Annotated in this window: 57 protein-coding genes (1 of these 57 running past the window's edge); 23 read left to right on the plus strand and 34 right to left on the minus strand. The window is 65.0% G+C overall.

Annotated features, from left to right (window positions below; genetic code table 11):
• The 11 genes from XI09_RS23930 to XI09_RS23980 all read right to left on the minus strand — a co-directional run.
• A partial coding sequence (locus tag XI09_RS23930; RefSeq protein ID WP_271569047.1) for a biotin/lipoyl-containing protein occupies positions 1-387 on the minus strand: 387 nt, incomplete at its 3' end.
• A 62-nt stretch (positions 388-449) separates the two neighbouring features.
• Entirely contained in the window at positions 450-902 is a 453-nt protein-coding gene (locus tag XI09_RS23935; RefSeq protein ID WP_271569048.1) for a nucleoside deaminase, read from the minus strand.
• A gap of 2 nt (positions 903-904) precedes the next feature.
• Complete coding sequence (locus tag XI09_RS23940; protein ID WP_092181243.1) at positions 905-1207, minus strand: DUF5076 domain-containing protein; 303 nt, start codon at positions 1205-1207, stop codon at positions 905-907.
• Positions 1208-1210: 3 nt separating this feature from the next.
• Positions 1211-2599: a pyruvate dehydrogenase complex E1 component subunit beta gene (locus XI09_RS23945; protein WP_271569049.1), complete on the minus strand. Its 1389-nt coding sequence runs from the start codon at positions 2597-2599 to the stop codon at positions 1211-1213.
• A 29-nt stretch (positions 2600-2628) separates the two neighbouring features.
• Positions 2629-3651, minus strand: coding sequence for a pyruvate dehydrogenase (acetyl-transferring) E1 component subunit alpha (gene pdhA / locus XI09_RS23950; RefSeq protein WP_027548265.1), 1023 nt, complete (start codon positions 3649-3651; stop codon positions 2629-2631).
• A 225-nt stretch (positions 3652-3876) separates the two neighbouring features.
• Positions 3877-5394 carry an aldehyde dehydrogenase gene (adh, locus tag XI09_RS23955; RefSeq protein WP_271569050.1) on the minus strand — a complete coding sequence of 506 codons (1518 nt, stop codon included), beginning with the start codon at positions 5392-5394 and terminating at the stop codon, positions 3877-3879.
• A 315-nt stretch (positions 5395-5709) separates the two neighbouring features.
• Positions 5710-6669: a helix-turn-helix domain-containing protein gene (locus XI09_RS23960; RefSeq protein ID WP_271569051.1), complete on the minus strand. Its 960-nt coding sequence runs from the start codon at positions 6667-6669 to the stop codon at positions 5710-5712.
• A gap of 218 nt (positions 6670-6887) precedes the next feature.
• Positions 6888-7205 (minus strand): FtsB family cell division protein, encoded by a 318-nt coding sequence (locus tag XI09_RS23965; RefSeq protein WP_271569052.1) that lies wholly within the window; start codon positions 7203-7205, stop codon positions 6888-6890.
• Between the two features lie 123 nt (positions 7206-7328).
• Positions 7329-7880, minus strand: coding sequence for an NADPH-dependent FMN reductase (locus XI09_RS23970; RefSeq protein WP_271569053.1), 552 nt, complete (start codon positions 7878-7880; stop codon positions 7329-7331).
• A gap of 174 nt (positions 7881-8054) precedes the next feature.
• Positions 8055-9053, minus strand: coding sequence for an MBL fold metallo-hydrolase (locus tag XI09_RS23975; protein WP_271569054.1), 999 nt, complete (start codon positions 9051-9053; stop codon positions 8055-8057).
• A 110-nt stretch (positions 9054-9163) separates the two neighbouring features.
• On the minus strand, positions 9164-10144 hold the full coding sequence (locus tag XI09_RS23980) for an AraC family transcriptional regulator (RefSeq protein WP_271569055.1): 981 nt from the start codon (positions 10142-10144) through the stop codon (positions 9164-9166).
• Between the two features lie 98 nt (positions 10145-10242).
• On the opposite strand from XI09_RS23980, the gene XI09_RS23985 reads away from it, so the two are divergent.
• Positions 10243-10980, plus strand: a complete 738-nt coding sequence (locus XI09_RS23985) for an SDR family oxidoreductase (RefSeq protein WP_271569056.1) — start codon at positions 10243-10245, stop codon at positions 10978-10980.
• A gap of 29 nt (positions 10981-11009) precedes the next feature.
• Here XI09_RS23985 and XI09_RS23990 read toward each other — a convergent pair whose 3' ends face one another.
• Both XI09_RS23990 and eno read right to left on the minus strand, forming a co-directional pair.
• Positions 11010-12146, minus strand: a complete 1137-nt coding sequence (locus XI09_RS23990; RefSeq protein ID WP_271569057.1) for a zinc-binding dehydrogenase — start codon at positions 12144-12146, stop codon at positions 11010-11012.
• 33 nt (positions 12147-12179) lie between these two features.
• The gene (eno, locus tag XI09_RS23995; RefSeq protein WP_271569058.1) at positions 12180-13463 is read right to left on the minus strand and encodes a phosphopyruvate hydratase; all 1284 of its coding nucleotides are present in this window, start codon (positions 13461-13463) and stop codon (positions 12180-12182) included.
• 177 nt (positions 13464-13640) lie between these two features.
• Between eno and XI09_RS24000 the strand changes: the two genes are divergently transcribed.
• Positions 13641-14618 (plus strand): Vgb family protein, encoded by a 978-nt coding sequence (locus tag XI09_RS24000; RefSeq protein ID WP_271569059.1) that lies wholly within the window; start codon positions 13641-13643, stop codon positions 14616-14618.
• A gap of 51 nt (positions 14619-14669) precedes the next feature.
• Positions 14670-15122 (plus strand): preQ(1) synthase, encoded by a 453-nt coding sequence (queF, locus tag XI09_RS24005; RefSeq protein ID WP_038967228.1) that lies wholly within the window; start codon positions 14670-14672, stop codon positions 15120-15122.
• 154 nt (positions 15123-15276) lie between these two features.
• Here queF and XI09_RS24010 read toward each other — a convergent pair whose 3' ends face one another.
• From XI09_RS24010 to XI09_RS24035, 6 genes are all read right to left on the minus strand, one after another.
• Positions 15277-16509 carry an HlyD family secretion protein gene (locus XI09_RS24010; RefSeq protein WP_271569060.1) on the minus strand — a complete coding sequence of 411 codons (1233 nt, stop codon included), beginning with the start codon at positions 16507-16509 and terminating at the stop codon, positions 15277-15279.
• Positions 16502-16957: a hypothetical protein gene (locus XI09_RS24015; protein WP_271569061.1), complete on the minus strand. Its 456-nt coding sequence runs from the start codon at positions 16955-16957 to the stop codon at positions 16502-16504. Before XI09_RS24015 ends, XI09_RS24010 begins: the two co-directional genes overlap by 8 nt.
• 114 nt (positions 16958-17071) lie before the next feature.
• Positions 17072-18946 carry a glutaminase A gene (gene glsA / locus XI09_RS24020; protein ID WP_271569062.1) on the minus strand — a complete coding sequence of 625 codons (1875 nt, stop codon included), beginning with the start codon at positions 18944-18946 and terminating at the stop codon, positions 17072-17074.
• Between the two features lie 106 nt (positions 18947-19052).
• Entirely contained in the window at positions 19053-20258 is a 1206-nt protein-coding gene (locus XI09_RS24025) for an MFS transporter (RefSeq protein ID WP_271569063.1), read from the minus strand.
• A complete protein-coding gene (kdsA, locus tag XI09_RS24030; protein WP_271569064.1) occupies positions 20258-21106 on the minus strand; it encodes a 3-deoxy-8-phosphooctulonate synthase in 849 nt (282 codons plus the stop codon). The genes XI09_RS24025 and kdsA overlap by 1 nt, the downstream gene beginning before the upstream one ends.
• Before the next feature lie 115 nt (positions 21107-21221).
• The gene (locus XI09_RS24035; RefSeq protein ID WP_027545839.1) at positions 21222-21548 is read right to left on the minus strand and encodes an NIPSNAP family protein; all 327 of its coding nucleotides are present in this window, start codon (positions 21546-21548) and stop codon (positions 21222-21224) included.
• A gap of 196 nt (positions 21549-21744) precedes the next feature.
• Between XI09_RS24035 and XI09_RS24040 the strand changes: the two genes are divergently transcribed.
• The 3 genes from XI09_RS24040 to XI09_RS24050 all read left to right on the plus strand — a co-directional run bounded on the left by XI09_RS24040 (position 21745) and on the right by XI09_RS24050 (position 24566).
• Positions 21745-22419 (plus strand): response regulator, encoded by a 675-nt coding sequence (locus XI09_RS24040; protein ID WP_271569065.1) that lies wholly within the window; start codon positions 21745-21747, stop codon positions 22417-22419.
• Positions 22416-23792 (plus strand): sensor histidine kinase, encoded by a 1377-nt coding sequence (locus XI09_RS24045; protein WP_271569066.1) that lies wholly within the window; start codon positions 22416-22418, stop codon positions 23790-23792. Before XI09_RS24040 ends, XI09_RS24045 begins: the two co-directional genes overlap by 4 nt.
• Positions 23793-23903: 111 nt before the next feature.
• Complete coding sequence (locus tag XI09_RS24050; protein ID WP_271569067.1) at positions 23904-24566, plus strand: class I SAM-dependent methyltransferase; 663 nt, start codon at positions 23904-23906, stop codon at positions 24564-24566.
• A gap of 4 nt (positions 24567-24570) precedes the next feature.
• On the opposite strand, the gene XI09_RS24055 is transcribed toward XI09_RS24050, so the two are convergent.
• From XI09_RS24055 to tpiA, 3 genes are all read right to left on the minus strand, one after another.
• Complete coding sequence (locus tag XI09_RS24055; RefSeq protein ID WP_011087573.1) at positions 24571-26202, minus strand: CTP synthase; 1632 nt, start codon at positions 26200-26202, stop codon at positions 24571-24573.
• Positions 26203-26368: 166 nt separating this feature from the next.
• The gene (gene secG, locus XI09_RS24060) at positions 26369-26755 is read right to left on the minus strand and encodes a preprotein translocase subunit SecG (RefSeq protein WP_027545834.1); all 387 of its coding nucleotides are present in this window, start codon (positions 26753-26755) and stop codon (positions 26369-26371) included.
• Between the two features lie 140 nt (positions 26756-26895).
• A complete protein-coding gene (gene tpiA, locus XI09_RS24065; protein ID WP_271569068.1) occupies positions 26896-27651 on the minus strand; it encodes a triose-phosphate isomerase in 756 nt (251 codons plus the stop codon).
• 223 nt (positions 27652-27874) lie between these two features.
• Here tpiA and XI09_RS24070 point away from each other — a divergent pair, with 223 nt between their 5' ends.
• The 4 genes from XI09_RS24070 to moaC are packed head-to-tail and all read left to right on the plus strand — an operon-like array spanning position 27875 to position 32180.
• Entirely contained in the window at positions 27875-29773 is a 1899-nt protein-coding gene (locus XI09_RS24070; RefSeq protein ID WP_271569069.1) for a SurA N-terminal domain-containing protein, read from the plus strand.
• 14 nt (positions 29774-29787) lie between these two features.
• Positions 29788-30801, plus strand: coding sequence for an anthranilate phosphoribosyltransferase (gene trpD, locus XI09_RS24075; protein WP_271569070.1), 1014 nt, complete (start codon positions 29788-29790; stop codon positions 30799-30801).
• Positions 30802-30808: 7 nt separating this feature from the next.
• Complete coding sequence (gene trpC, locus XI09_RS24080) at positions 30809-31630, plus strand: indole-3-glycerol phosphate synthase TrpC (protein ID WP_271569071.1); 822 nt, start codon at positions 30809-30811, stop codon at positions 31628-31630.
• Between the two features lies 1 nt (position 31631).
• Entirely contained in the window at positions 31632-32180 is a 549-nt protein-coding gene (moaC, locus tag XI09_RS24085; RefSeq protein WP_271569072.1) for a cyclic pyranopterin monophosphate synthase MoaC, read from the plus strand.
• Positions 32181-32188: 8 nt separating this feature from the next.
• Here the strand turns inward: moaC and XI09_RS24090 are convergent, their stop codons facing one another.
• Positions 32189-32353 carry a Flp family type IVb pilin gene (locus XI09_RS24090; protein WP_271569073.1) on the minus strand — a complete coding sequence of 55 codons (165 nt, stop codon included), beginning with the start codon at positions 32351-32353 and terminating at the stop codon, positions 32189-32191.
• 312 nt (positions 32354-32665) lie between these two features.
• Between XI09_RS24090 and XI09_RS24095 the strand changes: the two genes are divergently transcribed.
• Positions 32666-35386 (plus strand): bifunctional diguanylate cyclase/phosphodiesterase, encoded by a 2721-nt coding sequence (locus tag XI09_RS24095; protein WP_271569115.1) that lies wholly within the window; start codon positions 32666-32668, stop codon positions 35384-35386.
• Here XI09_RS24095 and XI09_RS24100 read toward each other — a convergent pair.
• From XI09_RS24100 to XI09_RS24135, 8 genes are all read right to left on the minus strand, one after another.
• Entirely contained in the window at positions 35383-35994 is a 612-nt protein-coding gene (locus tag XI09_RS24100) for an RNA polymerase sigma factor (RefSeq protein ID WP_271569074.1), read from the minus strand. The genes XI09_RS24095 and XI09_RS24100 overlap by 4 nt on opposite strands.
• 355 nt (positions 35995-36349) lie before the next feature.
• Entirely contained in the window at positions 36350-36970 is a 621-nt protein-coding gene (locus XI09_RS24105; RefSeq protein WP_271569075.1) for a hypothetical protein, read from the minus strand.
• Positions 36971-36996: 26 nt separating this feature from the next.
• On the minus strand, positions 36997-37776 hold the full coding sequence (locus XI09_RS24110) for a class III cytochrome C family protein (RefSeq protein ID WP_271569076.1): 780 nt from the start codon (positions 37774-37776) through the stop codon (positions 36997-36999).
• Entirely contained in the window at positions 37773-38480 is a 708-nt protein-coding gene (locus tag XI09_RS24115) for an iron reductase (protein WP_271569077.1), read from the minus strand. Before XI09_RS24115 ends, XI09_RS24110 begins: the two co-directional genes overlap by 4 nt.
• Position 38481: 1 nt before the next feature.
• Complete coding sequence (locus tag XI09_RS24120; protein WP_271569078.1) at positions 38482-40431, minus strand: 2Fe-2S iron-sulfur cluster-binding protein; 1950 nt, start codon at positions 40429-40431, stop codon at positions 38482-38484.
• A gap of 23 nt (positions 40432-40454) precedes the next feature.
• Positions 40455-41306, minus strand: a complete 852-nt coding sequence (locus XI09_RS24125) for a Spy/CpxP family protein refolding chaperone (RefSeq protein WP_271569079.1) — start codon at positions 41304-41306, stop codon at positions 40455-40457.
• Positions 41284-41697, minus strand: a complete 414-nt coding sequence (locus XI09_RS24130) for a DUF1622 domain-containing protein (RefSeq protein WP_092181147.1) — start codon at positions 41695-41697, stop codon at positions 41284-41286. The genes XI09_RS24125 and XI09_RS24130 overlap by 23 nt, the downstream gene beginning before the upstream one ends.
• Positions 41694-42914 carry an OpgC domain-containing protein gene (locus XI09_RS24135; RefSeq protein ID WP_271569080.1) on the minus strand — a complete coding sequence of 407 codons (1221 nt, stop codon included), beginning with the start codon at positions 42912-42914 and terminating at the stop codon, positions 41694-41696. The genes XI09_RS24130 and XI09_RS24135 overlap by 4 nt, the downstream gene beginning before the upstream one ends.
• Here XI09_RS24135 and XI09_RS24140 point away from each other — a divergent pair.
• The 3 genes from XI09_RS24140 (at position 42811) to XI09_RS24150 (ending at position 43858) form a co-directional block, all read left to right on the plus strand.
• Positions 42811-43059: a hypothetical protein gene (locus XI09_RS24140; RefSeq protein ID WP_271569118.1), complete on the plus strand. Its 249-nt coding sequence runs from the start codon at positions 42811-42813 to the stop codon at positions 43057-43059. The genes XI09_RS24135 and XI09_RS24140 overlap by 104 nt on opposite strands.
• A gap of 72 nt (positions 43060-43131) precedes the next feature.
• Positions 43132-43632, plus strand: coding sequence for a hypothetical protein (locus tag XI09_RS45805; RefSeq protein ID WP_333939131.1), 501 nt, complete (start codon positions 43132-43134; stop codon positions 43630-43632).
• Positions 43633-43642: 10 nt separating this feature from the next.
• Complete coding sequence (locus XI09_RS24150; RefSeq protein WP_271569081.1) at positions 43643-43858, plus strand: hypothetical protein; 216 nt, start codon at positions 43643-43645, stop codon at positions 43856-43858.
• Positions 43859-43928: 70 nt separating this feature from the next.
• On the opposite strand, the gene XI09_RS24155 is transcribed toward XI09_RS24150, so the two are convergent.
• Positions 43929-45266: a S41 family peptidase gene (locus XI09_RS24155; RefSeq protein ID WP_271569082.1), complete on the minus strand. Its 1338-nt coding sequence runs from the start codon at positions 45264-45266 to the stop codon at positions 43929-43931.
• A 306-nt stretch (positions 45267-45572) separates the two neighbouring features.
• On the opposite strand from XI09_RS24155, the gene XI09_RS24160 reads away from it, so the two are divergent.
• From XI09_RS24160 to XI09_RS24195, 8 genes are all read left to right on the plus strand, one after another.
• The gene (locus XI09_RS24160) at positions 45573-46706 is read left to right on the plus strand and encodes an alpha-hydroxy acid oxidase (protein WP_271569083.1); all 1134 of its coding nucleotides are present in this window, start codon (positions 45573-45575) and stop codon (positions 46704-46706) included.
• A gap of 14 nt (positions 46707-46720) precedes the next feature.
• Positions 46721-47347 (plus strand): HAD family hydrolase, encoded by a 627-nt coding sequence (locus XI09_RS24165; RefSeq protein ID WP_271569084.1) that lies wholly within the window; start codon positions 46721-46723, stop codon positions 47345-47347.
• 167 nt (positions 47348-47514) lie between these two features.
• Positions 47515-47721, plus strand: a complete 207-nt coding sequence (locus tag XI09_RS24170) for a hypothetical protein (RefSeq protein WP_271569085.1) — start codon at positions 47515-47517, stop codon at positions 47719-47721.
• Between the two features lie 228 nt (positions 47722-47949).
• Positions 47950-49161, plus strand: a complete 1212-nt coding sequence (locus tag XI09_RS24175; RefSeq protein ID WP_271569086.1) for a molybdopterin molybdotransferase MoeA — start codon at positions 47950-47952, stop codon at positions 49159-49161.
• Positions 49162-49336: 175 nt separating this feature from the next.
• Positions 49337-50038 carry a transcriptional repressor LexA gene (lexA, locus tag XI09_RS24180; RefSeq protein ID WP_271569087.1) on the plus strand — a complete coding sequence of 234 codons (702 nt, stop codon included), beginning with the start codon at positions 49337-49339 and terminating at the stop codon, positions 50036-50038.
• Positions 50039-50215: 177 nt separating this feature from the next.
• Positions 50216-50419: a hypothetical protein gene (locus XI09_RS24185; RefSeq protein ID WP_271569088.1), complete on the plus strand. Its 204-nt coding sequence runs from the start codon at positions 50216-50218 to the stop codon at positions 50417-50419.
• 193 nt (positions 50420-50612) lie between these two features.
• Complete coding sequence (locus XI09_RS24190) at positions 50613-51047, plus strand: hypothetical protein (RefSeq protein WP_167770886.1); 435 nt, start codon at positions 50613-50615, stop codon at positions 51045-51047.
• 221 nt (positions 51048-51268) lie between these two features.
• The gene (locus XI09_RS24195) at positions 51269-52210 is read left to right on the plus strand and encodes a GAF domain-containing protein (RefSeq protein ID WP_271569089.1); all 942 of its coding nucleotides are present in this window, start codon (positions 51269-51271) and stop codon (positions 52208-52210) included.
• Positions 52211-52219: 9 nt separating this feature from the next.
• Here XI09_RS24195 and XI09_RS24200 read toward each other — a convergent pair whose 3' ends face one another.
• A complete protein-coding gene (locus XI09_RS24200; RefSeq protein ID WP_271569090.1) occupies positions 52220-54511 on the minus strand; it encodes a ComEC/Rec2 family competence protein in 2292 nt (763 codons plus the stop codon).
• A gap of 95 nt (positions 54512-54606) precedes the next feature.
• Complete coding sequence (locus tag XI09_RS24205) at positions 54607-54840, minus strand: DUF2171 domain-containing protein (protein ID WP_092184168.1); 234 nt, start codon at positions 54838-54840, stop codon at positions 54607-54609.
• 394 nt (positions 54841-55234) lie between these two features.
• Between XI09_RS24205 and XI09_RS24210 the strand changes: the two genes are divergently transcribed.
• A protein-coding gene (locus XI09_RS24210) for an MFS transporter (RefSeq protein WP_271569091.1) crosses the window boundary here: on the plus strand, positions 55235-56141 show its 5' portion. It continues 422 nt past the right edge of the window; only the first 907 of its 1329 coding nucleotides appear in the window; it begins with the start codon at positions 55235-55237; its stop codon lies off the right edge, out of view.

Consider the following 56141-nt stretch of genomic DNA (forward strand, 5'->3'; position numbering starts at 1 on the left):
CGGCGCAGGTGCGGCGGCGGGCGGCGGCGCCGCCTTGGGCGCGGCAGGCGCCGGCGCAGCAGCGGGAGCCTCAGCCGCCTTCTCGGCCTTGGGCGGCGCAGCCGACGCACTGGGCTTGGCGGCACCTGCGGCCTTCACGTCCTCGCCCTCCCCGGCCAGCACGGCGATCACGTCATTAACCGGGACGTCCTGCGTGCCTTCGGGCACCAGGATCTTGGCGATCGTGCCCTCGTCGATGGCCTCGACCTCCATGGTCGCCTTGTCGGTCTCGATCTCGGCGATGACATCGCCGGATTTGACCTTGTCGCCTTCCTTCTTCAGCCACTTGGCGAGGTTGCCCTTCTCCATCGTCGGCGAGAGAGCGGGCATCAGGATGTTGATGGGCATGCTGACCTCAAGAAGAACTTTTCAAAACGTCGTCTCCGACAGCGAAGACGAACAGACCAGGTTTAGTTGCCGATGTCGCCTTGCCACAGGCGCTCATTGGCCGGGATAGATCGCCAATTCTTCATCATGGTGATGGAGCGGTCGTCGGCAAGGTCGATCCAGGGGATGCCGAACTTGTCGAGAATGTCCTTCGAGCCCGGGAAGGTGACGGATTCGCCGATCACCACCAGTTGGACCTTGAACAGAGCGAGCGCGCCGGCACACATCGAGCATGGCGACAGCGTGGTGTACATGACGGTGTCGTGGAACGACATCACGCCGGCCTCGCGCAGACAGCTCATCTCGCCATGCAGGATGACGTTGTTCTCCTGCACACGGTTGTTGTGGCCGCGGGCGATGATCTTGCCCTCGCGCGTCAGCACAGCGCCGATCGGCAGGCCTCCCTGCGCGATCGAGGCCTCCGCCTCGCGGATCGCCTCCAGCATGAAATCGAAGTGATAGGATTCGATCGCCACTGTCAGTGCCCCTTCCCGCGCGGCGTCGTGGTGCCGGTGTCTGTAGGACGCTCGATCTCGGCCTGGAACATCTCGAGGATCCGGTTCAGGGCGTCCTCCTCGGTATATTCGCTCTCGCGCGCATAGGCGCGCGCGGCGTGACGGGCAAGATCGACGAGCAAGAGGCCCCACATGTCGGGTTCCTCGAAGGCACGCTGGAACGCCATCGACAGCCCGCCGTCCAGCACGAACACGCGCAGGATCTCGACCGCGTCCTCGCGGGTCATGACGTCGGGTGGCAGTGGCTGCTCCTTCGGGCCCGCCATGGTCTACCTGTAGCAGACGGCTTTGGCGGCCTCGACGACTTCCGCCGCCGAAGGCAGCGCGAGCTTCTCCAGATTCGCGGCATAAGGCATCGGCACGTCCTTGCCGGAGACGCGCGCAACAGGCGCATCCAGATAGTCGAACGCGTTCTCCATGATCCGCGCGGCGATCTCGGCGCCGACGCCGCTCTGGGCCCAGCCCTCTTCCACCGTGACCGCGCGCCCCGTCTTCTTGACCGAGTTGACGATGGTCTCGGTGTCCATCGGCCGCAGCGTGCGCAGGTCGATCACCTCGGCCTCGATGCCGTCCTTGGCGAGCTCGTCGGCCGCCTTCAGCGCATAGGTCATGCCGTTCGACCAGGAGATGATGGTGACATGGCTGCCGGACCGCACGATGCGCGCCTTGCCGATCGGAATCACGAAGTCGTCGAGCTTGGGCACTTCGCCGGTGTGGCCGTACAGCACCTCGTTCTCGAGGAAGATCACGGGATTGGGATCGCGGATCGCGGCCTTGAGCAGGCCCTTGTAATCCGCGGCCGAGAACGGCGCGACGACCTTGAGACCCGGGACGTTCGAATACCAGGACGAGTAGTCCTGGCTGTGCTGGGCGGCGACGCGCGCGGCGGCGCCATTGGGCCCGCGGAACACGATCGAGCAGCCCATCTGGCCGCCGGACATGTACAGCGTCTTGGCCGCGGAGTTGATGATCTGGTCGATCGCCTGCATGGCGAAGTTGAAGGTCATGAACTCGACGACCGGCTTCAACCCGGTCATCGCGGCACCGACGCCGATGCCGGCAAAGCCGTGCTCGGTGATCGGCGTGTCGATCACGCGCTTGGCGCCGAATTCCTGGAGCAGGCCCTGGGTGACCTTGTAGGCGCCCTGATACTCGGCAACCTCTTCGCCCATCACGAAGACGTCGGCGTCACGGCGCATCTCCTCGGCCATGGCATCGCGCAGCGCTTCGCGGATGGTCTGCGTCACCATCTCGGTGCCGGCGGGCACTTCCGGATCGGGCTCGGCGACAGCTTGCGGTGCGGGCGCAGCCTTGGGTGCCGGTGCCTCGGCCTTTGTGGCCGCAGGCGGAGCGGATTCGGCGGCCTTCTCCTGCTTGGCGGGCGCAGGCGCCTTGGCGAGATCAGCGACGCTCTCACCGTCGGCAAGAATCGTCGCGATCGGCGTGTTGACGGCGACGTCGGCGGTGCCCTCGGGGATCAGGATCTTGCCGAGCGTGCCCTCGTCGGTCGCCTCGACCTCCATGGTCGCCTTGTCGGTCTCGATCTCGGCGATGACATCGCCGGACTTGATCGTCTCACCCTCTTTTTTCAGCCATTTGGCGAGGTTGCCCTTCTCCATCGTGGGCGACAACGCGGGCATCAGCACTTGAATTGGCATATCGACTCCAAAAGAAAGCTTGCGCGCGTTCAGCGGTAAATGTCGGTCCAGAGCTCGGCGGCATCCGGCTCGGGATCATGCTGGGCGAAATCGGCGGACGCGTTGACGATGTCGCGCACCTCGGCGTCGATCGCCTTGAGGTCGGCCTCGCTCACCTTGGCGGCCAGCAGGCGGTTGCGGACCTGCTCGATCGGGTCCTGGTCGTGGCGGACCTTTTCGACCTCCTCGCGCGTGCGGTATTTTGCAGGATCGGACATCGAGTGGCCGCGATAGCGGTAGGTCTGCATTTCAAGGATGAAGGGGCCCTTGCCGGCGCGGCACCACGCGGCCGCCTCGTCGCCGGCGGCCTTCACGGCGCGGACGTCCATGCCGTCGACCTGTTGGCCGGGGATGTTGAACGACGCGCCGCGCTTGGAGAAGTCCTGCTGCGCCGAAGCGCGCGAGACCGCGGTGCCCATGGCATAGCGGTTGTTCTCGATGACGTAGATCACCGGCAGCTTCCAGAGCTCCGCCATGTTGAAGCTCTCATAGACCTGGCCCTGGTTGGCGGCACCGTCGCCGAAATAGGTGACGCTGACATTGCCGTTGCCGCGATAGTTGTTGGCGAAGGCCAGACCGGTGCCGAGCGAGACCTGGGCGCCGACGATGCCGTGGCCGCCGTAAAAGTGCTTCTCCTTGCTGAACATGTGCATGGAGCCGCCCTTGCCCTTGGAATAGCCACCGCGCCGGCCGGTGAGCTCGGCCATGACGCCATTGGCCTCCATGCCGGTGGCAAGCATGTGACCGTGATCGCGATAGCCGGTAATGACCTGATCGCCCTCTTTCAGGGCCATCTGCATGCCGACCACCACGGCCTCCTGGCCGATATAGAGGTGGCAGAAGCCGCCGATCGCGCCCATGCCGTAGAGCTGGCCGGCCTTTTCCTCGAATCGCCGGATCAGGAGCATGTCGCGGAGCGCCTTCAGCTCCTGCTCCCTGGTGAATTCCGGGGGCGAACCGCCGTTGGTCTTGTCCTGTGGAGCGCTTGCGGCGGCTTTCTTGGGTGCGGCCATGGGAATTCCGGGTCAGAGAAAACTTTCGTCCTCTCTAACCCAAGTCAAACACCCTTGGAAAGCACCGCGGCGGCATGGCACGACTTTCATTATGCCGCACTGCAACGTGGTCGAAATATTGGAAAATCTTTGGCGCTGATCAGGCAACAAATCTAACGCTGCGCCGGCCGGGTCCCGTTTGCCGGAACGAGCGGCGCCAAAACCGCGCCGCCCGCTCCTGTCCGATCAGAAGAAGCCGAGCTTCTTCGGGCTGTAGCTGACCAGGAGATTCTTGGTCTGCTGGTAGTGATCGAGCATCATCTTGTGGGTCTCGCGACCGACGCCCGACTGCTTGTAGCCGCCGAACGCCGCATGCGCGGGATAGGCATGGTAGCAATTGGTCCAGACCCGGCCGGCCTGGATCGCCCGGCCGAAGCGGTAGCAGCGGTTGGCATCGCGGCTCCAGACACCGGCGCCGAGACCATAGAGCGTGTCGTTGGCGATCGCGAGCGCTTCGTCATCGGTCTTGAAGGTCGTGACCGAGACGACGGGGCCAAAGATCTCCTCCTGGAAGATTCGCATCTTGTTGTGGCCCTCGAACACCGTCGGCTGGACGTAGAAGCCGCCGGAAAGATCGCCGCCGAGATCCGCACGTCCGCCGCCGGCCAGCACCTTGGCACCCTCCTGCTTGCCGATGTCGATATAGGAGAGGATCTTGGCGAGCTGCTCGCCCGAGGCCTGCGCGCCGATCATGGTGTCGGCCGCACGCGGGTCGCCCTGCTTGATCGCGGCGACGCGCTTCAGCGCCCGCTCCATGAAGCGATCGTAGATGTCGGCGTGAACCAACGCGCGGCTCGGACAGGTGCAGACCTCGCCCTGGTTCAGCGCGAACATGACGAAGCCTTCGATCGCCTTGTCGAAGAAGTCGTCGTCCTCGGCGGTGACGTCCTTGAAGAAGATGTTCGGCGACTTGCCGCCGAGCTCCAGCGTGACCGGGATCAGGTTCTGGCTGGCATATTGCATGATCAGCCGGCCCGTCGTGGTCTCGCCGGTGAAGGCGATCTTGGCGATGCGCGGGCTCGAGGCCAGCGGCTTGCCGGCTTCGAGGCCAAAGCCGTTGACGATATTGAGGACGCCGGGCGGCAGCAGGTCGCCGATGATCTCGGCCCAGACCATGATCGAGGCCGGGGTCTGCTCCGCGGGCTTGAGCACGACGCAATTGCCGGCGGCGAGCGCAGGGGCGAGCTTCCAGCAGGCCATCAGCAGCGGGAAGTTCCAGGGAATGATCTGGCCGACGACGCCGAGCGGCTCGTGGAAATGATAGGCGATGGTGTCGTGGTCGATCTCGCCGATCGAGCCCTCCTGGGCGCGGACGACGCCGGCGAAATAGCGGAAGTGATCGATGGCGAGCGGGATGTCGGCCGCGCGGGTCTCGCGGATCGGCTTGCCGTTGTCCCAGGTCTCGGCGATCGCGAGGCGCTCGAGATTCTCTTCCATGCGATCGGCGATCTTGTTCAGGATCGCGGCACGCTCGGCGACGCTGGTGCGGCCCCAGGCGGCCTTGGCGGCATGCGCCGCGTCGAGGGCGGCTTCGACATCCTGCGCGTCGGAGCGCGCGATCTTGCAGACGATCTGTCCGTTCACCGGCGAGGCATTGTCGAAATACTTGCCGGAGATCGGCGCAACGAACTTGCCGCCGATGAAGTTGTCATAGCGTTCGGCGAAGGGAACTTTGGTGACGCTGAGGAATTCCACCTTGTTCATTGATCACTCCCGATGTTTGCTGTTTGTGCAATTCGTCGCGTGGTCGCGACTTGCGCCGACGATGTATCGGAGGGTGTTTGCTGTCAGCCCGGGCGGGAGCGATGGAGGAGCGGACCTGTCGCAGTTCTGCGACAGTCGCAGGCGAGGCAAGGGCTAGAATGGACGCTCGCGGCTTCCACACCGTCATAGCGAGCGGAGCGAAGCAGTCCAGAGTCCCTCTGTGGAAAGATTCTGGATTGCTGCGCGGAGCCTGTCATCGGGCCGCGCTTTGCGCGGACCCGTTGGCTCGCAATGACGACTGGGAAACAGCAGCCCTCAGTGGTTCAGCTCGAACCGCTTCAGCTTCCTGTGCAGCGTGGCGCGGCTGACGCCGAGGGCCTTGGCGGCCGCCGAAACATTGCCGTCCGCGCGCAGCAGCGCCCGCTGCAACACCGCACGCTGACCGCCAGCGAGGTGGTCGCGCGCCGTATCGCCGCCGAGAAGATCGGCCGCGGGCACGGGCCGCAACGCCCGGCCGGGCGCGAGCCCCAGCCCCACCCGGGCGGAGCGGGTCGCGCCGATCACGAGGTCGTCCGCATCGACCGCGACGAGGCCGCCGCACTGGCCGTCCGCAGCTTGCGTCAGCACGATGCGGGCACGGGCGAAAGCCCGGCGGAACAAGTCGGCCTCGATGCGCCTTGCCGCCTCGCCCGCCGCAAGCGCGATCAGATTGGAAAACGCGTCGGTCCGGTCGGCGCGGCAGGAGGAGACGTCGAGCACGCCGGCAAACGCCGCCTCGTGGTCGTAGATCGGAACGGCGGTGCAGCTCAACAGCGTGTTGCGCGTGAAGAAGTGCTGGTCGCGATCGATCGTCAGCGGCCGCTGTTCGACGACGCAGGTGCCGATGCCATTGGTGCCCTCGTGCTCCTCGCTCCAGAGCGCGCCGGTCCACAGGCCCCAGGATTGAAAGGTGGTGTCGTCCGCCGGCGTGCCGCGACGATCGACCGGCACCCCCTCGCCGTCGGCCAGCAGCACGCAGCAGCCGGCGGCGCCAACCGCCTGGTAGAGCCGGTCCATCGCGCCTTGCGCAGCGGCGAGCAGCGGCGCGATACGCTCGCGCGCCTCGCGGAGTTCCGCGTCGGTCAGCCGCTGGGGCAGGCCCCGGCCGGAGGGGTCGAGATGATGCAGTCGGGACGAACGGCGCCAGGAGGCCACGAGCGCGGACCGAGCCGCCTGGCCTGATGCAATAGCGGCTTCGACACGAGCCGCGTGATGCTGGGGCATTGACCCATTCATCACCGTTTCCTCCGGGTGGCAATTTACGACGTGCCGGCGTGGCCTGATTGATCTCTGTCAATCTTGGGGAGCAGTGCGCCGCACAAGCCATGCCCTCGTCGGCGCCGCTGCGTCAAGGCGGCAAAGCGATTGCGGTCTTGCGACTTTTGGCGTGATGGAGAAGGAGGCAGCCGGGTTCGGGCCGGCTTTCGATATCAGTTTCGAAACCCGCGCAAGCGCTAGTTCGGCGGGATCATCCGAACGAGATCGCGCGGATTGACGTAATCGAGCTGGAAGCGCGCCCGCTCGTCCAGCATGTCGGGATCGATCCTCGCGGAACGCAGCAGCGAGACGCGCTGCTCGCTCCTGGCGCGCTCACGCTTGAGCTGGGCCAGCTCGCTCGTGAGCGAGATGATCTCCTGGTCGAGTTCCTGGCGGGCGTTGAGGCCGTATTTGCCGGTATAGGCGTTGACGCCGAAATAGCCGACGATGGCGACCGCCATCGCGTAGAGGGCGAGACCGGTCAGGATCGATTTGAGGCGCGCGCGGGAGACCATCTTCGGAAGATGGGGGAGTTTGGTTAAGGGAGCGCTAATATGCCCTGCCCGCGCCACCAATCGTCATCGTCATGCCCGGTCTTGTTGTCTAAGCCCGGACATGACGAAGAACTGGCGTTGGCCTCAGCCGTGATGCTTGGCCACGTGTGCGGCGAAGGCGTCGATATAGGCCTGGAGCACGGTCTTGAGCGAGTCCTTGGCCAGGTTACCCTCCGAATCGAAGGCGTCGCCAACCGCGTTCAGGTAGATCTCGGGCTGCTGCATGATCGGGCCGGCAATGCCCGGCAGGATGTTCTGGAGCGTCTTGGCCGCGCTGACGCCGCCGAGCGGACCTGGCGAGTTCGAGATGATGCCGACCGGCTTGCCGTTGAACGAGCTCTTGCCATAGGGGCGCGAGGCGACGTCGATGGCGTTCTTCAGGGCACCCGGAATCGCGCGATTGTATTCGGGGGTGACGAACAGGACGCCGTCCGACTTCTGGAGCTTTTCGCGGAAGGCCAGCCAGTCCGCGGGCGGCGCGCCCTCGAGGTCCTGGTTGAAGAAGGAGATGCCCGCCGGCGTGACGACCTCGAGCTTGAGCGAGGCCGGCGCGAGCTTGGCGAGCGCATTGGCGATCTTCAGCGAAAAACTGTCCTTGCGCAGGCTGCCGGCGATCACGACGATATTATAGGCCATGGAGTGTCCTCAGAACTTGAGCGGGAGTGCCGGACGGCACTTAAGCGATCCGGACCAATGGATGCAAGTGCATGAACCGGTTCGATTTGGAAACATTGAGTTTCCGAAACCGTTGTCCAAAACGATCAGGCCGCCAAGCGGCGGCCCGATCTTTCGCACAAACGTCCGGCCCGATCAGATCGTCGGATTCCAGGCCGACGGGATCAGGCGATATTTGGCGCCGTCCTTCTCGACATGGCCGACCGAGGGGAAGGTGAAGTGGAAGCCGATCACGGTCGCCTTCTCGGCCGCCGCCATGTCGTAGAATTTGTGGCGCGTCTCCTGCGCCATCGCGGCGTCGTTGTCGAACATCACGTGCCAGTCCGGATTGCGCAGGAAGAACTCCGGAATGTTGGTGACATCGGACTGGATCAGCACCTTGGCATCGCCGGACGCGACCGCAAACGAGGTGTGGCCGGGCGTATGGCCGGGCGTCGCGATCGAGGTGATACCGGGCGCGACCTCCTTGCCCCACTCGTACTTGGTGACTTTGGATTCGAGGCCGGCGAAGGTCTTCTTCACGTTGGCGAAGTAGTTCTTCATCATCGCATTGGACTCGGCCTTGGCGGCGTTGTCCTCGCTGGTCCAGAACTCCCAGTCCTTGCCCGGCACCATGATCTCCGCATTCGGGAAGGCGAGCGCGCCGTCGGCGAGGCGAATGCCGTTGGTGTGGTCGGGATGCAGATGCGAGAGCAGCACGACGTCGATGCTCTTGGGATCGACGCCGGCGGCCGCGAGGTTTTGCAGGGTGCGGCCGACCGCGCCCTTGCTCGGCTCGAGATTGGCGACGCCGTTGCCGGTATCGATCAGGACGAGCTTTGAGCCGGTGTTGATGAGCTGCGGATTGAACGGCACCGTAACCATGCCCTTCGGCATGTAGGCGGCCTCGCCCGCGGCCAGCGCCTCGTCCTTGGGCGCGTTGACGACGAACTTGTCCGGCATCGGGAAGGTGCGCGCGCCGTCATTGATCGAGGTGCACTCGAAGCTGCCGACCTTGTAGCGATAGAAGCCGGGCGCCTGCGTCCCGCTTTGTGGCACTGAGGCATTGGCAACGGTCGGTCGAAGTCCGGTGGCGGCAGCCGCACCGATGGCGGCTGCGCCTGCGAGCAGATGACGGCGATTGAGATCGGTCATGGAGAAGTCCCCTTCTGAGCCCTTGCGGTTTTCCGCTTTCAATGGCGGCGGAATAATCTCCCGCTTCGTTCAGAAGGCAAGACCTTCCTTCGGTGAAGTGCCGTCGCAGATCACGACAATTTATTTGGGGCGTTGGGGAATTTTTCGCCCGTGGCCTGTCCGCGCCAGTACCGCTTCGGTGCATGGCCGTAGACTCGCTTGAAGGCATGTCCGAAGGCACTCTCCGACGAGTATCCAAGCTGCGCGGCCGTTGCCGAAACGGTCGCTCCACGTCGCAGCTGATCGCGTGCAAGTCGCATTCGCCATCGAAGCAGGTAGTCGAGCGGCGCCAACCCCACAAGCGACTTAAACCGCTTCGAAAACGCGGATCGCGACATGGCGATCGCTTCGGACAATGCTTCCAGGGTCCAAGGGTGAGCGGCGTCTTCGTGCATCAGCCTGATGGCCTTGCCGATCCTGGCATCGACCAGCGCGTTGATCCATCCAAGACCCTCGCCGGCACTCTGATCCAGCGCCGCGCGGAGCACCTGGACGAGCAGGACGTCGGCAAGCCTGTCGGTGAGTACGGCGGCTCCGATTCCCGTCCCCCTGATTTCAAGGTCGAGAATCCCAAGCGTGGAATGAATGATGGGGGCCGACGGACTGCGCGACGGTATGAGCAGAAAGCGAGGAAGCGCATCGAGCAGCAATCCGGCGTCCGACGCTTCGAAACCGAAACTGCCGGCAAGCAGAACGGTATCGCTGCCCGCGTGACGCGCGACATCCGACTGCGTCCAATCGAACGCCGCTATACCGTCATCGGGAGCAAGGCGTCGGTCGTTGGCCAGAACATAGGCTGGCGCATTGGCCAGAAGAAAGCAGTCGCCGGTGACAAGCCGATGATGGGCTTCGTCACCGAAATCGATCCAGCAATCACCTCGGATGACCGCGCCGAACTTCAGGGCGGGTTTGGCCGGGAACCGATACGACCAATTGCCGCCCGCCTCGAACCTCGTGCAACGCGCAGCGCGAACGTTCAGGAGCGAGAAGACCTGAGACAGCGGGTCCGAGGTGTTGCCCGAGGTCTCGTGCCTATCCGAGGGTCTGTCCAAGGCTTGATCCGATCTCGACGATTTTCGAGCACTTCGAGCATAGATCATCCTCGCTTCCGATGCGAAGTTCATCTCGCAACGAACTGCATGGAACATCTATGACGGGCATCGCAGGCAAAGTCATCGCCATCACGGGCGCCAGCAGCGGAATAGGCGCAGCCGCCGCCCGGCATCTCGCGGAACGTGGCGCCATCGTGGTCCTCGGCGCACGGCGCGCCGACAGGCTGGAGATGCTGGCCGCGAGCATCGCGTCAAAGGGCGGACAGGCGTCGTACCTCGTCACCGACGTCAGGCAACGCGAGGATGTCGCCGGGCTCGTCCGACTCGCAACAGACCGATACGGGAAGTTGGACGTTATGATCAACAATGCGGGGATTGCTCCGATTTCGCGCTTGGACGATCTGAGGGTCGACGACTGGGACGACATGATCGACGTGAACGTGAAGGGCGTGCTCTACGGGATCGCCGCGGCCCTGCCCGTCTTTCGTCGTCAGGGCTTCGGCCATTTCGTCAACACCCTGTCGACCGCCGGCATCAAGATCGTTCCGACAATGGCCGTCTATGCGGGGTCGAAGAATGCCGTCAGGGCGATTTCCGAAGGGCTTCGTCAGGAGGCCGGCCCGTCGCTTCGGGTGACGACCATCTCACCCGGTTATGTCGACACCGAACTGCCGTCCTCCATGACGGATTCCGCATTACGGGAGCAAGGGCAGGCAAGCATGAAGGCGATGGCCATTCCGGCGAGCGCCATCGCGGAGGCGATGGCCTTCGCGATAGCGCAGCCGGATAGCGTGGACGTCGGCGAGATCGTCATTCGCCCCACGGCCCAGGCATAGATTCGATCAGGCCTGGACGCCGTCGCTCGTCACGACTTATTCGGGTTGATGAGGAATTTTTCGCCGGTGGCCCGTTTGGCGTAGACCGCGATGTTGGCGGGATCGAGCGCCTCGGGAAGCGACACCACCTTGGTGTAGTGGCTGGCGAAGGTGGTCTTCAACTCATTCACGACGCGCTGTCGCAGCCGTCCGATATCGGCCGGACCGATCTTCTGGAGGAACGGGGTCAGCAGCCAACCGCCGACGCCCCAGGCCATGCCGAAGCCGCGCGGCAGTTCGATCGGACGGATATCGAGCGCGCCGTAGACGTAGACCTGCTTGTGCACGCTAGAGCCGTAGCGGCTGTATTCCTTGGCGGTCTTGTTGATCGCGATTTCCATGCAGTTGAGGATGTCGCCGGCGAGCTTGCCGCCGCCGATGGCATCGAACGCGATGGTGGCGCCGGTCTCGACCAGCGCGGCCGTGAGATCGTCGAGGAAGCCCGGCACACTGGAGTCGACGACGTGTTTGGCGCCGATCTTCTTCAGTATCTCCGCCTGCTCCTTGCTGCGCACGATGTTGACGAGCGGAATGCCGTCCTTGATGCAGATCTTGTTCAGCATCTGCCCGAGATTGGAGGCGGCCGCGGTATGCACCAGCGCCTTGTGGCCTTCACGCCGCATGGTCTCGGTCATGCCGAGCGCGGTGAGCGGATTGACGAACCAGGACGCGCCGTCCGCCGCCGTCGTGCCCTCGGGCAGCGGCTGGCAGTCCCTCGCCTTCAGGGTCCGGTATTGCGCGTACATGGCGCCGCCGATCATCGCGACCGTCTTGCCCATCAGCGCCTTCGCAGCGTCCGACGAGCCGGTCTTGATTACGACGCCGGCACCTTCATTGCCGACCGGCAGGGATTGGTCGAGCCGCGCGCCCATTGCGCGCATCGCACCGTCGGGCACCTTTGCGGTGATGACGGGCGCCTCCTTCGTGCCAGACGCCTTGGCCGTGCTCATGTCGGCCGCGCCGACGAGCAGGCCGAGGTCGGACGGGTTGATCGGCGCCGCCTCGACGCGGACGACGACCTCGTCCTCGGCGGGCTCGGGGGTCGGCACGTCGAGAAGCGAGATCTCGAGCTCTCCGCTCTTTTTGATCAGCGAACGCAGTTGCAGTCCGGTCTTGCCGTCGCTCATGTCGAACCTCCCTTGTTTTGTCGAAGCGCCGGCTTATGCCAGCGCCTTCAGAGCCGCCTTGCCGCCATAGAGCGCCTGCTTGCCGAGCTGCTGCTCGATGCGCAGGAGCTGATTGTATTTGGCGGTGCGGTCGGAACGCGCCAGGGAGCCGGTCTTGATCTGACCGCAGTTCGTGGCGACGGCGAGGTCGGCGATGGTGGAATCCTCGGTCTCACCGGAGCGGTGCGACATGACGGAGGTGTAGCCGGCCTTGTGCGCCATCTCGACAGCGGCGAGCGTCTCGGTCAGCGTGCCGATCTGGTTGACCTTGATCAGGATCGAGTTGGCCCGGCCCGCCTTGATGCCTTCGGCGAGGCGCTTGACGTTGGTGACGAAGAGATCGTCGCCGACGAGCTGACACTTCCCGCCGATGAGATCGGTGAGCTCCTTCCAGCCGTCCATGTCGTCTTCCGACATGCCGTCCTCGATGGTCACGATCGGATAACGCGTAACCAGGTCTGCAAGGTACTTGGCCTGCTCGGAGATCGAACGGGTCTTGCCCTCGCCTTCATAGACGTATTTGCCGCCCTTGAAGAACTCGGTCGAGGCGCAGTCGAGGCCGATCACGATGTCGCTGCCCGCCTTGAAGCCGGCATTGCCGATCGCGTTCATGACGAATTCGAGGGCGGCGTCCGCCGACGGCAGGTTCGGGGCAAAGCCGCCCTCGTCGCCGACATTGGTGTTGTGGCCGGCCTTCTTCAGCTCCGACTTCAGCGTGTGGAAAACCTCCGCGCCGTAACGCAGGCCCTCGGCAAAGCTCGACGCGCCGACCGGCAGGATCATGAACTCCTGGAAGTCGATCGGGTTGTCGGCATGCACGCCGCCATTGATGATGTTCATCATCGGCACCGGCAACAGCCGCGCCGAGGTGCCGCCGACGTAACGGTAGAGCGGCATGTCGAGCGAGTTCGCGGCCGCCTTGGCGCAGGCGAGCGAGACGCCGAGGATGGCGTTGGCGCCCAGCCGGCTCTTGTTCGGTGTGCCGTCGAGATCGATCATGATCTGGTCGATCTGGGCCTGCTGCTCGACATCGAGGCCGCTCAAGGCCTCGAAGATCTCGCCGTTGACGGCGCCGACCGCCTTGGTGACGCCCTTGCCGAGATAGCGGGCCTTGTCGCCGTCGCGCAGTTCCACCGCCTCATGGGCGCCGGTGGAGGCGCCTGATGGCACCGCGGCGCGGCCGAGCGCGCCATCTTCCAGCACGACGTCGACCTCGACGGTGGGATTGCCACGGCTGTCGAGGATTTCGCGGCCGATGATGTCGATGATGGCGGTCATGATGTAGCACTTCCGTTCGTTAGGTTTGATCGGTTCGCCGCGGGTCTTACACGGAGCGCAAGCAAATGTGAACGCTTGGACGGCGTGCTTCGACTGACGCGCGAGGCGCCCGAGACTAAGTTTGGCGGCATCTGATCCGCGCGTCCAACCTCAATCTGAAACAGTCGGGGTAACGCCATGAATCGCCGCCAGTTTCTCGGCTCCAGCGCAGCCCTCCTCGCCGTTCGCCCATCTTTTGCGCAGGAGGGCCCGTTCCGGACAAAATATTTCCCCATCAGTGCCGGGATCGGCCTGCACGACCTCGCCCCGGCTCCCGACGGCACGGTCTGGTTCACCGCGCAGGGCAAGGGCATGCTCGGCAGGCTCGATCCGAAGGATGGCACCTTCAAGACCGTCAGCCTCGGCCAGGGCGCCGCGCCGCATGGCGTGACGATCGGCCCCGATGGCGCGCCCTGGATCACCGAGGGTGGCCAGAACGCGATCGCACGGGTGGACCCCAGGGACCTCAAGGTCACGCTGTTCCGCCTGCCCGAAAAATTCGCCTCCGCCAATCTCAATACCGGCGTGTTCGACAAGGAAGGCACCTACTGGTTCACCGGCCAGTCCGGCTATTACGGCCGGCTTGCGCCCAAGTCGGGCGAGATGAGCGTGTTCCGGGCGCCCAAGGGTGTCGGCCCCTACGGCATCGCGGTGACACCCAAGGGCGACGTCTGGTACGCCTCGCTCGCCGGCAGCTATATCGCGAAGATCGATCTTGCGACCGGCAACGCCAATGTGGTCGAGCCGCCAACGCCGAGCCAGGGATCGCGGCGCGTCTGGTCGGATTCGAAGAGCCGGATCTGGGTCAGCGAGTGGAACAGCGGCCATGTGTCGGTGCACGATCCCGCTGACGGTTCCTGGAAGACCTGGAAGCTGCCGGGCGAGCGTCCCCGCGCCTACGCGGTCTATGTCGACGACAAGGACAAGGTCTGGCTGACCGATTTTTCCGCCAATGCCATCGTGCGGTTCGATCCCGCGACCGAGCGGTTCAACGTCTTCGCCAGCGACAAGCCGAACGCCAATGTCCGCCAGCTCGACGGCAGGCCGGGCGAGCTCTGGGGCTGCGAGTCCGGCAACGACCGGATCGTCATGATCCGGACAATCGCGGCCGGTTGACGGCAGCTCCAATTGCGTCCATCCCGGCATCCGCAAAAGGATGTGACGACGATGGCGAAAAAATCCCTCCAGCTCGGCCGCGCAGTCGAATGGCCGCATACACCGGAAGAAGCCCAGCTCGACCGCGTGCCCAATCCGCAAAAGGGCACCGACTATCTGGTGCGCTTCACCGTGCCGGAATTCACCTCGCTCTGCCCGGTCACGGGACAACCGGATTTCGCGCATCTGATGATCGACTACGCACCCGGCCCATGGCTGCTGGAGTCGAAATCGCTGAAACTCTACATCGCGAGCTTCCGCAATCACGGCGCCTTCCACGAGGACTGCACGGTGATGATCGGCAAGCGCATCGCGAGCGAGATCAAGCCGAAATGGCTTCGCATCGGCGGCTACTGGTATCCGCGCGGCGGCATCCCGATCGACGTGTTCTGGCAGACCGGCCGCGTGCCGAAGGGCCTGTGGGTCCCGGAGCAAGGCGTCGCGCCCTATCGCGGCCGGGGCTAGCTGGAGACCAATGGCGATGAAGTCGATACCAGAAAAATTCCGCGGCCTTGCCTTGAACCTTGCCTTGGGCCTTCTGGGCCTCCTGTGGCTGACTGGCGCGTCCGACGCTGCCGAGGTCCGGGTGATGATTTCCGGCGGTCCGACGGCTGGCGGCTCAATGCCCGCTCAGCACCAGCGTCTTGATCGGCAACAGCAGCGCCTGAATCCGCAACAGCATCGCATGCACGAGCCCGGTCGCATCAACGACGTGCAAGCCGAAGCTCTTGAGCGAGCCGAGTTTCCCTGACGCGATCAACTCGTGATTGCTGGTGTAGGCGTTGGCGACACAACTGCTGCCGGGCGTCACGCCCTCCAGTCCGCCATTGTAGATCGGCTCCATGAAAACCAGGATGGTGCCGGGACGCGCGACCTGCTGCGCCTCGATCAGTTGTTCGCCGCCCCTGAACTGCCCCGCCGCGATGTAGTCCTGCACGTTGGTCACCACCATCGGAATGATCGACCACGGCTTGGAGATGCAGGTGGCCTCGGCCACCATTCCGACCTTCATGACCTGAGCCTCGATCTGCCCAAATCCGGCCAACAGCACCCGCCGGCCCGCGCCTTCCGGAATCAGGACGCCGGCCGATCGTATCATTGGATTGACGATATCGCCCGGTCTCAGCGCGAACTGCTCGACCCGTCCGTCGACACCGGCCCGAATGAACGTCTTGTCCAGATCGACCTGCGCTTCCGCCAGCGCCGCCTCTGCGCTGGCCTTCTCCGCCGGGAGCAGAGCGCTCAGCCGGGTCATCGCGGATTGCCTGGAAGCGGTCGCAGCATCGAGAGCGCCCTGGCGCCCCACAGCAACCACTTCGAGTTTTTCGATGTCGCGTTGCGGAACGATGCCGGGGTTGCGCTTCTGCAATTCGCGTTTGGTATCGAGCTCGTCGGTCGCCTGCTGCAAGGAGCCCTTTGCCTCTTGAAGCTGGCCGTCCGCCTTCATGACGTCGGCTTGCGCCGCCAGCATGGCGGCATCGACTTCGGCGATCTTGCGCCTGGCTGTCAGGAGCGAGGCTTCCTGCTTCGCACTGTCGAGTCTGAAAAGGACGTCGCCTCGTTTGACGGACGCACTGACATCGACATGAACCTCCGCGACCCGGCCGGTGACTTCGGGCACGATCGGAACGGTCCGATAGAACAACGTCGCTGACGAGGTCGACGGATGGTAATAGAAGATCATCGTGATCAGCGACACCGTCAGCATCAGGCATGCGATGATGCCAAATCGAAGCTCGAACCAGACCGAATAGAGCGTGATTTCGCGTCCGATGCGCTTTCCCTGCCGATAGCGGCGATAGAGATAGTCCGGAAATATCGTCAGGAGGGAGCAGAGGAGCAGCTCAAGCATGGCCGTGCACCTCGCTCTTGGCGCTCTCGACCTGGGCATCCACGGCTGCCGAGGTTTGCACCGCACCGGCTCCATGCGGCGGCTCGGTCGGGATTTCCTCCGGCACAACTCCAGCCATCTTCTCAACAGATCCGGCAATCTTGCGCAACGGCGTGCTGAAGTCCGGCAGATCGACCATGGCGAGGAACAGGCCGATCACCCAGAACAGATGGTTGTGCGTGAACAGCGACAGCAGGCCAAGCACGGCCACGATTTCAAACTGCAACTTCTGCGACTTGTGGGCCATCCGCTCCGGCAGAGAGTGCAGGTGCAAATAAAGATTCCCGACCGCGAGAACAGCCGCGACGAGAACGATTCCGACGACGACCATCAGGACGTCGGTCTCTCCGGGCGCTGTGATGAAGGAAGGCAGGTGATGGGGGGCAGCGGGATGCAGCGGTTCAGTCACGCGACACTCCCTGAAATTGCATTGGGAGCCGGCAGCTCCGAATTCATTGTTTCACATTGCGGGCGCTTGGCAAGCACAAAGCCGGCGTCGTTCGCTCAAGACACGCTCCCTGCCCTAATAAGCACTCAGCAAATCTACCTTCGCATTCGCGAGCACCAGCCGCCGCGCCAGGATCGCGGCGAGGTTGCGCATGATCTTCAGCGACGTCTCCGGGTGCAGGCGGCGGTAATCGGCAAAGCTGTCGAGCGGCAGTTCGAGACAGGAAACTGGCGTATCGGCAAACACGTCGGCGCTGCGGGTTCTCTCCAGGATCGCCATCTCGCCGAACTCCATGCCGGGACCGAGCGAGGCCAGTCGCACGCCGCTCCGCAGCTTCACGCTGACCATGCCACTCTGGAGGAAGAACAGCGAATTGGCGGGCTCGCCGGCGGCGATGATGCGCTGGCCGGCGGCGTAGTGGCGGGTAGTCGATAGTTTCACGATCGCGGCGATCTCGTCCGCGCCGAGCTCGGCCAGCAGCGCCTGCTCGCCGAGATGCGCGCTCTCCTTCACGTCGGTGAAGCCGCCGAAGCGGTAGATCACCTGGTCCTCGGCCCATTCGATGGCATCGTCGAGCAGCGCGAAGCGGCGCAGCCGGCGCGGATCCCCCATGCGCGCGGAGATCGCGGCCCAGACCGCGGAGGTCTCCTCGAGGCCGGACAGAATCGCGGTGACGCCGGCATTGCCGAGCGCCGTCAGCGTCTCGCCCAGAAGCTCCGCACCGGCCGCGGTGATGTCGGGCACGCGGCGGAAATCGATGATCAACAGCGGCGCGTTCGGCGGCTCGCTGCTCAGTCTTCGGGTGACGTAATCGATGGTGCCGAAATTCAGCGCGCCGACGAGCTCGAGGATGCGGATGTCGCTGTGACGCTCGTCGAGAATCTGCTGCTCGTGCGGCTGGCGGCTGCGGCGCGAGGAGATGCCGTAGACGTCGTAGTCCGCCATGATGCTGGTGCGGACGTCGGCATTGCGGTTGAGCATGTGCAGATCGAACCGCGCCGACAGCGCCTCGCAGACCTTCAGGCCGCGTACGCTGTTGAAATGATTGTCGAGCAGCGGCGAGAAGGTGCCCAGTCCCAGTTGCGAGGGCAGTGCCGCGACGATGCCGCCGCCGACGCCGCTCTTGGCGGGGATGCCGACGCGATACGTCCACTCGCCCGCATAGTCGTACATGCCCGAGCTCGTCATCACCGACAGCGTGCGGGCGACGATGTGCGGCGTGATCACCTGCGCGCCCGTCACCGGATTGATGCCGCGATTGGCGAGGGTTGCCGCCATCACCGCCAGATCGCGCGCCGTCACCAGGATCGCGCATTGGCGGAAATAGACGTCGAGCACTGCGTCGACGTCGTCCGGCAGTACCGCGTAATTGCGGAGCAGCCACGCGATCGCGCGGTTGCGGTTGCCGGTCGCTGTCTCCGAGGCATGCACGGCCTCGTCAACGCCGAGCTCGCGCCCGGCGAACTCGCTGAGTTTTGAGCGGACGCGTTCGAAAGCGCCCTTGCCGTCCACCTCGTAGATCAGGCCCGAGCAGGCAATCGCACCGGCATTGACCATGGGGTTGAAGGGACGGTTGTCGTTGGTGAGCCGGATCGAATTGAAGGCTTCGCCGCTCGGCTCGACGCCGATGGTGGCCGAGACGCGCTCCTCGCCCACCGTCTCCAGCGCCAGCGCGAACACGAAGGCCTTCGAGACCGACTGGATCGTGAACGGCACCGCGCTGTCGCCGACCTCGTAGACATGGCCGTCGATGGTGACGAGCGCGATGCCGAAATGATCGGGGTTGGCGCGCTTCAGCTCGGGAATGTAATCGGCAAGCTCGCCCGAACCGTCGCTCCTGAATTCCTCGTAGCAATCGGTCAGGAAACGCCGCAGTGGCGGCCTGGTGGGATATCCGGCCGGCCGGGTCGCGCCGGCTACGCTGGGCAAACGGTTGGGCTGGGCGTCCACGGTCTCGCACCTCGATTTGCCCAGAATAAAAGCAATTCGTGTGCCATGTATACGGGGTCGACGGTGTCGTGGTGGGGGCGATCCCCCTAAGGAACCGAATAGAGTCTCACCGCGCGTCGGAAGGTGCACGCGGCTTGAGCAACCGGGCGCAGACGATGCCGAGGACCACCATGATCGCGGCGCTCACAAACAGCGTCGGCACCTTGCCGCCGTGCTGGAGGCCGAAGCCGTAGGCGAGCGGCCCGACCGTCTGTCCCATGAAGAAGAAGAACGAGTGCAGGGACAGCGCGGTGGCTCGCGCCTCGACTGAGAGCTCGCTGGCGAACACCTGGAGACAGCCATGGGCGATGTAGAAGCCCCAGCCCATGACGATGAGGTTCAGCGCCTGCACCTCCCAGCGCGGACCGAAGGCCACGGCGACGAGCTGCGAGGCCACCAGCGTCATGCCCGCGATCATCATTCCCTTCATGCCGAGCCACGGCAGCAGGCGCGACACCGTCAGCGTGTAGAACAGGCCGCCCACCGCGAAGCCCGCGATGACGATTCCGGCGATCGAGAGCGAGGTCTGGCCGAGCTCGAACAGGAACGAGGCGATATAGGGAAACAGGCCGAGCACGCAGCAGCCTTCGACGAACACCGCCGAATAGCACACATACGCATTGGGGTTGGTGAAGATGGTGCGATAGCCGGCCTTCAGCGCCGACAGGCTCGTCTTCGGCGGATGCTTGACCTTGGCGCCGCGAAAGCCGGCGGCGACCGCGATCGAGGCAACGATCACGAGCACGCCGAGCACCGCCAGCACGCCGCGCCAGCCGAGGAAGTCGCCGATCAGGCCTGAGGCCGAGGCACCGAGCAGATTGCCGGTCATGGCGCCGGCGAGCGTGCGGCTGATCGCGACCTGCCGCTTCTCCGGACCGACCAGATCGCTGGTCAGGCTGAGCGCCACCGGAAACACGCCGCCCGAGCCGATGCCGGCAAGGATACGGGTCGCAAACAGAACCGAGAACGAGGTCGAGAGCGCGCCGAGAATATTGGCAAGGCCGAGCAGCGCGAGGCAGCCGATCATCAGCCGCGTCTTGCCGAACAGATCGGCGGCCGCGCCGACGATCGGCTGGATGATCGAGAAGGTGAAAGCGAACACCGCGGCAAAGCCGGCGGCGGTCGCGATGCTGACGCCAAAATCCTCGGCGACATGCGGCAGCACCGGATCGAGCGCACGCGCCGACAGCGCCGCGGCGAAGCTCGCGCCGGAGATGACGTAGAGCGCGGCCGGCAGACCGTGATCGTGCGGCCGCGCCTCGCCTTGCTGCATCAGCGCGGGTTCTTTGCGAGCGCGTCGAACGCCATTAGCCTGCGGATCAGGCCTTCGAACTCGCGCAGCGGCACCATGTTGGGGCCGTCGGAAGGCGCGCTATCGGGATCGGGATGGGTCTCGATGAAGACGCCGGCGACACCGACCGCGACCGCCGCCCGCGCCAGTACCGGCACGAATTCGCGCTCGCCGCCGGAGGACGTCCCCTTCCCGCCCGGCTGCTGCACCGAATGGGTGGCGTCGAAGATCACGGGCGCACCGGTGGTGCGCGCCAGGATCGGCAGCGCGCGCATGTCGGAGACCAGCGTGTTGTAGCCAAAGGAGGCGCCGCGCTCGGTGACGAGCACGTTCGGATTGTTCGCGCTCGTGATCTTGGTGACGACGTTCGCCATGTCCCAGGGCGCCAGGAACTGGCCCTTCTTGACGTTGACGACCTTGCCGGTCGCGGCCGCCGCCAGCAGCAGATCGGTCTGCCGGCACAGGAAGGCGGGGATCTGCAGGATGTCCACGGCCTGCGCCACCTCGGCGCATTGCGTGGCCTCGTGCACGTCGGTCAGCACCGGCAGGCCGAGCGAGGAGCGGATCTCGGCGAAGATCGGCAGCGACTGCGCGAGCCCGAGCCCGCGCGCCGCCGACGCACTGGTGCGGTTGGCCTTGTCGAACGAGGTCTTGTAGACGAGACCGATGTTCAGCCGCGCGGCGATCTCCTTCAGCGCGGAGGCCACCTCCAGCGCGTGCTGGCGGCTTTCGAGCTGGCAGGGTCCCGCAATGATCGAGATCGGCAGATCATTGCCGAACTTGACCGTACCAATGGTGACAACCGGCGCCGCTGACGTCGAAGAGCTCAAGGCAAATCCCTCGTTTCCGCGCGACCATAACCGCCATCGGGGTCGGATCAACCCCATTCGGCCCGGGCTGTCAGAATATCAGGGTTGCGCCGAAGTTCCGCGGGCGCCGCCGGCGCTATTTCACCGCCGAGAAAGCGGTCGGCGTCAGGAGCTGGCTGACGATATTGCCGACGATCTGGCCGTCCGCCTCCGACTTCGCCCGCGCCTCGTGCCAGTCCGGATCGGTCACGAACGCGCCCCACTTCTTCTCGCGCTCGGCGAGCGACTCCCAGGCGAGGAAATAGGTCAGCTCCTGGCTGGATTCACCGATCAGCGTGGTGAAGAATCCGGCCTGGCGGATGCCGTGCTTTTCCCAGATCTTCAGCGTCGCCGTCTCGAACCGCTTCAAGAGCGCCGGCAAGCGGCCGGGCACGCAGCGATAGACGCGCATTTCATAGATCATTCTTGCTTCCTCCCCGAACAGATCGGGCGGTTATAACGGCTGGCCATGACCATGTCTTGAGCCCTGCCCGGCTGCCCCTGTCGCGTTTCGCGCATGGCTAGACAGCCTTCGACGACGCACCACGTCGGGCTCCCGCAATGCTGCCGCAATGATCGGGCCGCTAGAATGGCTTTGGTTGGAGCCCAGGTGCCGGATCATGCGGATTTTGCTCGTCGAAGATGAGGCGGAGATGGCCGGCGCGCTGTCGTCGGCGCTGAAGCGCTACGACATGGTGGTAGACCATGCCCCTACACTTGCCGAGGCGGAAGAGGCCATTTCCGCCGACGTCCATGTCGCAGTCCTGCTCGACCGCCAGCTCCCCGACGGCGACGGCCTTGCACTGATTCCGAAGCTCCGGGCGCGCGCCGACGGCGTGCCGATCATCGTCCTGACCGCGCGCGGCGAGCTCGCCGACCGGATCGCCGGGCTCGACAGCGGTGCCGACGATTATCTGGCCAAGCCGTTCGCGGTCGAGGAGCTGCTGGCGCGCCTGCGCGCCGTGATGCGGCGCCCCGCGGGACTTACGCCGGATGTCATCCGCGCAGGCCGCCTCGCCTTCGATGTCGGCCATCGCGAGGCGAGCATCGACGGCCAGCCGTTCGAGCTGCCGCGCCGCGAACTCCTGGTGCTCGAGGCACTGATCCGCCGCCTCGGCCGCACCGTGCTGCGCTCGGCGCTGGAAGAGGCCGTCTACAATTTCGACGACGAGATCCAGTCGAACGCGCTGGACACGCATATTTCGCGGCTGCGCCGCAAGCTCGCCGAGGCGGATGCCGGCATCGAGATCCACGGCATTCGCGGCGTCGGCTATCTCCTGAAGAAGCTGCCATGAGCAGGCACGACGATCCCTATTGCCTGCGCTCGCGCCTGAGCTGGCGCCTGCTCTCGCTCCAGGCCGCGCTGCTCCTGGCACTGGTTGCCGTCGTCGTCGGAGCGCTGTTCGCGTCAGGCTTCGTGCTCGCCGAGCGCGACGAGGATCGCGTGATCGATGTCGTGCAGCGCGCACTCGCGCGCGACGCACAGGGCGGCCTGACCCTGCGGTCGACGCCCGAGCTCAAACAATTGCGTAGCGAGACACCAGACCTCTGGTTTCTGGTCCGTGACCGGCAGGGACATTCGCTCGCCGAAGGTGTCGTGCCGGCCGAATTCGCCGCGATCGGCGGCGGCCTCGACCAGATCAGCCAGGCGCGGCTCGGCTGGCAGATGTTCGAGGACGATCCGCGCAAGCCGGCGGCGCGGCTGAAGCGGGTCGACACCGAGGCCGGCAATGTGCAGGTCATCACGGCGACGCAGGGCCGGATGACCGGCGCCAAGACGCTGGTCATGACATCGCTTGCATTCCTCGGCATCGCCCTGCCCGGCCTGCTTCTGATGGGAACCGCGACCTTCATCGCGACACCGATGATCGTGCGGCGTGCCTTCAGAGGACTCGATACGACCGCGGACCAAGCGCGTCGCATCGACATCCATCAGCGCGGCGCGCGTCTGTCGGTGGAGCGTATTCCTCTGGAGGTCGTGCCGCTCGTGACTGCGGTCAATGACGCGCTGGCGCGGCTCGACCAGGGCTATGCCCGCCACAAGCGTTTCGTCGCCGACGCCGCACACGAGCTGCGCACGCCGATCGCGATCCTCAACACGCGCCTGGAGTCGCTCGCCCCGGGGCCGGACAAGACCCGGCTGCTGGAAGATGCCGCGCGGCTGGCGACGCTTGCCGAGCAGTTGCTGGACATTCAGCGGCTCGACCGCTGCGGCCATCCGTTCGCGCGCGTCGACCTTGTCCGGGTCGCTCAAGGCGCGGCTGCCGACCTCGCGCCGCTCGCGATTGCGGCCGGCTACGAGCTGGCGCTCGATGCACCCACGACGCCAATCGAGACGCTCGGTGACGCAGCCGCGTTGGAACGTGCGCTGACCAACCTCGTGCAGAACGCGATTCAGCACGGTCCTCGCCGCGGCACCATCGGCATTCGTGTCAGCAGACCCGCGAGCATCGAAGTCACGGACGAAGGCGCCGGCATTCCGGCCGAACAACGCGAGCAGATCTTCGAGCCGTTCTATCGGCTGACGCCGCTCGATCGCGGTGCCGGCCTCGGCCTCAACATGGTGCGCGAGATCGTGCACCTGCATGGCGGCCACGTCTCGGTCACGGACGGGCCGGACGGCGGCGCCTGTTTCAGAATAACGCTGCGCCCAATCCCGCAAGGTTGAATCAATCCGACTGCTCCCCTCACAGCGCAATGCTGTCGCAATGCACGGCCGTGACACTGCATCCGCCTCACCTCTGATCTTTCGAGGTGCAACCAAGATGCCGGAGCGCGCATGCCCAACGATTTCCTCTCCTTCTTCCTGTCCTGGATGTCGGCCCCGCGTCGGGTCGGCGCGATCGCGCCATCAGGCGCGGCGCTCGCCGATCTGATCACGCGCGAGATCACCGCATCGACCGGTCCAATCCTCGAGCTCGGCCCCGGCACCGGCGCATTCACCTACAAGCTCCTGAAACGCGGCGTGCGCCAGCAGGACCTCACGCTGATCGAATACGGCTCCGACTTCATGAAGCTTCTGCAAGTGCGCTTTCCCAACGCGCGCGTCTTGTGGATGGATGCGGGGCGGCTGACGACGGAGCGCCTCTATGACGGCGCGCCCGTCGGCGCGGTCATAAGCGGCCTGCCGCTGCTCAACATGTCGACGCGCAAGGTCGTCTCGATCGTCAGTGGCGCGTTCAACTATGTCCGCCCCGGCGGCGCATTCTACCAGTTCACCTATGGCATGAGCTGCCCGGTGCCGCGGCCGATTCTCGATCGGCTGGGCTTACGCGCCACGCTGGTCGATCGCGCCCTGCTGAACGTGCCGCCCGCCGCCGTCTACAAGCTGACACGGCGGCCGCAGATGAAGCTCGTCACGGGATCGCTTGCGCCGGAATCCTCGACGCGAGTCGCCTTGGAGCCGATCCATCACGCGCGCGACTACTCCCCCGCGCGCTGAGCCATCAGACCAGCCGGCTCTGCACCATCGCCGCCTGAATGAAGGAGGCGAACAGAGGATGCGGCTCAAAAGGCCGCGACTTCAGTTCGGGGTGGAACTGGACGCCGATGAACCAGGGGTGATCCTCGTATTCGACGATCTCCGGCAGGACGCCGTCGGGCGACAGCCCTGAGAATTTCAGGCCGTGCTGCTCGAGGCGATCCTTGTAGGCGGTGTTCACCTCGTAGCGGTGGCGGTGGCGCTCGGAAATCTCGGTCGCGCCGCCATAGACCTGCGAGACGCGGCTGCCGCGATTGAGTGCCGCGGGATACGCGCCGAGCCGCATGGTGCCGCCGAGATCGCCGGCCTGCGAGCGCTTCTCGAGCTCGTTGCCGCGCAGCCATTCCGTCATCAGGCCGACCAAGGGCTCCTTGGTCGGGCCGAATTCGGTGGAGTTGGCGTCCTCGATGCCGACGAGATTGCGCGCGGCCTCGATCACCGCCATCTGCATGCCGAAGCAGATGCCGAAATACGGCACGTCGCGTTCGCGCGCGAACTGCGCCGCGCGGATCTTGCCTTCCGCGCCACGCTGGCCGAATCCGCCGGGCACCAGGATGCCGTTGACGTGCTCGAGGAACGGCGCGGGATCTTCCTTCTCGAAGATCTCGCTCTCGATCCAGTCAAGATTGACCTTCACCTTGTTGGCGATGCCGCCATGCGAGAGCGCCTCGATCAGCGACTTATATGCATCCTTCATGCCGGTGTATTTGCCGACGATGGCGATGGTGACGTTGCCTTCGGGATTGCGCACGCGCTCGTTGATCTGCTGCCAGCTCCGCAGCTCCGGCGGAATCCGCGAGGCGATGCCGAAGGCGGCGAGCACTTCGTCGTCGAGGCCCGCGTTGTGGTAGGCCTCAGGGACAGCATAGATGTTGTCGACGTCGCGCGCCTCGATCACCGCGCTTTCACGCACGTTGCAGAACAGCCCGAGCTTGCGCCGCTCTTCCTTCGGGATCTCGCGGTCGGTGCGGCAGAGCAGGATGTCCGGCTGAATGCCGATCGAGCGCAGCTCCTTCACCGAGTGCTGCGTCGGCTTCGTCTTCAATTCGCCGGCGCTCGGAATGTAGGGCAGCAGCGTGAGATGGATGTAAACGGCATGATCGCGCGGCAGATCGTTCTTGAGCTGCCGGATCGCCTCGAAGAACGGCAGGCCCTCGATGTCGCCGACGGTGCCGCCGATCTCGACCAGCACGAAGTCGTAGTCGTCATTGCCGTCGAGGACGAATTCCTTGATGGCGTTGGTGACGTGCGGAACCACCTGGATGGTCGCGCCGAGATAATCGCCTCGGCGCTCCTTGGTGATGATGTCCTGGTAGATCCGCCCCGTCGTGATGTTGTCGGCCTTGGTCGCCGGCCGCCCGGTGAAGCGCTCGTAGTGACCGAGATCGAGATCGGTCTCCGCGCCGTCATCGGTCACGAACACTTCGCCGTGCTGATACGGCGACATCGTTCCGGGATCGAGGTTGAGATAGGGGTCGAGCTTACGGAGGCGGACCTTGTAGCCCCGGGCCTGCAACAGCGCACCGAGTGCCGCTGAAGCCAGACCCTTGCCGAGCGAAGAAACCACGCCGCCGGTGATGAATATGTACCGCGCCATGGGACTTAACCTCTAATCCCTCGAATTCGATTCGCCAAAGCGATTCGTCTTCCGCCCCAAAGATTTTGCGGGCCTGTGGGTGAACCGGAACGAAGAGTGGTGACAGTGCCTTGATGGGGATTGTTGATGCAGGACGGTAGAAGCCGTCCTGCATGGCCCCCCTGCTTTATTGCGAACGAGGCACCTGCGGACCGCTTGGCGCTGCCGGGGCCTGCTGCTCGTCGGCCTTCTTCAGCGAATCCAGAATGCCCCCCGAGGTCGGCGGCGCAATCGGCGATCCGCCGGCCGGCTGGCCCTGCGATGCCGGCTGGCCAATGATCGACGAAGGTGCGCGGTTGTATCCGGCGTACCAGGACAGGAACAGGCTGGTCAGGAAGAAGCCGGCAGCGAGGATCGCGGTCGTCCGCGACAAAAGATTCGCGGTGCCGCGGCTCGACATGAAGCCCGCGCCTCCGCCCATGCCGAGGCCGCCGCCTTCCGACTTCTGGAGCAGGACGGCGCCGATCATGACGGCAACGATCATGAGATGGATGACGATGACAACAGTCTGCATAGTGCCCTTCCGTCACAAGCCGACAGCGCCGAGACGGCGGCCGATCGCGCTTCGCGGGTTTTCCTGAAGTTGCGCGGTGTTACACGATCGGAAACGGCATTGCCACCCCCGATCGGGTACGGCCCAACGGTTTGGGTTAGCTAGGGGCAGCCCTTGGCGATCGCAAGGAAATCGGCCGCCTTGAGGCTGGCGCCGCCGACCAGCGCTCCATTGACGTTCTTCACGGCCATCAACTCGGCCGCGTTCGAGGGCTTGACCGAACCGCCATAGAGGATCCGCATCTTCGCCCCGTCCGCCCTAAACCGGGAGGTCAGGAATTCCCGTATAAATCCATGAATCTGCTCGACATCCTGGACCGTGGGGGTCAGGCCGGTGCCGATTGCCCAGACTGGCTCATAGGCCACGACCAGGTTGGCTGCGGTAGAGCCGTCCGGCAGCGAGCCGTCGAGCTGGCCGCGCAGGATGTCCAGGGTCTGGCCGGCATCGCGCTGGGCTTGCGTCTCGCCGATGCAGACGATCGCCGTCACCCCGGCCCGCCAGGCGGCTTCCGCCTTCTGCCGCACCAAGGCATCGCCCTCGCCATGGTCGGCGCGGCGCTCGGAATGGCCGACGATGATGGCGGTCGCGCCCGCATCCGCCAGCATTTCGGTGGCAATATCGCCGGTATGGGCGCCGGAGGCCTTGGGATGGCAATCCTGGGCCCCCACCGCGACCTTCTTGCCGCGCGCCTTGTCGGCAAAGGCCGCGATCAGGGTCGCCGGCGGGCAGACCAGCAGATCGGCCTTGGCGGCCACGTCTGCCGCGCCATTGAGCATGGCGTCGAATTCGGCAGCGGAGGCCTTCAGGCCGTTCATTTTCCAATTGCCGGCGATCAGCGGTCGGATGGCGTCGGTCATGTCAATTTCCAGCAAAATGAGGTTTGGGCATGCGCTAGCAGAGCTGCTGCGGCAGTTCCAGAGACCAGGGGCTTTTAACCGCAGCTTCGTGAGGCCGCGTGACCTGAGGTTGCGGGGGGAAAGCCGCCACTTTATGATGATCTATCAATTTGGTGACGCGCTTTTGCGGAATCTGCATTAAGACGCGCTCCCGTTCCCCTCCTGACCAAACAAGTTGGACCAAATGCTTCGAGGAATGCGCAAGGCCTCATCAAACTGGCTCGGCAAGACCATTATGGCCGTGGTGATGGGCGTGTTGATCGTCAGTTTCGGCATTTGGGGCATCGCCGACATCTTCAAGGGCTTCGGGCAGTCCACTGTGGCCAAGATCGGCCACACCGAGATTTCGCTGAACGAGTTCCGCCAGATCTATACCGACCGCCTGCAACAGATCAGCCGCCAGTTCGGCCGTCCGCTGACGCCTGATCAGGCCCGCGCCTTCGGCCTCGACCGTCAGGTGCTGCAGCAGACGATCGCGGAAGCAGCCCTCGACGAAGAGGCGCGCCGGCTCGGGCTCGGCCAGTCCGACGACCAGATCCGCCAGGTCATCATGAACGACCCCAACTTCAAGGGCGTCGGCGGCAGCTTCGATCCGAACCGCTTCCAGGCCGTGATCCGCAACTTCGGCTATACCGAACAGCGCTACGTCTCCGAGCAGCGCAAGGTGTCGCTGCGCCGGCAGATCACCGGCACGATCGGCGCCGGCCTTGAGCCGCCGAAGGCGATGATCGACGTGCTGACGCGCTTCCAGAACGAGCAGCGCGCCATCGAGTTCGTCAGGCTCGACGCAGCCCAGGCAGGCACCATCGATGCGCCCTCGCCCGAGGCGATCGCCGCCTATTTCGAGGATCACAAGGTCCAGTTCCGCGCGCCCGAATATCGCAAGATCGCCTTCGTCGTGATCTCGCCGGAAGAGATCGGCAAATGGACCGAAGTCTCCGACGAGGACGCGAAGAAGGTGTTCGAACAGCGCAAGGACCGGCTCGGCACGGCGGAGAAGCGCCAGATCCACCAGATCGTGTTCCCCAACACGACTGAGGCGCAGACCGCACGCGAGCGCCTCGCCGGCGGAATGTCGTTCGAGGATCTCGGCAAGGAGCGCGGACTGAGCGCCTCCGACGTCGATCTCGGGCTCGTGACCAAATCGTCGCTCGACCCGGCGGTTGGCGACGCCGCCTTCGCGCTTGCCGCGGGCGAGATCAGCCAGCCGATCCAGGGCCGTCTCGGCACCGCGATCGTCAAGGTCGACAAGATCGAGCCGGGCGTCGAGGCGAACTACGCCAGCCTCGTCGGCGACATCAAGCGCGAGATCGCGACCGAGCGCGCGCGCGTCAAGGTCGCCGATCTCCGCGACAAGATGGAAGACGAACGCGGTGGCGGCGCCAGCGTGATCGACGCGGCGCAGAAGCTCGGCCTCACCGCCGTCACCATCGACGCCGTCGACCGCTCCGGCCGCGCCCCGAACGGCCAGCCGGTCGCCAACATCCCGCAGGGCCTCGACGTGGTGTCGCAGGCCTTCAACACCGACGTCGGCGTCGACAACGACGCGATCTCGTTCAAGGGCGGCTATGTCTGGTACGACGTGCTCGCCATCACGCCCTCGCGCGATCGCAATCTCGACGAGGTCCGCGACCAGGTCGAGGCCCGCTGGCGCCAGGACCAGATCGCGACCAAGCTGAAGGCCAAGGCGACCGAGATGCTGCAGAAGCTCGAAGCGGGCGGCAAGCTTGCCGATGAAGCCGCAGCGATCGGCGTCAAGGTCGAGACCGCGACCGGTTTCAAGCGCGACGACTCGCCCGCCGGCGTGCCCGGCACCGTCGTGGCGGCCGCCTTCCGCACCGCCAAGGACGGCGTCGGACAGACGCCCGTGAACGGCGGCAGCGAAGTGATCGTCTTCCGCGTCACCGACATCATCGATCCCGCGGCCGACGCGGCCTCCGACGCGGTCAAGAAGCTGAAAGACAGCCTCGACCGGGCGCAGACCGAGGAGCAGGTCGCTGCCTACGTCAACAAGCTTGAAACCGACATCGGGACCACCATTAATCAGGCCGCCTTCGCGCAGGTGACCGGCGCGAACCAGTGAGTTGAAAGCACGCGATGGACGACCTGAAATCGATCATTGGAAAAGTGGCGACCGGCGCCAGCCTGTCGCGTGACGAAGCGGCTTCCGCCTTCGACGCCATGATGTCGGGCGAAGCCACGCCCTCGCAGATGGGCGGCCTGCTGATGGCGCTGCGGGTGCGCGGCGAGACCGTGGACGAGATCACCGGCGCGGTCGCTGCGATGCGGTCCAAGATGCTGACCGTGACGGCACCGCCCGACGCCATCGACATCGTCGGCACGGGCGGCGACGGCTCCGGCTCGGTCAACGTCTCGACCTGCGCCTCCTTCATCGTCTCGGGCGCCGGCGTGCCGGTGGCCAAGCACGGCAACCGCGCACTGTCGTCGCGCTCGGGCGCCGCCGATGTGCTGGCTGCGCTCGGGGTGAAGATCGACCTCAGGCCGGAGCACGTCGGACGTTGCGTGCGCGAATGCGGCATCGGCTTCATGTTCGCCCCCGCCCACCATCCCGCCATGAAGAACGTCGGCCCGACCCGGGTCGAGCTCGCCACCCGCACGATCTTCAATTTGCTCGGCCCGTTGTCCAATCCGGCCGGCGTGAAGCGGCAGATGGTCGGCGTGTTCTCGCGGCAATGGGTGCAGCCGCTGGCGCAGGTGCTCAAGAACCTCGGCTCAGAATCCGCCTGGGTGGTGCACGGCTCCGACGGCCTCGACGAAATCACCCTCACCGGCCCGACTTTCGTATCCTCGCTCCACAATGGCGAGATCAGGAACTTCGAGGTGACGCCGGAGGAAGCGGGGCTGCCGCGCTGCGAGCCCGGTGCGCTCAAGGGAGGAGACGCCGACGCCAATGCGATTGCGCTGCAAAGCGTGCTCAACGGCAAGCCGAGCCCCTACCGCGACGTGGCACTGATGAACGCGGCGGCCGCGCTGGTCGTGGCCGGGCGTGCCAAGGACCTCAAGGAGGGCGTCGCGATCGGCGCAAAATCGCTCGACAGCGGCGCGGCGAACGCACGGCTGAAGCATCTGATCGCGGTCTCCAACGGCTGAGCCTGACATGTCGGACATCCTGACCAAGATCGAGACGTACAAGCGCGAAGAGATCGCGGCTGCCAAGCGCGCGCAGCCGTTCTCCGTTGTCGAAGCAAAGGCCAAGGCGCAAGGAGCCCCGCGCGGCTTCCTGCGCGCCATCAAGGCCAAGCATGCCGACGGCGACTTCGCGCTGATCGCCGAGGTCAAGAAGGCCTCGCCATCGAAGGGGCTGATCCGCGCCGATTTCGATCCGCCAGAGCTTGCCAAGGCCTATGAGGCCGGCGGCGCCGCCTGCCTCTCGGTGCTGACGGACACGCCATCGTTCCAGGGCCATCTCGACTTCATGGTGGCCGCGCGTGCGGCGACGGCGCTGCCGGTGCTGCGCAAGGATTTCATGTTCGACGCCTATCAGGTGGTCGAAGCCCGCGCGCATGGCGCCGACTGCATCCTGATCATCATGGCCGCGCTCGACGACGCCACCGCCAGGGACCTGGAAGACACGGCTATCGCCTATGGCATGGATGTGCTGATCGAGATCCATGACCGCGCCGAGCTCGACCGCGCGCTCAAGCTGCGCTCGCCGATGATCGGCGTCAACAACCGGAACCTGCGCACCTTCGAGACCACGCTCGCGACCAGCGAAGCATTGGCGCCGCTGATTCCCGGGGACCGGCTGATGGTCGGCGAGAGCGGCATCTTCACGCCCGTCGACCTCGCCCGGCTCGAGCGCGTCGGCATGTCGACCTTCCTGGTCGGCGAGAGCCTGATGCGGCAGGCTGACGTGACCGCCGCCACGCGCGCGCTGCTCGCGCGCGAGACGACAGCCCGCGCGACCGGTACGCGCTGACATGGCGCGCAAGCCGGCCAAGACAGGGCCCCTTACGACAAAGCCCACCAGGACAAGGCCCGCCAAGACCAAGGCCGGCCCTGCCCTCACCCATATCGGTGCGTCCGGCGAGGCGCGGATGGTGGACGTCTCGGACAAGCCCGCGACCGAACGGCTTGCGGTCGCGGAAGGCCGCGTCCTCATGACCACGGCGACGCTTGATCTCATTGTCTCGGGCAACGCCAAGAAAGGCGACGTGCTCGGCACCGCGCGCATCGCCGGCATCATGGCCGCCAAGCGCACCTCGGAGCTGATCCCGCTCTGCCATCCGCTCGCGCTGTCGAAGGTCACGGTCGATATCGAGCCGGACGCGAAGCTGCCGGGCTGCCTCGTCCGTGCCAGCGTGAAGGTGACGGGCCCGACCGGCGTCGAGATGGAGGCGCTCACGGCCGTGTCCGTCGCCTGCCTCACCATCTACGACATGATCAAGGCGGTCGAGCGCGGCGTGCGCATCGAGGGCATCCATCTCGTCGAGAAGCTCGGCGGCAAGTCCGGCCATTACCGCGCCTGAGCGCGGCGTTATTTCAGCGACGTGCTGATCGACCCGAATTTGGTGTTGAGCTTGCTGCCCATGCCGTTCACGACGGTGACGATCGCAAGCGCGATGCGGGCCGCGATCAGGCCGTACTTGATCGCGGTCGCGCCGCGCTCGTCGGCGAGGAAGTTCTTCAAGGTGATTTTCATCGTCGTGTCCTCTCCGTGTCGTTGGCATGCGTGTTCGCAAATCACGTGCCAATGCCGACTTGAGGATCGTCAGCACGTTAGATGGTTAAGCCTTGGTTGACCGACGCCTGACCGGCAGGAATTGATCGGCATCGCAGGAACCTTGCGGCAATTCCTGCACGTCCAGCAGCCCACGTATCGATTGCTTTTGTGTGTGGGCATTCATGTCGCATTAACCGCGCTTCCTAACTTCGCCTCCACCCCGTTCCCGTAAACCGACGGATGTTATGAGGATCAGGAATTGATCCTGGCGTGTGTGCGGCAACGATCCACATGATGACGAAATACGGCAGTCGCCTCTTTGACCAGGCCTTCGTGCGCAGCGGACCGATCCGCTGGCTGGTCGTGGGCGGCACGCTGCTGATCGCCGCGATCGCCGTCGGCGCGGTCCTGATGGCGCAGAACTTCCGCGAGCGCGCGCTGCGCAACTCCGGCCGCGAGCTCGAAAACACCGTGCTGATGCTCGCCCATCATTTCGATCAGCAATTGCAGGATTTCGCGGTCATCCAGAAGGACTTTGTCGACCACGTCCGCGCGATCGGCATCGCCAGCGCGGAAGACTATCGCAAGCGCCTTTCCGGCCAGGACATCCACCGTCTGCTGCGCTCGAAGATCGAGGCGCTTCCCTACATGGGCGGCGTTAACGTCATCGATGCCGAAGGCAACCTGATCAACTCGTCGACGGCGTGGCCGGCTCCGAAGGTCAACGTCGCCGATCGCGCCTATTTCCGCACCTTCCGATACGCCCCCAATGCACCCGACGTCCTGATCGAGCCGCTGCATAGTCGCATTTCGGGCGCATGGACCATCCTGATCGTCCGCAAGATCGTCGGCCCGAACGGCGAGTTCATGGGCGTGGTCGGACGCGGCATCGAGCCGGCCAATTTCGAGAAGTTCTTCGAGTCCGTCGTGCTCGGCGAAGGCGCGACAATCTCGATGCTGCATCGTGACGGCACGCTGCTCGCCCGCTACCCGCATTCCGGCGAGTCGATGGGGCGGAACTTCAGGAACGGCCCGTTCGCGCAGCAGAGAGTCTTCAGCCTCGACCATTTTGCCGGACGCTTCATCAGCCCCGTCGACGGCGAGGACCGCCTGATCTCCTCGCACGCCCTGCCCCACTTCCCGATCCTGATGATGGCCACCGCGACGCGCGCGGCGGCCCTGACGGACTGGCGCGAGCAGATCGGCATCCTGATCTCGGTCGCCGCCTCTTCCGCGCTCGCCATCGCCGGCGTGCTGATCGCGATCGTGCGCAAGCTTCTGGAGCAACACCGCCTCTCGCGGGAACGGCTGACGCTGGAAAAGCTGCGTCTCGACCGCGCCGTCAACAACATGACCCAGGGCCTGCTGCTGTTCGACGCCGAGCAGCGGCTCGTGGTGTGCAACGAACGCTATATCGAGATGTACGGCCTGTCCCCCGAGGTGGTGAAGCCCGGCTCCAGCTTCCACGACATCATCGCCCACCGCAGGGCGACCGGCTCGTTCACCGGCGACGTCGACGACTATGTCGCGCGCGTGCTGGGCGACATCCACACGCGCAACCCCATGGTGGTCAACACCGCCGACGGGCGCTCGATCCACATCCTCAACGAACCGCTCGCGGACGGCGGCTGGGTGGCGACGCACGAGGACATCACCGAGCGCCGGCGCATCGAGGAGCGCATCACCCACCTCGCCCATTACGACGCGCTGACCGACCTGCCCAACCGCGCCATGTTCCACGAGCATCTGCGGCAGGAGCTGGCCGCCATCGCCGACGGCGAAGAGATCGCGGTGCATTACATCGACATCGACGAGTTCAAGGGCGTCAACGACGCGCTCGGCCACCTCGTCGGCGATGAGCTCCTGAAATCGGTCGCAACGAGCCTCAGCCGCTGCGCGGGCCCGGCGGATTTCGTGGCGCGACTCGGCGGCGACGAATTTGCCATCGTGCAGAGCGCCGTGACGTCGCCGGACCAGGTCAACGATCTCGTCGCCCGGGTTTTCGAGACCATCCGCGCTCCCTTCGACTGCATGGGCCACCACCTCACCACCGACGCCAGCATCGGCATCGCGCTGGCGCCGGGTCACGGGACCGCCCTGGACCAGATCCTGAAGAACGCGGACCTGGCGATGTACGCCGCCAAATCCGCCGGACGCCGCACCTATCGCTTCTTCGAGCCGGAAATGGACGCCAAGGTCCGCGAGCGGCGGCAGCTCGAGATCGACCTGCGCCACGCCATCGCCCATGACGGCCTCGAGGTCTATTACCAGCCCTGCCTCGGCCTGAAGGACGATCGCATCACCGGCTGCGAGGCGCTGGTGCGCTGGCGCCATCCCGAGCGCGGCATGGTCTCGCCGGCCGAATTCATCCCGATCGCGGAGGACACCGGCCTGATCAACGAGATCGGCGAATGGGTGCTGGCGACCGCCTGCCGCGACGCCGCAAGCTGGCCCGACGACATCCGTCTCGCCGTCAACGTCTCGCCGGTGCAGTTCAAGAGCGGCACGCTGGCGCTGAAGATCATGGCGGCGCTCGCCGCCTCCAACCTGCCGGCGAGCCGGCTCGAGCTCGAGATCACCGAGGCGGTGCTGATCCGCGACGACGACACCGCGCTGGCGATCCTGCACCAGCTCCGCGCCATCGGCGTGCGCATCGCGCTCGACGATTTCGGCACCGGCTACTCCTCGCTGAGCTACCTGCACCGCTTCCCGTTCGACAAGATCAAGATCGACCGCTGCTTCGTCAACGACATCGCCGGCCCCGACGGCTCCGCCAGCATCGTCCAGGCCGTCGTCAATCTGGCGGCCGCCCGCCGCATGACCACCACCGCCGAGGGCGTCGAGACCGAGGAGCAGCGGCGCCTGCTCCGCACGCTCGGCTGCTCCGAGATGCAGGGCTATCTGTTCAGCGCCGCAAAGCCGGCCGGCAAGGTGCTGGAGCTGTTCGCACTGCATCGCAGCCGGCTCGCCCAGCGCGACGGCAACGAGGGCCGCCGCCGCGAGGCGGGCTAGGTCGGACCTCGGTTGTCGGCGCAGCGGCATTCCCAGAAGCTTTCCTCCAAACACACAACGCAGGTCTGCTCAAGACGCTCCTTCAGGGCGTGTCGGGCGCGATGAAGGCGAACGGTCAGGTTGTTGACGGTCACGCCCAGATCGGCTGCAACCAGCTCCCGCGGCTCACCGGCGAGATCCACCCTTCTGATGACTTCGGCATGTTCCGGCTTCAGCAGGGATAGATGGGTATGAAGGCACTCGCAGACCGCGGCATTCGCCGCGGGATCCTGATCGGCCGCGAGACGCTCGTTGAGCTCATGCGGGAACGGCATCTCTCGCGTTCTGCTCTTTGACGTCTGACGGTGAAAGTCGGCGATGGTGGTCGCCAGGACCCTGCTCAACCAGCCTCGAACCGAGTCCGCATCACGAATGTCGCCGGACCGCTCCAGCGCGCGCAACATGAACGCCTGGAGCACCTCCTCCGCTTCCGCCTTCCCGCCAAAGCGTCGCTGTAGATAGCTGCGGAGGCGATCGTAACTGCCGACGAGGGCGGCACGAACGACTGCGTCCTGCACATCCAAGGGACCGGCTGTCCGCTCCGGCAGACTCTCGTTCGGCGATTTCATGACGCATCGTCCTTGCATGACATTCGGTAGATCGCTTCGTTGGAGCGGAAACGCGTCAAATCCGGCACGACTTCGATCCGCGGATGCAGCAGGCCCCGAACAAGGGTCGCGAGAGATCACCGCTCCAGCGGCGTTCGCGCGGTGACCTCGCCTTCCGCAAGCCGGCGATCGCCATGTCGGCGTTCTTCCACTCAACACGCAGCGCGCGAGCAACAACCGAGACCGGTCCTGTCGCTTCGCCATGTGCGAGGTCTTGGCGCGCACCGCCATCATCCGCTGGGGCATAGCGCTCCTCGCAGACGTGTCGATCCGCGCTCAAACCTGGAGCGACGCAGTTCGATCTTCGGGAGCTATCTCAGACGATGGGGGGCCGGTAGTGACGACGGAACGCACCTTCGTCGCCGATCACATCAGGCTCCGCCTCACAGCGCGCGCGCGGCACGACAAACTCCGCAACCGCGGGCGCTTGAGGCGACACGGCGCTGAAGCACAGCACCGAGCCGCAGCAGGTGGCATGCCGATCGCCAGGCCGGTCCTGATCGTCGTCACAATCCCCGGCCATCGCAACGTCATGCGAATGCACCGTCGATCCGGCACCTTCATCGTGCGCGTGCGCATGCGCGGGCTGATCGGCCGGATGCTCGCACTGAATCGATGCATCCAGAGCGGTCGAGATCGCAAGCGACGGCGTCATCGACGCAAGCAGATAAGCGATGGCGACAAGCCATCCCCACCACCTTCGCCTTGGCTTTCTCAAGCCAATCATCTGTGCACCCACTGCCTTGGTCCGGAACATATAGCTCTGGTTGCAGGGACGGCCAACAGAAAACGACACGCCCGGCATCGACAATGCAAGAGCGACAATGAGCGTCGTCCGCTGTGCGGGAGTTCCGGGCTCGACATCCCTATCCGGCCGCGCGATGCGGCGCGAAATCAGCCTCCGATTTTTTTCGTCGAGCCCTGTAATATGCGGCATCCATCTCCGTCGCACGACCAAGCCAGTCAATGATGCTTCATCCAGCCGGCGCCCTTGATGTCGTTGAACGAGTCGGTTCTGTGACACAGAAAGCATTGATCGACCGATGCGTGCTCCTGACCCGTGATCATCCGATCCATCATGACGAAGTGGCCCATGTAGTGGCTCGGCGGCGCCTGATGGCATTGGGCGCAGTCCCTCGACGTTGGCGAGGGGTGCAGGAAACCGACGATCTTCCAGGACGCGAGCCCATGGCACTCCGCGCAGTTCCGTCCAAACAATTCGCGGTGCGGCTCCCGGTTGCTGTGGCAGCTGGCGCAATCGAGCTCCGCCCTTTCCCGCCGGCCTGACTTTGGCAGGCCGAGAAACTCCTTCAGGTCCGCAGTCAGTTGATCGGCCGCGGCCCGGTCAAACAACTTCCTGCCGGAGGCAGACGTTGCGACTTGAAGCAGTGACGCGTGGTCCATCCTGATCGGCCGCAGTTCACCCATGTGCTCGAGATGGCAGCCGGAACATTGACTGCCCGCCGTGGCATGAAAGGCCGTCGACTGCTTTGCGAGATCCCCGGCGGAAGGCGCATGGCAGGAGATGCAGGCCGCCGCATCGACGCCCTTGACTGGCGTATGGCAGCTCTCGCATCTGTCGGACAGAAATGCATGCTTCCCGGAAAGTGGCCCGGGCGTCACAAATTTTGCCCACCCTGGAACGACCTCGGAGCCGCCCCGATACAGAGCGATCGACACGACGGCCACGCTTGCGACGGCCAGTGTCGCGATCACGGCGTAGAGCACGCCCTTGATCGTCACGCGAGCCACCGCAGCCCGTAGTGGACTTCGGCCGCCACATGCACCGCGAGCAGCGCATACATGACGATCGCCGCCATGACATGCAGCCCGATCCATTGCAGGAATATCTTCTTGATTGCTTCACTCGATCCGATCGCCGATTCGAGATCGGAAATGCCATCGACGAGCTGCAGCAGGGGTACATTCCACAACGCCGGTGCAGGCACGGCGGTCCCGTCACGCACCACCCGATCGGGCGACGACATAGCCGACGCAATGTGCTCATAGGCCGACCTCAAGGTCGCCAGATGCGACTGCTGCTGGCGGAGCTCCATCGCGGTTTGCGGCAGGTAGTAGCGCCCGACAAATCCGGTGACGACAACGATCAGCATGCTGGTCACCAGGGCGATCCCGAGCGGACTTTGAAACTTGTGCCCCGTGTGCAGAAGCGCGAAAAATGCCGCGACGGTTCCGGCATAGGCGTGAAACGCCAGGAGCGTCGGCATCGACACGCATCGCGTGACCAGGGCCTTCAGACCCGCGCTGTATTTCGTCATCGGATAGACGAGAAGAAGAATCATCAGCACGGCTGCGCCGGCCCCGAGGGCAAAGCCGGCGAGGCTTCCTGCGAACCGGCTATCGGAGTGCAGCAGGAACGCCGGCACCAGCAACAACAGGGCCGCCAGAGCGACGTCGGCGATCAGGCGCCCTCTCCGATCCATCATGTCAGGCCTCGACGACCAGATCTCCGACCGATCTCGCCTGGCAGGCCAGGATCAGACCGTTCGCCTTGTCGTCTGCAGTCAGGGCGTCCTGGACTTCCATCGTGACGTTTCCTTGCAGCAGATGCGTCTTGCAGACGCCGCAGACCCCAGCCCTACAGGAATAGTCGATCGAAACGCCCGCGCTCTCGGCCACCTCCAGGACGCTCTTGTCCGGAGGCAGCGCCACGACCTTGCCGGATCTCGCAAAGCGAATGGTGGCCGTTGCAGGACCGGCCACCGCGTCCCCTTGATTGCCCGCTTCAACTCCCGGCATCGGCGCTTCGGCGCCGTCCTTGCCGGGAGGTGGGACGGCTCCGCGGGCGGGCCCGAAGGCCTCCGTCTTGATCTGCTCGCGGGGCACGCCGAGCCCGATCAACGTCTTCCTGAGCGCGTCCATCATTCCGGGCGGACCGCACAAGTGAACGCGTCGTCTGGTGAGATCAGGCACAGCCTGCGTCAGGAACTCGGCCGTGATCTGCCCCTCGCTTCCCATCCACGACGTGCCCGCGGCCCGCACCATCGTGGCCGCGACGTGCAGATTGTTCATCCTGCGTTGAAGATATTCCAGCTCGTCCCGGAAAATGAACTGCTCGGTCGTCTGCGCGCCATAGACGAGGTAGATCTGGCCGGGCCATGCAATATCCGAGAGATATCGGATCGCTGCCATCAGCGGCGTGATGCCGACACCGCCACCGATCAGGACGACGCTATCGGCTTCCGTGCCGGTGAACGTGAAGGCACCGGAGGGGCCTGCAACCTCGATGAGGTCTCCCGCCTTGAGGTGGCCATGCATGTAGTCGGAAAGAAGCCCGCCATCTTCGCGCTTGATCGTGGTCTCGACATAGGCGGTCTGGGCCGCCGACGACGCGATCGTGTAGGAGCGCCTGACCGTCTTTCCGTCGATCTCGATGGCATAGGTCAGGAACTGCCCCGGCAGGAACGCAAACGGAATCGCGCCGCCGTCCGGTGCTTGCAGACGGAAGGTCTTCACGTTCGGCGTCTCCTGATAGATCGCGCAGATCTTCAGCCTGCCCTTCCAGGAGCGGCCCGGTTCGACTCGCGCAGTACCGCGATTTGTCTGTTGCGCAGGTGTCACCGCGGCCTTCTCGTCCGGCGAGCTGACGGCCGTCGCGGATGGGATGGCCGCAGCAACAGCCGGAACGGCCGCAGCACGCGTCAGCCGATCGACCAGCGCATTCGCCCGGCGCATGCGCGCGACATAGACGGCAAGCAGCGTGAGCGAGAACAGCACCAGCAGCGCCATGGTCGTGACGTGAAACCAGGAGACTCCCGATGGGCCGTCATCGCCATCCATGGCGCCTCGCTGAGGCAGGAGGTTCATCTGCGATTTGAACCACGCCTGCGCGATCTGCTGCGGCGGCTTGCCCTCGTGCAGCGAACGCAGCGCGACCACGCCGCTCTGAACCGCGTTCAGGGACTCGCGAAGCCGCCGCGACGCCTGATCTGCCGCGACGATATCGCCTCCGGCAATGGCGTGCCGCAGATCCGTCTCGGCACCCGCCAGGCGATCGGCCTCTGCGCTGATCCGCTCGCGCGCCTGGACCTCCAGCCTGCTCCGCTGCTCGGCGGACAGCGCCGGCATGTCCATCAGTGCCGGGTAGAACTCCTTGCGCGGCCGGCCCATCATGCCGTCCATTCCACCCATCATCCCCGGGGTGGCGCCGCTGGGCGGCACATCGGCCGCACCGCCTGCGGAGCCGGACGCTGCGGGATGATGTGCGGCGTGGTCGTCCTCTGCCTGCGCCAGCTCCCAACGCTGAACGACCTGCCCTGTCGGATGCGCGCGGCCGAGGCCGAAGTCCGATGCGAGCGCGGCATTCGCAACAAGCTGGCTCGTCAGGACGACGAGCGCAGACAGGCCGGCTCGACATCGAAGGGGCAGACCGAACATGATCTCGCTCTCGATTGCAGAGCTCAGAACGATGCAATCAGAGGCAGCAGGATCGTGTCTGCGGTCTGTTTCTGGCTCTCGTTCAACGACGCGTAGAGCCGCGTGAAGGCCAGGCGGGCCGATTTGATGGCCTCCAGACGCTCGGACAAATGCCGCTCGTAATGCTCCAGACGGTCGGCGCTTCCCGACCTGTCATCCATCGCGAGCATCTTGCGCGCTTCCAGCAGGTGCTGCCGGCTCGAACGCAAGGCGTCGGCGACACCGTTCCAGTCGGCGGCCTGCTTGTCGCTGATCTGCAGCTCGGCCTTCAGGAAGGCGATCCGCCCCTCGATCCGCTCTGTCACATCCACCGGGCCACTCATCGCACCGCTGCTGCCCGACGAACTCATCTGGCCGCGCATCATCTTCTCCATCATTTGCATCATCTGCATCATGCCGGAGCTCTCCTGACAGCCGGCGCCCTGGCAGTCCCGCATCTGGCTTTGCGGCGGCATCTTCATCTTGTCGTCGTTCATCCGATCGCCGCTCATGTTCTGCGGCTGACCCGCTGGCTGGCCCATGTTCATCTTGCCGCTGGAATCCGACGGGGCCGGCATCTTCGACATCTTGTCGTCATCCATCATCGCGGTCCGGGTAAGACCGGCTGCGATTGCGGGCGACAGCCCAACCGGCCCCAGGGCGAGGACGGCAAAGGCGGCTGCACTCACGACGAATTTTCTCGAACGGTTCATGGTCATTCTCCGGGTGTTGATTTGGGTGGTCATCTGCTCATCGAGGTCGGCGATGAGGACAGCGTGGGGCGGGTCAGGCCATATAGACGCGATGCGCAGGCAACTCTTACGCAGGGAGGCGTCAAAGGCCGCCGCGGGCTGCATCGCTCACCTCCCTGTCATGCCTTCGCCACGGCCATCGCCCCTCGATTTCAATCTGGAGCGAGAAGCTCAGGAACGTACGGATCACGATGATCAGTGCCAGGATGCCGAGCCGGTCGAACGACGGCACGATCGCGACCATTCCGATGATGTCGGCGGCAATCAGGAATTCGAGGCCAAGCAGGATGCCGCGACCAAGATTGGCGCGATAGGAACGAAATGCGTCGGCTGGCGCACCGCGCCGCATCTCGTTCAACGACCAGACCGTTGCAGCAAGTACTCCGCAGACGATGACCACCACGCCGAGCAGCTCGATGGTCGAGGCGGCCCAATGCAGGCCGTGCAGAATGAGGCCGCGGATCTCTTCGGTGAAGATCAGCCCGGACGTCATCATCCGCCGCCCTCCTCGGTCGAGCGGCTCCTGTCGATGCCCTTCGACCACGTCCGGTAGTAGGCGACGATCGTCATGATCCACAGGCCGGCGGCACCGACCAGCAGCTGGGCCCATAACCCCTCGGATCCGGACTCGAGCACGAAATGCGCGACGAACGACAGAAAGAGGCCGACACAGAACACGGACAGCGACTGCTGACCGCATCTGATCAAGGGCTGGAGCACCGGCGACTTCAGACCGGGCCAGTCGATCGGAATGAGCGAGACCACGATGAACACAAGGCTCGCCAGATGGATGACGCGATAAGGACCCAGATTGGTCTTGTCGTTTGGAATGAAGACGGCGGCGAGCCCCTCGGGAACGTAGTCCCGCAGTCCCGGAATTCGTTCCGCCAGCGTCATCGCGAGCGCAAGGATCAGGAAGCCGCTACTGAAGACGAGCAGCGTGCGGGACGACAGCAGCCAGCGGCTTGCCGCCGCCCCTCCCAACGCCAGCCAGGCTCCGAATACGAAAAGCAGCTGCCAGGCGAACGGATTGAAATACCAGACTCCGGCCGGATAGGACGGCAGATTCAATTCGTAATGTCGGGCGGCCAGATAGAGACCGAGCGAGCCGATCATCACTGCATTGCGCCAACGCAGCATGAACCAGAGCACGACGGGAAACGCGGCCATCAGCACGATGTAGAGCGGCAGAACGTCGAGATTGAGCGGCTTGAACTTGAGGACCAGGCCTTGCGAGAGCGTCTCGACGGGAAAGTCCATCAGCGGCGCGACGTTGAACTGATCCATCAGGTGAAGGTCGTCGAACCTATGCGCGAGGTAATGCACGGCCGTGAGATAGACCAGGAACAACAGCAGGTGAGCGACATAGAGCTGCCACACCCGCCGCAGCAGCCGGGTTGCGCCGATGACGAAGCCACGCTCCATCATCATCGAGCCGAATACGAACGTCGCGGTGTATCCGGATATCAGCACGAACAGATCGGCGCCATCGCTGAAGCCGTAGTTTCGCGTCGTGAACCAGGCGAGCGCAGAATCCGGAATGTGCCCGAGAAAGATCAGCCAGTTCGCCAGACCGCGAAACAGATCCAGGCGCACATCGCGCCGTGGCTTGACCAACGCCGACCTGATCGTGATCGTCTCCCACAACCGGCGGTGCAAGAGAAACGCAACTTGCAAGGGCCGACTGGGGGCGCGAATGGTCTCGTCAGTCAACGGTGCGTTCTCCATCTCTGCGGTCAACTTTTCGTCGGATCGCAACCGTGTCGCCGCTCATTCGCGCGGCACGCTAGGTTGCGTCATTGATGCCGGTTTGACGGACATCAAACTCGATCGACGCACCAGCCAAATCTTTTTGTGATTCAATCGCGTAATGAATCGAGGCGTCCGTCGTCCTCAACCGGAAGAGTCATCGGCCACGACATCTCTCGGCATGATCGAGGGCATTGCGCGCGACCTGCGATTTCTCGCAGCGGCGAGAATTTTTTTCTGTAAGAAGATCGACGTTTCTCGTCGCCTGCGGCAACACGACGATCCGCGCAACGACGCACGCGAGTGCGCGCGTCGACATTTGATCTTGCTCAACCCACACAATCAAGCTCCGGGTTTGGTTGCTGCTCGATCGAGCCACCGGGACTTGATTGACGCCAACTCGAAGAGATCAACAGGAGAAACCAGAATGAGTCACCGCAAGCTGATCGTCGCCGCCGCGATCATGTCGTTCGTTGCGTTGCCCGCCATGGCGCAGACGAACACGACCGATGAGAAGAACGGCCATCACTACTCGGGCGGACCGAAGACCGAGGTCCCTCACCATATGGGCAAGAAAGAGAGCGACGGCGGGACGACCAGCGGATCTGGCGGCAGCCACCACTACGGCGGCGGACCGAAGACCGAAGTCCCGCATCACACGGGTCCGAAGAAGCAGCAATGACGATCGGACGGTGATCCCGCCGCTCGCGAAGATGCGGGATCACTGCCCCCAAGCGAGCGACGCACGCGCCATGCCGCTCGACGCGTATGTCGCGGAGGTCATGCAATTGCTGGAGCTGCGGGTTCATCCCCGCGACGAAGTGCTGGTCGAACGCGACCGCGCCCGCCGCTGGGCCAAGCGGGACGGCCGCTACGAGGCGACTTTTGCCGCCATGAACCCGAGCTGAAACGGCGTCCCAGAACGAATTCGCCCGGGAGCGGTCATCCACTCCCGGGCGAATCTGGGCATCGCGACGTTTAGTTCGGCACCGCAGCCTTCGGCGCGGGCTTCGCGGCGACCGCATTCGCGGTGACGCCATGCAGGAAGTCGTAGGCCGCGTGCAGGGCCTTGTCGTCCTTCTCTTCCGGCGGGACGTAGGACTGCGATCCCGTCTGCTCGGTGCCGTCGGAGGCCGACAGATGGCCGCGCATCTGGGACTCCGCCATGGTATCCATCCGGCCCTTCAGCTCGGGCGGCACGTCCTGGAGGATCTCGATATCGGGCGCAATGCCCTGGGCCTGGATCGAGCGGCCCGACGGCGTGTAGTAGCGCGCCGTGGTCAGCGCCAGCGCGCCATTGCCGGCGCCGAGCGGAATGATGGTCTGCACCGAGCCCTTGCCGAACGAGCGCGTGCCGATCAGGGTCGCGCGCTTGTGGTCATGCAGCGCGCCGGACACGATCTCGGAAGCCGAGGCCGAGCCACCGTTGATCAGGACGACCAGCGGCTTGCCCTTGGTCAGGTCGCCGCCATGCGCGGTGAAGCGCTGGGTTTCTTCCGGACTGCGTCCACGGGTCGAGACCACCTCGCCGCGCTGAAGAAACGCGCTCGACACCGACACGGCTTGGTCGAGCAAGCCGCCCGGATTGTTGCGCAGGTCCATCACATAGCCCGCGAGCTTCTCCTGCGGGATCTCCCTGGAGATCGCCGCGATCGCCTTCTTCAGGCCATCGGTGGTCTGCTCATTGAACGAGGTGACGCGGATATAGCCGATGTCGCCGTTCTCGACGTGGAAGCGGACGGGCCGCACATGGATGATCTCGCGAGTGATCGCAATGTCGAGCGGCGCGTCGGCGCCCTTGCGCACGATCGTGAGCTTGGTCTTGGTGTCGACCGGGCCCTTCATCTTGTTGACGGCCTGCTCGAGCGTCATGCCCTGCACGGCATCGCCATCGATCTTGCTGATGAGGTCGCCGGACATGATGCCGGCCTTGGACGCCGGCGTGTCGTCGATCGGCGAGACAACCTTGACCAGGCCCTCCTCCATCGTGACCTCGATGCCGAGCCCGCCGAACTCGCCGGAGGTGGTCTCCTGCATCTCGGTCCAGGCCTTGTCGTTCATGTAGCGCGAATGCGGATCGAGCGAGGTCACCATGCCGGTGATCGCGCCTTCGATCAGCTTGGCATTGTCGGGCTTCTCGACATAGCTCGCCTTCACGCGCTCGAAGACTTCGCCGAACAAATTGAGCTGGGAATAGGCATCATCCGCGCTCGCTGCCGCCCGTGCCGCCCACACGCCGCCGTGCGGACTGGCTACCAGAAGGGTCAAACACGCTCCGGTGAGCGCGCCCAGGGGGAACAGCAGGGTTTTCCGCATGGATAGGCTGGCCTTCTTGCTTTAGCGGTTCTCTTGGGGCTTGGGAGGCGCCATGCAAATGGCGATCCAGCCCGCTTCTCACAATACCATTCTGGTTTCTTCAAGGCCGGGCTGCCACGCCGGCGGGTCCGCCGCAAAAATCCCTTCGCCCGGACCTAAACTTTTGGCAACGTTCCGAAACCGTTTCGCGCAAATCGGCAACCGTCGATCGACCCACGCCCCGCAGCTATGCGATTTTAGGATGGTTTTGGAGAGCTGGACGGGTTAGGCGATGAAACAAGGCTTCAAATTCTCGGGAGGATAATAATGAACGAAGCACCCCGCATCCGGCCGGAAAGGAACGTCGAACTCGGCGCCAGCGGCGAGCCGTTCCAGAATCTGCACGAATTCATCCGGAAGGCGCGCGCCAACCTCAACCAGAATGCCTGGGACTATATCGTCGGCGCCGCCGAGACCGAGACCACGATGCGCCGCAACCGGATGGCGCTGGACGAGATCGCGTTCCGCCCGCGGGTGCTGCGCGACGTGCGCAAGGTCGATGGCTCCGTCGAACAGTTCGGCCGCAGGATGCGCCTGCCGGTGGTGCTCGCGCCGGTCGGCGCGCTCGAGATCTTCGACCCGGATGGCGCGGCGAGCGTCGCCCGTGCCGCCGGCACCTTCGGTGCTGCGCACATGCTGAGCTCGGTGTCCGAGCCCGGCCTGGAGAAGACCGCCGAGGCCGCTCCCGATGCGCTGCGCCTGTTCCAGCTCTATGTGCGCGGCGACGACGCCTTCGTCGCCGATGTCGTCAGCCGGGCGGAGAAGCACGCCTACGCCGCCTTCTGCCTGACCGTCGACACCGCCCATTACAGCCGTCGCGAACGTGACATCGCCAAGCGCTACGTTCGCGAGAGCCGCCTGCGCGCCACCGGCGGCGATTTCCAGAAGGGCCTGGAGTGGCGGACCGTGAAGATGATCAAGGACAAGTTCAAGGTTCCGCTGATCCTCAAAGGTATCGCCACCGCCGAGGACGCGCTGATCGCGATCGATCACGGCGTCGAATGGATCTACGTCTCGAACCATGGCGGCCGCCAGCTCGATCACGGCCGCGGCGCCATGCATATGCTGCCGGAAATCGTCGAGGCCGTGAAGGGCCGCGCCAAGATCATGGTCGACGGCGGCTTCGGCCGTGGCACCGACATCGTCAAGGCGATTGCGGCGGGCGCCGACCTTGTCGGCATCGGCCGGTTGCAATGCTGGGCGCTGGCGGCGGCCGGCGAAGCCGGCGTGACGCGGATGCTGGAGCTTCTGGAGGACGAGGTGCTGCGCTGCCTCGGCCTGTTGGGCGCCACCTCGTTCGCCGAGGTCAACAAGTCCTGCCTGCATCAGGCAACTGCAACGAATGCGCCGAGCGTGTTCAGCGCGTTCCCGCTGTTCGACCACGAACCTTACCGATACTGATCTGAAAGGATGCAATGACCTCGCTCTCTCCCGGCAGCGCAGATGCGCTTTTGTTCGATCTCGGGCGCGTCGTGCTCGACATCGATTTCTCCAAGGCGATCGCCTGCTGGGCGGGACATGCCGGCTGCAAGCCGGAGGCGATCGTTGCCCGCTATGTGCGCGACAGCGAGGCCTATCGGCTGCACGAGGTCGGCAAGATCAGCGACGAGGACTATTTCGCCTCGCTGCGCGCCTCGCTCGGGATCGGCATCTCGGATGCGCAATTCCTCGAGGGCTGGAACGCGATCTTCGCGGGCGAGATGCCTGATATCGCGGAGCTATTGCAGCGTGCGGCGAAGCGGATGCCGCTCTACGCCTTCTCCAACACCAACCGGCCGCATGTGGACCATTTCTCGAAGGAGTATGCCGGCCTGCTCGGCCATTTCCGCGAGCTTTATCTGTCGTCCAGCATCGGCCTGCGCAAGCCGGACGCGGCGGCCTTCGACCATGTCGTGGCGGCCATCGGCGTGCCCGCCAGGCGCATCGTGTTCTTCGACGACCTCGCCGAAAACGTCGAGGGCGCGCGGGCGCGCGGATTGACCGCGGTGCATGTGACCTCGCCCCGCGACGTCGGCGATGCGCTCAAAGCGCTGGGAATCTGATCGAGATACACCGGCCGGCGGGTGAAACCGGGGAGTTCCGCGGAACCGATCTCGCCCGAGATGAGGAACCAAATCACTTTGTACATTTTTATACAGAGTTCCGGGAACGGAATGCCCGCTTCCGGACTCTTGAGTCCGTTGGGACTTCTACGGACGGACGCATCATCGTGTTGGGCAAGACCTATCTCACCAAACAGGCCTCTCTTCTGCTCGAATTCGCCAGAACGACGTCGGATTCTGACCTTTCCGCCAAGCTGATCAGCAAGGCCGCCGACCTGAAATCCCAGGCCGATCCGCTGCCCGACAAGGATCAAGGCCCCAAAGCTCCCGACGTGGCGCCGGACGCCCGTCCGGACCAGCAGACCGGTCGTTGACCGATACTGGCCGTGGCTCTCGTCAATTGTCGTCCTGCCATGGCCATACTCGTACCGGTCTTTCTGATCGTCAGGGTTATGCCGCGCCGCACTTGGCGTTCTCCATAGAAGAGCGGCCGAGCGACGGGATGAATTATCCTGCTTCGTCGCTGTTTTGCCTCTGCGCCCGCACTCGGATAGAACGTTCGCCGTTCATTCGTCCGAACGTGCCCAGCAGGAGTCTTCCCCGTGGCCTTGATGCCGGTTTCTGACGCGCTCGCCGCAGTGCTGGCCGGCGTGGAGCCGTTGCCTGAAGAGATGATTCCACTCGATGAGGCCTACCACCGCGTGCTCGCGCGCGACGTCGCGGCGCGGCGTACGCAGCCGCCGGAGGCGATGTCGGCGATGGACGGCTACGCCGTGCGCGCGGCCGATGCGGCCAAGGTCGACGCACAGCTCACCGTGATCGGCGAGGTCGCGGCGGGCCGGCCGTTTGCGGGATCGGTCGGCGTCGGCGAAGCGATGCGAATCTTCACCGGCGGCGTCGTTCCGGCCGGCGCGGACGCGGTCGTGATCCAAGAGGACACGGTCGCCGAGGGCAGGCGCATCACGATCAAGCAAGCCGCCGTCACGGGGCGGCACATCCGCCCCGCCGGCGTCGACTTCTCCGAGGGCGACGTGCTCCTGCGCAAGGGAACCCGGCTCACCGAGCGCGACCTCGCGCTCGCGGCCGGGATGAATCACCCGCACCTCCCCATCCGACGCCGTCCGAAGGTCGCGATCCTCGCCACCGGCGACGAACTGGTGATGCCTGGCGCCACACCGGGTCCCGGCCAGATCGTCTATTCCAACGGCTACGCCCTGCACGCGCTCGCCCGCCAGGAGGGCGCAGATACCATCGATCTCGGTGTTGCCGCTGATACGCTGGAGGCCACCACCGCCGGCATCCGCCGCGCCCGCGAGAGCGGCGCCGATATCCTGATTACGACCGGCGGCGCCTCGGTCGGCGACCACGATCTGGTTCAGCAGGCGCTGAGGGATGAAGGCATCGCGATGGCGTTCTGGAAGATCGCGATGCGGCCGGGCAAGCCGATGATGCACGGCCGGTTAGGAGCGATGGGTGTGATCGGCCTGCCCGGCAATCCCGTGTCGTCCTATGTGTGCGCCTTCCTGTTCATGGTGCCGTTGATTCGCGCTCTGTCGGGCCGCGCCGTGATTCACCACCGTCGCGAGCGCGCCGTGCTCGGCCGCGACATCGGTGCCAATGACCAGCGCGAAGATTATCTGCGCGCACGTCTGGAGCGGCGCGACGACGGCACGCTTGTCGCCCTTCCCGTCGATCATCAGGATTCCTCACTGCTTGCGAATCTCGCTGCGGCACAGGCACTTCTCGTGCGCGCGCCGTTCGCGCCCAAGGCCGAGGCCGGCACGCCTTGCGAGGTGCTGCGACTGCCCGCCTGAACCCGCTGGTCATGCGCGTTCCGCGAACTTTGTCGCGTTCACGGTAAATTAAGCAGTTGCGGAACACATATCGAACATATAGTGTCCGTTCATGATTTGTTTCGAGCATCTGGCGGCTCGCCGCTGAATTCACCGTCTCGGAATCGAACGACATCAACCGGGGGATTTGGTCGAGATGTTAACGCGCAAACAATACGAGCTTCTGCGATTCATCAGCGAGCGTTTGAAGGAAAGCGGCGTGCCGCCCTCCTTCGACGAGATGAAGGACGCGCTCGACCTGCGCTCGAAGTCAGGCATCCATCGCCTGATCACCGCATTGGAGGAGCGCGGCTTCATCCGGCGTCTGCCCAACCGGGCCCGCGCGATCGAGGTGATCAAGCTGCCCGAGCTCCAGGCCGCCGCCGGCAGCCGCCGTGGCTTCACGCCGAGCGTCATCGAGGGCAATCTCGGCAAGGTGCGAGCGGGCTCCAGCGCGCCCGTAGACGAGGGCGAGCGCCCCGTCGCGGTGCCGGTGATGGGCCGCATCGCGGCCGGCACACCGATCGAAGCGCTGCAGACCCGCAGCCACACCATCAGCGTACCGCCTGACATGCTCGGTTCGGGCGAGCACTACGCGCTCGAAGTGCGCGGCGACTCGATGGTCGAAGCCGGCATCCTCGACGGCGACATGGCGCTGATCCAGCGCAACGAGAGCGCCGACACCGGCGACATCGTGGTGGCGCTGATCGACGACGAGGAAGCGACGCTGAAGCGCTTCCGCCGCCGCGGTGCCTCGATCGCGCTCGAGCCCGCCAATGCGGCCTATGAGGTCCGCATCCTGCCGCCCAACCGGGTGAAGATTCAGGGCAAGCTGATCGGCCTGTACCGCAAGTACTGAGCGCGGCCGCCGGTTGGCGACCCGCGCGTTGACGATTGGAGCGGACGATTGTCCGTTCCGGCTGGATAGTCTTTCTGGTTTTGCACAGATTATCCGGCCCCTTCTCCAGCGCTACATCCTCGGCACGCCGCACGAAGCCCTCATCGCTTCGCGGCGCTGGAGATCGAGGAGACCATCATGCGCAAGATCGTTTTGAGCGCCGTCACGATGGCGCTGATCGCAGCATCGGCGTCGCAAGCCTTCGCCGCACAGTTACACCCTGTCCGCAAGGCAGCGCAGACGACGACGAGCGAGCAATTGCGCAATGCCCGCAATGCCGTCGCGCAGCCGTCGCAACCCGCCTGGCAATATTCGGGCTGGTCGGCACCTGCTGGTCGCTGACGGAGACGCACGCCAAATGCGCGAGAGCGGACTTTGTTCCTCGTGCATTTGAAAAAGATATTGTGATGGCAGCCTGCGAACCCAAGCCGCAGATTTGCCTACAACCGAGAAGACGCTAACATGCTTCCACTCTGATAGAGGCCTGTGCCTCCGAAGGAGGCGCGGGTCGCTATCCCTGAATGAGGAGCACCCGATGTGTGACTACAGCCTGCATGCCGTCGCGACGCGTCCCGCAGAAGTCGGCGAGACGATCGTCACGACCACCTTCCGAGGCACCTCGACGCGCGGCTTCGCCTCCGAGGCCGACATGTCCGTCGCAGTCTGCCTGCTGCCGGGGACGGAGCTCGCCTTCGCCGACAACGTCCGCTACGACAATCGATGGATCTGGACGCGCACCATCAATTCCCGTGTCGGCAAGTTCGGCAAGATCGATCCGCACATTCCCGATCGCCATCACGACGCGATCGAATTCCCCGACGGCAAATACGTACTGGTGACGCAGCTCGTCGAAGGCCAGCGCGCGACCGTGCTGCAGTTGCCGGTGACCCAGCCCGTCGGCGAGCGTGAACACAAGCCGCAGGTGATCGCCGATGGTCGGCCGACCATCACCCGCCTGCCGATCGGCTGACGTACCTACCCCGGCTCACGGGTCGGGGCCAGGATTGAAATCGCCATCGCCGGCCGTGGCCGGCGAGACGGGATGGTTTGTGTCCTGAGAATCCAATTCGCCGAGATCCCCCCGCGCCTCCCCGTCGCACGAAGTTTGCGCGGCGCTGCCTGAATTTTGAACGTCCGTTCCGCGGCCAGATCGCCGATGCTGTCAATGGCTTGAGGCGGCGGGCACGGTCGATGAAAACCTTCATTCGCGTCGTTGAACTCTGGGTGCCCGACCGGACGCGCATGCGGCTGGAATTCGGCGGCGGTCTCTATGGCGAAGGGCTGTCCGCGTTCAAGGCCGTGAGCGAGAACTTGCGCTTCGGATACGACGAGGGCCTTCCCGGCAAGGCCTGGGCCAGCGGCCATCCCGTGATCCTCACCAAATTCGCCAACTCCTATTTCAAGCGGACCGATCAGGCGCTCGCGGCCGGCCTCACCTGCGGCGTGGCGGTCCCGGTGTTTTCAGGCGAATTTTTGCAGGCCGTGATGGTGCTGTTCTGCGGCGACGACGAGGCGCATGTCGGCGCGATCGAGCTCTGGCACAATGATCCCGATATCTCCCACGAGATGGGGCTCGTCGACGGCTACTACGGCACCGCCGACATGTTCGAATTCAACTCCCGCCACACCAGGTTTCCGCGCGGCTTCGGCCTGCCCGGACGCACCTGGAAAGCGGACCTGCCGCTGATCATCAAGGATCTGCACAACGCCAAAAGTTTTCTGCGCTGGGAAGAGGCCGCCGAAGTCGGGATCAATCTCGGCGTCGGCGTGCCCTACCGGACCGGCGCCGACCAGACCTGGGTGCTGACTTTCCTCTCCGCGCAGGCGACGCCAATTGCGCGGCGCTTCGAGATCTGGGTGCCGAACGAAGCCCGCTCAGCACTGGTCTTTCGCGCCGGCGATTGCAGCGCGCAGACCGACCTCGCCGCGCTCTATGTGGACAAATCCATCGCCAGGGGTGACGGCAGCATCGGCGGAGCCTGGGCCACCGGCATGCCCGCGCTCAACGACGATCTCGCGCATGACCATTCGGTCGCGGCCGCAGAGGCTCGCGCGTCTGGACTGAGCCAAATGGTGGCCCTGCCGGTGATCGGGAGTGCTGGGCTCGACGCCGTGCTGGCCTGGTACCTGTAGCCGTTCCGTTCAATCCTCGGCCTGCATGTCCGCCTCGGACGGTGTCGCGTCCCGGCTGCGGGGAGCCGCCGCCTGCGGCGCAAGGCTCGTACCGAAATCCCCCTCGCCGGCGGTCGCCGGCGACCACGGGCGGTCGGTGCCTCTCGCTTTCACCGCCTGAACGACAAAGCCGTCGCCTCGCTGTGTCAGCGCGAGCGCGCCTTGCGCGGCGAGACGCTGCCGGTCGACCACCATCGCCGCACAATCCGCTGGCGCCGGCCGCGCCGTCACCACCAGCGCGGCGCGGCTGCAATCGTCCGCCAGCGCTTCGATGCGCAAGGCCAGCGCGACCAGGCGCCCGTCGGCGAGCGGCGTCACGCAGCCGGCCTCGTCGCACGACACGCCGGCGGCGAGCGAGGGACTAGCGGCATCGCGCGGATCGGCGTCGGCAGCGAGCCACTCCTTCAGCAGAAAGCCGTCCTTGCTGGCCCGGATCATTTGCAGGCGCCCGTCCCTGCCCCGCACCGCGACGCTCTGGCCGTCCCCGGCGATCAGGATATCCGGCTGCCGCCCCGACAGCCCCCAGAGGATCGCCACCAGCAGCACCAGCGCGCCGGACCAGCGCAGGGGCGTGCGCAGCAGGCCCATCACGACGATCCCCAGGCTGGCCGCGATCAGCGGCGCGATGCCGAAAGCCGGGATGCGGCCGACGGCGCCCGGCAATGCCGCCACCCAGCGCGAGACCGCGACCATCCAGTCGATGCCGATCCCCATCAGCCACCAGAACACGCCGTCGAGCCCGAACGGCGCCGCGAGCAATCCGAGCAGTCCCGCAGGCATCACCAGCGCAGAGACCACCGGCATCGCGCCGAGATTGGCGAGCACGCCGTAGGGCGTGACGCGATGGAAATGGAAGGCGGCATAGGGCGTGGTCGCAAGCCCCGCGATTAGCGAGGCCAGAAACAGCATCGCGATCTCGCGGCCGCCCCACATCGCGATGCGCGCGGTCGCCGAATGATCGGGCGAAGCGAACAGATTCGGCATGCCGATCTGCACCAGCGCAACGAGTCCCAGCGTTGCCGCAAACGACATCTGGAAGCTCGGATGCACCAGCGCTTCCGGCGCGACCGCGAGCACGATCAGCGCCGCCACAGCCAGGGTACGGAACGTGATGGCGCGGCGGTCGACCATGACGGCGATCAGCACCACGGCGGTCATGAAGAACGAGCGTTGCGTCGCGACCTCCGCGCCCGAGAGCAGCAGATAGAACGCGGCGGCAACCAGCGCCGCAGCCGCGGACCATTTCTTGATGGGGAAGCCGACCGCCAGTCCCGGAATCAGAGCGAGCAGCGCGCGGACCGCGAAGAACACGACGCCGGCGACCACCGCCATGTGATAACCGGAGATCGAGAGCACATGGCCGAGCCCTGAAATGAACATGGCGTCATTGATGGGCGTGGTGATCGCGTCGCGACGCCCCGTCAGCAGCGCCGTCGCGATCGCGCGATTGTCACCTTCGAGTGTTGCGCGGATGCGCGCGTCGATCGCATCGCGCAGGCCCTGCATGAAGGCGGCATAGCGCAGCCGCAAGCCACCGGCATCGGGCGGCACTGCCGCCGTGATCGCCCCCATCACGAAGCCGGAGGCGCCGATGCCCTGGAAAAACATGTCGCGCGAGAAATCGTAGCTGCCGGGGCGCACCGGCGTGATCGGCGGCATCAGCCGCGCCTTCAACTGCACGAAGCTGCCGACCTCGGGCGCCGTCCCCTTGCGCACCGAGAGGCGCACGCGCTCCAGCTTGACGTCGCTCCGCTGCGCCTCCATCGCCGTGACACGCAGCACAAAGCGGTCGGTGCGCTCGCGGATGTCGCGGGTCTCGACGAAGCCCGACAGCGACACCGAATAGAGCGGCTTGGCCAGCACGGTGTGGCCGATGCGCGCCGTCTTCCAGGTCGCCATGGCAAAGCCGGCCGCGACCGCCGCGATCATGATGGCCGGTGCGAACATCCGGCTTCGCCGCAGCAGGACGGCCGCGAGCGTGAGCCCGACCGCCGTTGCGGCGACGACCCAAAGCACCGGCTCGTGATCGGCGGCAAAGTAAAGCGCGATGCCGCTGCCGAAGGCCACAGGCACCCAGGGCAACAGCCGCCCGGCACCGGCCTCGGCGCGCATCCATTCGCGCAGCGTCCCGGCGAGCGCGGGCCAGGCGCCAAAGCCCGCCGGCACAAAGCCGCCGGCCGGAGCAGCTCGGCCGGCGGGCCAAGTCCCCGCGATCCCCCCCGCAATACCTTGGGACCGTACCGGCCGGCCCGGCTCCGCCATTCCTTGCACCTTACGATACGCGACGGAGGCCGAGGCTACCGGAACGTGCAGGGCGGCGGATAGCGGTACGGATCAGGAACGAGCCACGGCGGGCGCTACTTTTCCTCTTCCATCGTCACGGCCACCGCCGCCTTGGCCGAGAGCCGGACCTTGTTGCCTTCGACGTCGGCGACGAGGCCCTTGTCGATGAAGTGATGATGGCCCCTGTGGCTGCCCTCGCCGCTGTCCTTCCTGGTCAGCTTGATGCGGTTGCCCTCGATACGGTCGACAGTTCCGATGTGGACGCCGTCGGCGCCGATGACTTCCATATGCTCTGCGATGTTCTGCATGATGGGCTCCTCGTTGGGGACCCACACAACGCCCGAGAGGTCCTTTCCGTTCATTCGTGACACGACCGCCCGGCGCGATGGCCGACCGTTCTGTCTCTTGACGGGGGGCAGCCTCGGTTCGGGTCGATTGAGCCGAAAGTCTCATAAGGGGCCGGCCCTGGCAGGGTTAAACTGCTCTCCACGCCTCCCCCGCACAGACGGGCCAGGTCGTGACAGCTCGCGGTACCGAAGGCCGCCGAAGCTCTTCTCAGGTGGTTCAAGGTTCCTCTGAGACCAGGCGTTGCGGACGCAACTCGCAATTCTCGCCTGTAGCGTCGCACACCAAACGCACTCCGCGAGCGAACTGGCGCTGAGATGCGCAAGGAGTGGCGTTTGAATTTGATAGGAGCAGCACATGGCAGTTCAAGTACCGCACGATTTCCGCCGCGTGATCGTTGCTGCGTCGGTGGGAAACGTCATCGAATGGTATGATTTCTATATCTTTGGCAGCCTGGCCGCCGTTCTGTCGGTCAAGTTCTTCGAGCAATCCCACCCGGTTGCAGCCCTCCTCAGCACGATCGCGCTGTTCACGGCAGGATTTCTGATCCGTCCGCTGGGGGCATTCCTGTTCGGATGGATGGGTGACCGGGTCGGCCGCAAATATACGTTTCTCGTCACGCTGAGCGGAATGGGACTGGGCACGGGAGCGATCGGATTGATCCCAACCTACCAGTCCATCGGGCTGGCGGCTGCGTTCCTTCTCTTCGGCTTGCGCATGATCCAGGGGCTGTGCCTGGGCGGCGAATATGGCGGCGCCATCACCTATGTCGCGGAGCATGTGCCGGACGACAAGCGCGGCTACTACACCGGCTGGCTACAGACCTCTCCGACTCTCGGGATCGTGGTGTCGCTGGCAGTCATCGTCCTGACCCGAACCTATGCCGGCAATCAGGCCTTCGACGAATGGGCGTGGCGCGTTCCGTTCCTGGTGTCCTTCCTGCTGGTGGCCATCGCGATCTATATCCGCCTCCAGCTCCAGGAGACGCCGATCTTCCAGGAGATCAAGGCCCGCGGACAGATGACGAGGAATCCGTGGAAGGAGGCCTTCCTCAGCTCGAACGTCAAATACATCGGGATCGCCATCGTGGTCCTGATCGGACAGGGCGTGGTCTGGTACAGTGGTCAATTCTGGGCGCTGTACTTTCTGCAGCAGGTCTCCAAGGTGGACCCGGTGACCTCGGCCTACATCGTGGGAACCGCGCTGCTCATTGCAACGCCGAGCCTGATCTTCTTTGGCTGGCTGTCGGATCATATCGGCCGCA

Source organism: Bradyrhizobium sp. CCBAU 11386 (assembly GCF_028128955.1).
Taxonomy (GTDB): Bacteria; Pseudomonadota; Alphaproteobacteria; order Rhizobiales; family Xanthobacteraceae; genus Bradyrhizobium.

Excerpts from the sequence above, each read along its gene's own strand:
- XI09_RS23990 (WP_271569057.1), bottom strand. The coding sequence starts at position 12,146 with ATGAGCGACGGCAAGACCGGACTGCAACTGCGTTCGCTGATCAAAAAG.
- XI09_RS24040 (WP_271569065.1), top strand. The coding sequence starts at position 21,745 with ATGCGGATTTTGCTCGTCGAAGATGAGGCGGAGATGGCCGGCGCGCTG.
- XI09_RS23965 (WP_271569052.1), bottom strand. The coding sequence starts at position 7,205 with ATGGTCTCCCGCGCGCGCCTCAAATCGATCCTGACCGGTCTCGCCCTC.
- eno (WP_271569058.1), bottom strand. The coding sequence starts at position 13,463 with ATGACCGCCATCATCGACATCATCGGCCGCGAAATCCTCGACAGCCGT.
- lexA (WP_271569087.1), top strand. The coding sequence starts at position 49,337 with ATGTTAACGCGCAAACAATACGAGCTTCTGCGATTCATCAGCGAGCGT.
- XI09_RS24045 (WP_271569066.1), top strand. The coding sequence starts at position 22,416 with ATGAGCAGGCACGACGATCCCTATTGCCTGCGCTCGCGCCTGAGCTGG.
- XI09_RS24125 (WP_271569079.1), bottom strand. The coding sequence starts at position 41,306 with ATGCAGCCCGCGGCGGCCTTTGACGCCTCCCTGCGTAAGAGTTGCCTG.
- XI09_RS24160 (WP_271569083.1), top strand. The coding sequence starts at position 45,573 with ATGAACGAAGCACCCCGCATCCGGCCGGAAAGGAACGTCGAACTCGGC.
- XI09_RS24105 (WP_271569075.1), bottom strand. The coding sequence starts at position 36,970 with ATGCCGCATATTACAGGGCTCGACGAAAAAAATCGGAGGCTGATTTCG.
- adh (WP_271569050.1), bottom strand. The coding sequence starts at position 5,394 with ATGAACAAGGTGGAATTCCTCAGCGTCACCAAAGTTCCCTTCGCCGAA.
- moaC (WP_271569072.1), top strand. The coding sequence starts at position 31,632 with ATGGCGCGCAAGCCGGCCAAGACAGGGCCCCTTACGACAAAGCCCACC.
- tpiA (WP_271569068.1), bottom strand. The coding sequence starts at position 27,651 with ATGACCGACGCCATCCGACCGCTGATCGCCGGCAATTGGAAAATGAAC.
- XI09_RS24190 (WP_167770886.1), top strand. The coding sequence starts at position 50,613 with ATGTGTGACTACAGCCTGCATGCCGTCGCGACGCGTCCCGCAGAAGTC.
- XI09_RS24185 (WP_271569088.1), top strand. The coding sequence starts at position 50,216 with ATGCGCAAGATCGTTTTGAGCGCCGTCACGATGGCGCTGATCGCAGCA.
- XI09_RS23940 (WP_092181243.1), bottom strand. The coding sequence starts at position 1,207 with ATGGCGGGCCCGAAGGAGCAGCCACTGCCACCCGACGTCATGACCCGC.
- trpC (WP_271569071.1), top strand. The coding sequence starts at position 30,809 with ATGTCGGACATCCTGACCAAGATCGAGACGTACAAGCGCGAAGAGATC.
- XI09_RS24000 (WP_271569059.1), top strand. The coding sequence starts at position 13,641 with ATGAATCGCCGCCAGTTTCTCGGCTCCAGCGCAGCCCTCCTCGCCGTT.
- XI09_RS24155 (WP_271569082.1), bottom strand. The coding sequence starts at position 45,266 with ATGCGGAAAACCCTGCTGTTCCCCCTGGGCGCGCTCACCGGAGCGTGT.
- trpD (WP_271569070.1), top strand. The coding sequence starts at position 29,788 with ATGGACGACCTGAAATCGATCATTGGAAAAGTGGCGACCGGCGCCAGC.
- XI09_RS24010 (WP_271569060.1), bottom strand. The coding sequence starts at position 16,509 with ATGCTTGAGCTGCTCCTCTGCTCCCTCCTGACGATATTTCCGGACTAT.
- XI09_RS23960 (WP_271569051.1), bottom strand. The coding sequence starts at position 6,669 with ATGAATGGGTCAATGCCCCAGCATCACGCGGCTCGTGTCGAAGCCGCT.
- XI09_RS23970 (WP_271569053.1), bottom strand. The coding sequence starts at position 7,880 with ATGGCCTATAATATCGTCGTGATCGCCGGCAGCCTGCGCAAGGACAGT.
- XI09_RS24070 (WP_271569069.1), top strand. The coding sequence starts at position 27,875 with ATGCTTCGAGGAATGCGCAAGGCCTCATCAAACTGGCTCGGCAAGACC.
- XI09_RS24035 (WP_027545839.1), bottom strand. The coding sequence starts at position 21,548 with ATGATCTATGAAATGCGCGTCTATCGCTGCGTGCCCGGCCGCTTGCCG.
- XI09_RS45805 (WP_333939131.1), top strand. The coding sequence starts at position 43,132 with ATGATCGAGGGCATTGCGCGCGACCTGCGATTTCTCGCAGCGGCGAGA.
- queF (WP_038967228.1), top strand. The coding sequence starts at position 14,670 with ATGGCGAAAAAATCCCTCCAGCTCGGCCGCGCAGTCGAATGGCCGCAT.
- XI09_RS23975 (WP_271569054.1), bottom strand. The coding sequence starts at position 9,053 with ATGACCGATCTCAATCGCCGTCATCTGCTCGCAGGCGCAGCCGCCATC.
- XI09_RS24130 (WP_092181147.1), bottom strand. The coding sequence starts at position 41,697 with ATGATGACGTCCGGGCTGATCTTCACCGAAGAGATCCGCGGCCTCATT.
- XI09_RS24090 (WP_271569073.1), bottom strand. The coding sequence starts at position 32,353 with ATGAAAATCACCTTGAAGAACTTCCTCGCCGACGAGCGCGGCGCGACC.
- XI09_RS24115 (WP_271569077.1), bottom strand. The coding sequence starts at position 38,480 with ATGATGGATCGGAGAGGGCGCCTGATCGCCGACGTCGCTCTGGCGGCC.
- XI09_RS23945 (WP_271569049.1), bottom strand. The coding sequence starts at position 2,599 with ATGCCAATTCAAGTGCTGATGCCCGCGTTGTCGCCCACGATGGAGAAG.
- XI09_RS24195 (WP_271569089.1), top strand. The coding sequence starts at position 51,269 with ATGAAAACCTTCATTCGCGTCGTTGAACTCTGGGTGCCCGACCGGACG.
- XI09_RS24200 (WP_271569090.1), bottom strand. The coding sequence starts at position 54,511 with ATGGCGGAGCCGGGCCGGCCGGTACGGTCCCAAGGTATTGCGGGGGGG.
- XI09_RS24120 (WP_271569078.1), bottom strand. The coding sequence starts at position 40,431 with ATGTTCGGTCTGCCCCTTCGATGTCGAGCCGGCCTGTCTGCGCTCGTC.
- XI09_RS24050 (WP_271569067.1), top strand. The coding sequence starts at position 23,904 with ATGCCCAACGATTTCCTCTCCTTCTTCCTGTCCTGGATGTCGGCCCCG.
- XI09_RS24025 (WP_271569063.1), bottom strand. The coding sequence starts at position 20,258 with ATGCAGCAAGGCGAGGCGCGGCCGCACGATCACGGTCTGCCGGCCGCG.
- XI09_RS24100 (WP_271569074.1), bottom strand. The coding sequence starts at position 35,994 with ATGAAATCGCCGAACGAGAGTCTGCCGGAGCGGACAGCCGGTCCCTTG.
- XI09_RS24205 (WP_092184168.1), bottom strand. The coding sequence starts at position 54,840 with ATGCAGAACATCGCAGAGCATATGGAAGTCATCGGCGCCGACGGCGTC.
- pdhA (WP_027548265.1), bottom strand. The coding sequence starts at position 3,651 with ATGGCCGCACCCAAGAAAGCCGCCGCAAGCGCTCCACAGGACAAGACC.
- XI09_RS23985 (WP_271569056.1), top strand. The coding sequence starts at position 10,243 with ATGACGGGCATCGCAGGCAAAGTCATCGCCATCACGGGCGCCAGCAGC.
- XI09_RS24055 (WP_011087573.1), bottom strand. The coding sequence starts at position 26,202 with ATGGCGCGGTACATATTCATCACCGGCGGCGTGGTTTCTTCGCTCGGC.
- XI09_RS24165 (WP_271569084.1), top strand. The coding sequence starts at position 46,721 with ATGACCTCGCTCTCTCCCGGCAGCGCAGATGCGCTTTTGTTCGATCTC.
- secG (WP_027545834.1), bottom strand. The coding sequence starts at position 26,755 with ATGCAGACTGTTGTCATCGTCATCCATCTCATGATCGTTGCCGTCATG.
- XI09_RS24095 (WP_271569115.1), top strand. The coding sequence starts at position 32,666 with ATGATGACGAAATACGGCAGTCGCCTCTTTGACCAGGCCTTCGTGCGC.